The sequence below is a fragment of the Flammeovirga sp. MY04 genome, assembly GCF_001682195.2.
GTDB classification, from domain to species: domain Bacteria; phylum Bacteroidota; class Bacteroidia; order Cytophagales; family Flammeovirgaceae; genus Flammeovirga; species Flammeovirga yaeyamensis.
Window position 1 is genome coordinate 3,338,187 of sequence record NZ_CP003560.2, and the last position, 57,671, is coordinate 3,395,857.

Sequence of the window (57,671 nt, forward strand, 5' to 3'; positions counted from 1 at the left end):
CTTGGTGTATACAACATGCCCACTCTTGCCATATCACGAAGTCTACTGGATACAATACCGTGACCTATTGCTACACCATTTGGCGAAAGGTGTATGTTTAGGGTCGATTCTGCTCCCATTTTTGAATAAATTCTTTGGTCTACAAATTCTGCAAATGGTTTTCCTGAAACTGCCTCAACCAATAAAACTAGCATCTGCGTATGCGAAGAACCATATTCTAATTTCTCTCCAGCAGGGTGCGTTTGTTTTGCTTCTTTTAATACATCTCTTACTTTTTCATTTTTACCGTTGTAAGGCAAATCTAATTCAGCAAGAAACAATCTTGTTGCAATAGAGTTTGGATCAGAACGCGTCTCATCATTTTCCTCTGAGTTAAGACCTGGCGTCATGTCCATCACATCTTTCACTTTTACATTGCCATAACCTGTATGTTTAAAATCATGGACGTAATGCCCTATTGTTTTTTCTTGATCTATTTTTCCATCTGAAATCAATAAGTCTACGGCAAGACCAGGAATAATCTTCGCTGCTGACATCCAAACGTGATGATCGCTTTCTGTCATTCCTTGATAGTTTTCAAAGACGATTTCACCTTTATGAACCACTAAGAAACCTTGTGCATAACTATGTGGATGCACCATAAAATCATTTAATGAAATTTCCCCAAAATGCTTGGTATGAGCTTTGACCTCTCCTACCGCTGGATTAATATTTTTAACCAGTTCCATTTTGTGATTAGGCTCAAGTAATGCCGTATTGAACAATTCTGAAGTTCTTAATCCCCACCAAACGGCATCGTCTCCACCTTTTAATAAGTGAGGTAAATTATAATTGTCTCTAAATTTTTGAACTTGCTCTTGTGTGAAACCATTTGCAAATTCTTTAATCGGAGTTCTGTAATCTCCTTCAGTTTCGTGAACATTTGTTCCTTGTGCATTTACTTGTGACATAATTGATCCTACTAATAATGATGATAATAATATTTTTTTCATGTTTCATTTTTAGATTGATTGATGACACAAATATCACTTGTTCAACCTAAAACTATTTACAAGAAAAGACTTAGTCTTTACATGATTTTGTCAATCTTGATCTTATGACCTTTTAGATATCAACATCCAATTTGGAACATGTAATTTCCAATGAATAGCAGCCGCACGGATAAAGAAAGTAAGAGTAGCACATAAAGTACCCATCAACTTCACTTGATCAGGGAAAATTTGAATTAGAATTAAATATAAAATCACCCCAAAAGTTAGTGGAAGAGCATACAATTCTTTTTTAAGCAATAAAGTGGTGTTCCCTGCCAATACATCTCTGGTTATACCTCCACCTATAGCTGTAATTAGACCTAATAACACTGGCCCTACAGGTTGAGCAAAATCTAAAGCTATCGCTTTTTCAGCTCCTTGGATAACGAACATAGCAATACCAACTGCATCAAGGTATAACATCAAAGAGTAGATATTTTTTCTGGACATGAATTGATTCCCATAAAAGGCGACAATACTAGATACTACTGCGACCCAAATATAATTGAGATCAGTAGCCCAAAAAACGGGAGCATCTAATATCATATCCCTAATTGTTCCACCTCCAACAGCAGTGACTATTCCCATAACGATAGCACCGAATAAATCAATTTGCTTGGGGATAACAGCAAGCACGGCAGTAACTGCAAAAGCCACTGTTCCCAGCATTCCTAATGTATAATAGATCTCTGGAGTATTCATTTTTTAGTGTTTTGTTTTTCAATAATCGATAAGCAAAGGTCCTTTTTTAAAGTTGTAAAGGTTTGCAAGAAATAATCAGTTGGTTATACGATATAGGCAAATGATAAAATAGAAAAGCCCATCAGACAAAAGACTTGTCTTTCCTGATGAGCATTTTCATAACTAGCAAAGTATATCAATCATATAAAGCTTCTTCTAATTCTTTTTTTAATTGAGTCTTATCAATTGTTCCTTTTTTGGCAATAAATACCAACTTAGAAACAGGTGATTCATTTCCCCACTGTTCATCACTTTTTAATGACCAGCGTTTACTCACTCTTTGATAGATCATTTTTTTATTCAAATCGCTGTCGATCTGCAAAATTCCTTTTGCTCTGATGATATGAGCGGGTAAATTCTTTATAAATGCATTGATCTTTTCTTCCTTAAAGGGTTGGTCGAATGAAAAACTAACGCTCTCAAATGTGTGCTTGTGATTTGTTTTTTTGATGGCTTTTGCTTTTTCATCTTCCAAATTATGATCCGCCTCAACACCCAAAATCACATCAGTAGGCACATCACCTTCCACTGTTTCCAAAACAGCTTTATTGGGTTGATGCTTTGCGATCCATTGGTTGATTTTTTGTTTTTCTTCTTCAGAAACTAAATCTGTTTTACCAATGGAAATGATATCTGCTGAAGTCAACTGATTGATGAATAATTGTTGACTTGATTCATCTTCCAAACGTTCAAAAAACGTCTCCGCATCTACCAAAGTAATGATCCCATCCAATCGAATTGCTTTATTTGATAAAACAATTTGTGCTATAGAACCCGGTTCTGCTACACCACTACATTCAAGAATAATGGCATCAGGTTGTTCTTCTTTTTCAGAAATGTCGATTAATGTTTTTGTTAAATCACTTGATACTGCACAACATGCACAACCATTGGTCAGGCTAATCATATCATCCGTTTGCGATTCTACCATTGTAGCATCAATATTGATTTTTCCGAAGTCATTGACCAAAACGGTAATCTTTTTTCCTCCAGGATTTTGAAGGATATGATTTAGCATGGTTGTTTTTCCTGCTCCAAGAAAACCTCCTAAAATGGTAAGAGGAATTGTTTTTACAGGTGCTATATTTTTATTTCTCAATGCCATAGCGGCAAATATTAACCCCGACATTGTTTGTCTTGCATCCAAAGCTTGATCCAATGGATTCGTTATTGTTTTTTTAATCGAATTCATCTTACTAGCATTTATTGATTTTACCACCTAATACCGTTCCCCAGATTGGGATATCCTTGATTTCTTCTGGCTCAACTTCCATCGGATCTTGATCCAATACGGTAAAGTCCGCCATTTTTCCTTGTTCAAGGCTACCTATTTTATCTTCCAATCCTAAGATGTAAGCAGCATCAATCGTCACCGCACGTAATGCTCTTTCTACACCAATTCTTTCGTGTTCTGCTACCACTGTTTTTCCATCTTCAGCAATTCTTGTTACTGCAGCATATACTGCTGTTAGTGGATGCATTGGTACTACTACTTGTGGGTAATCTGAATGTAAAGCGAAGATAACTCCTTCTCTTTCTAATGATCCAAGACGTGCTTCTCTTTGTGCTCTATCAGGACCGTATGCATGTTCTGAATGCAATAATGATCTAAAGTGTGAGAAGTAGTTATTGACACTTGCCAAGCCACCTAATGCTTTCAATCTTCTTGCTTGCATTGGGTTACTAATCGCATAATGTTCTATGGTAAATCTATGATCAAAACGAGGATGAACTTCCTGTAATTTGGCTAGCATGTCTAAAGAATTATCTAAAGCCAAATCGCCGTTTGCATGACAGTGAATCTGGAATCCAGCTTTCCAATAAGGAAGCATTTCTTTGAAAGAAGCATCTCCATCTACACCATTTCCACCATCTAAATAACCTGGGAAGTTGACTTGAGATCCCATTAACGGGAAAGAACCATCGCTCAAGAATTTTACTCCTGTGAAAAATAACTTATCCGTTTCATATTGCTTCAACCCTTTTACAAATTCTGGTGCTTTATCTCCGTGAGCCAATGTCATCGACATCGCATGTGGAGTTAATGACATACGGATAGGAAAATCAGGATCGTTAGTTGCATTAACATGATCCTTCAATTCTTCATCATAATTCAAAACACCAAACATCAAATCGGCAATAGTGGTGATCCCTGCACGGTGACCAATTCCACTCATAAACTTCAAACCTTTTTCTCCACCCAATTCTGAAATGACATCGATAATTGGTGCGATGGCTAATTTTGCACCATCAGATTCTAGGAAAACACCTTTTAGATCGCCATTTTCTTCTCTTAAAATATGTGGAGATTGTAAGCCTTCTGGAATGTTTGCCATCTCAATGGCAAGAGAATTCAAATAGGCAAAGTGAGGAGCAAATCCAATCACAAAAATGGGACGAGTAGAAGATATAGCATCCAAAACTTTACGGTCTAAACTTCCTCCTTGATTGGCGGGATCAAAACCCCAAGCAATGATTGGTTCGTTCGGGTCTTCCTTCTTCGCATCAATTTCTTTTAAATATTCAATCACATCTTCATAATGAGGGTGAGGTGGATTGATACCATTCAAACCTGGCCAAGGAAGTGGACCAATATAATCTAAACCTAGAAAACCTGCTGACATCCAACAATGAGAATGTGGTTCGATTAAACCAGGAAGAATAATTTTATCTTTTAATGTATCGTCATAAGTAACATCATACCTGTCAAGCCAAGGCTTCATAAACTCTAATGTACCTATTGATAATATTTTTCCATCAAGCACTGCTATTGCTTCCGCTTCTGGATTTCCTTGATCCATGGTATGAATTTTTTTAGCAGTGAAAACAGTTACTTTTTGTTGATTTTTCATATTTATAGTATTGATTGATATTAAATAGGCAATTGGGTTATTATCCATTACCTTAAAGCTTATGATACAAATGTCTTGGTTTTAAAACACCTTCTATTTACCTCCTTCATCACCGAAAGAGATATAAATCAGGACCCTTACATTATTGCTCATTGTTATGCATTAATCGCTTTGACAATTGCTCTTGCCATTGCTTCTTCTTGGTTTTCTCCATCACTAGTACAGAACCATGCTACTACGGTATCATTTTCTGGTGATATGTAGACACCTTGTCCTCCTACTCCTTTTTTATACAAATCACCATCAGGCATAATCGCATCCCATTGGTATCTATTGTAGATTTTGCCTGCTTCATCATAGAAAGAAACTGTGTTTTGTTTACCAATCCACCCTTTATCATACATTTCTACAAATCTGTTATCATAAAACTTATCCATGATTTCTTGTGGGACAAGTGCTTCTCCTGCAATTTTTTCACAACTTGGTGTAAATACCATTCCCCATCTTGCTAGATCTCTAAGGCTTGAATTAACTCCTAAAAAGCCTAATGTATTTCCTGAAGGGCTCATCATATAAAAGGCATCATGTTCCATTCCAGCTTTACTCCAGATACGATCTGCAAACATTTCGTTCAATGGTTTGTCTGCTACTCTCTCAGCAATACGGTTGATTACGAAAGTATTGATAGAGTTATATTCAAACTTCTGATGACCTGGAGTTTTTCTTTCCATAGATCTTAAAACATCCACCCAAGTTTCATTTCTTTCTTTTACATCTGGCAAAATACCCACTGCTGAAGTTGCTGCCCAACGGTACCAAATTTGATCAGGATCAGTTCTTGAATTCTGAATTTCCTCATCATGCTCAGTGCCATTTAAGCCAGTAGCCATATCCAATGCTTCTTCTACTTTTACAGTATCCCAAACGGAATCTTTCAATTCTGGTAAGTAGAAAGAAACATAATTATTGACATCTACTTTTTGTTCATATTCAAGAAAAGCCAACATCAATGCTCCTGTTACTTTAGACACTGAATACCAAAGGTGCTTTTCATCTGGTTTCATTGTTTTATAACGCTCATAAACAATTTCACCATTCTTTACGACTACCATTGCATCGATAGGTTTCGTATCAAAATGTTGATTGACACTCACCATATTATCGTCTTTATTCTTATACTGAATCTCTCCAATATTTGCATTTACATTATAAGGCAATTCACTTACTTGACCACTTCTTGGTACTTGTGCTGTCGGATAATATTTTGATTGCTCTATCCATGCATAAGATGACATTTCGTTAGGAAATTGCATCTTTACTTTATTCTCTGGCTGATTAAAGAATTGGCTCACCTCTTGTGTTTTATTCAAAGGGATATTGCTTTTTAAATTCTCAGCATTTGCTTTAATGATATTGTTTTCTTGAGATTGTTGATTTAAGCTTTTCATTTTCTTAGTAATTTGATTGATTATTAATGATATACAAATATCCTTCTTTGACGGTGGAATCATTTACAAGATAAAAGCAGGTGTTTACAAGATTTCGGCTATTTGATAATTCCGTTTTTATATAGAAAAAGCCCATCAAAATCAGTCCGTAGACCTCTCTTGATGAGCTAATTACTATCCTATTTATTAAATCTATATTTTCTTATTGATCAGCTACTTTTTTCGCTACTGCACGCATAAAACCTGGAGCTTTATCTGATCTTTCATTGGGTGTGTTTGAGAAAACAAACGCACAGAAATCTCTATCAGCATCTACATAAATACCTTGGTGCATATTACCGTGTTTGAACATCGCTCCATCAGCCCAAACTTGATCCCACTGTGCAGAATTTCTTTCTCCAATATCACCAGTCCATTCTAAGCTATATCCTTCCTCTTCACTTCCTTGGTAAGCTTTTGGATCGCCTAAAGTTCTGATTCTTTCTAAGATCTCAGGCGTAACTACTCTTTTATCAGATACCACATTCCAACTAGGTGTATACATCATTGCATATTTCAATGCATCTTCAATTGTAGTGTTGACTAATCCACCTCCTACGGCATGGTAATCGGAAGCTAGTCCCACCATAAATTGATTATGAACACCTACTTGAGACCAAATTTTTTCATTGAATACATCTTTGTAAGCTCGACCTGTCGCACTTTCTATCGCTAATACTAAAGCTTGCGTAATAGCTGTTGAATAACGAAAACGATCACCTGGCTCTTCACCTTCAATTGGCTTTACTCTACGCATCACCTCAATCCAGCCGTCACCTGTTCCTTCAATATCGAATAGAGAAGCAAAATACTGTTCAATCCAGCTATTAGGGTCAGAGAACGCCGCTGTTGTTTCTTCCAAGTCCAAACCAGAAGCCATGTTCAAAGCATTTTTTACAGATACTTTATCCCAAGCTGTTCCGGCTAATTCTTTTGCGTAATAAGTAATTGGTTTTTCAAGATCCAATTTCCCTTCACTTTCCAACAAGATCGCCAATGTACCTACCGTTGTTTTTGAAGCGGACATCCATACATGATAATCTGTTGGTTTCATACCTGGGTATGCTTCAAAAATAACTTTACCTTTATGAGCCATGATGATCCCTTGTACTCTATTGTAATCATCATTTAAGTATTCGTTTAAAGTAGGAGTTTCAGATCCGTCTTCTAAAGTGAATTTTGTATTTCCTAAATCAGCATCAATATTACGTTCCAAATGACGTTCTTCATGCGTAGGCATTGCAATATCTACATTGATAAACTCAGGGATATTCATATTGATATACACCGATTGGTCACCTGCCGCCTGCCAATTGGGAGTACTAAAGTTTCTATGCGTTTCTCTGATAAAATCTAACGGGAAACCGTCTTTTACTTTAGAGATTGGAGTCGTAACTTCTGTAATTTTACTAATATATTTTTCCGATTTTGGAACTGTTACTTTATGTTCTTCTTGAGCATTTGAAGTAGTACAATTTGTATTGAACATCATGCTGATTGGCAATAAGATGGATGAAAATTTAATGATTTGTTTTTTAGCTGTTGAGAAACGTTTTGTTTGATTTTTCATTTTCTTTTAGATTGATTTTTTATTTAAAATATATTTTTCGTTTTGTTGATGATACAAATATCAGGGTATTGAAATTGAATGATTTACAAGATTTGAGATTGTAGTTACAAGAAATCGGAAATCGTTTTCAATACTCGTTTTTAGCATCAATTATTTCTTTAAGGAATTCTAAATCTTGTCATAAACTGAAGACGATTCGCCTGACCGTATCTTCCATCTTTTACGACGTGAACACCGTGCATATATTCAACACCAAATGACACATTGGTATAAGGCATCCAAACTAGGTTGGCGTGGAATGTACCTCCTTGTTGAGTGGTTTCGTCTAGTTGGTAATCCACTGTATTCAATGAAGCATAATAAGCAGCAACGGTTGTATTTAAGCTCTTCGTCCAGTAATGATTATAACCGATGTAGGCTTGATGAGCATTTAATAATTCCAATTGATTGTCAGAAATCACACCATCACTTGGGGAAAACTCTAAGAATAAAATTCTATGTCCAGCACCCTTACCTGTAGAGGCCCCAAACATCAATGAATTACGATGTTTTTTGTCCAATACAAATCGTCCTGTTAGGTTAATACCGTAACCATACGCTTTTTGCGTTGGGCCATATTGACCACCTTGCCAATGATGTTGAAATACATCTGCACCGATCTGCATGTGAGAAAACTTATTCATTTCCCATCTCACATTACCCGCAAACGTAGGCATAGTAGTGCGTGCAACTCCTTCTAATTCGTAAGGGTTATCGATACCACTTTTTGGTCCTTCCAAACCTACTGTATAACTTAAGTTCTTTGTGATTTTATCGGTCCAACGGATTTGAATTACACGATCGCCATACGTTCCATCACCTCCTGCAAAGTCAATAATACCTGGAATTGCACTTAAATCGGCATTAATAGACCATGTTTGACCCGCAAGGATATTACCAAATACACCATAGGCATGACGTAAACGTGGTTGACGATATAATGAAGGATCGTCTTCAAAGAAATCCATTTCAATAAAAATTTGTAATGGCATTTCCTTACCAGATCTTAATCCTTTAACTACCGTTCTAAAGTCAACGTTGAAACGTGTTTCTTTAGCATGGAATGTTGATTGACCTTTCAAGTAAGATTCAGGTGAACCTTTAATTGGAATTGTAGCACTTTCAAATTCGTAAGCAGAACCGATATAATTGAAATCTTGGATGTAATCCATCTTCACATAACCACCAAACTTGATTCTCGACTTCGAACCAAAAATGGGAATGGAATTAGGAAAAGCATCATCGATTAATTCTTGTCCTACTAATTGTCTAGCGTTCATCTGTTGAGGGTTAATTGCCCCTTTGACACCCACTAGATCTTCTTTATTTTCTTGGGCGAATAATGGTACTGAAAGGAAAAAACCTAAAATTGATAAAACATAAGGGTGTAAAAGCCTATGCTTACTCTTTAGACGTGTAGTAAACTTTTTCATTTTAAGAATTTGTATTTAGATTGAAATCATCATTGTGATATCATCATATAGTTAGAGACGTTGATAGACAATCCCTTAATGATGACTTTACAAAGATGTAGGAATAGATTTCAAATGCTTTACAAATTCTCGGCAACCACTTACATCAAAAAGTAAACTTTGTATTACTGTAAAGTTCCTCTGATAGAAGAAGGAGCGTACCCGAAATGTTTCTTAAAGGTTCTACTTAAATGCCCTACATGACTATAGCCCAAATCATCAGCAATTTCTGTTAAGCTTTTGTCAGAATACTTCACCTGACGGTATGTTTCCTCTGTTCTATGTTGGTTGAAGTATTGTAGAATTGGTAATTGATAGACTGCTTTAAAGTTTCTATTTAACTTTGATATACTCATTCCAAGCTCGAAACTTAAATCGTTAAGATTAGGTGGTTCAGTAAAATCAGCTAAAATTTTATCCTTTAACAAGACCATGCTACTAAAGTCTTCGGGATGTATTTTGATGTTGGATTTCGTCATCAATCCTTTTTCCATATTCTCTTTTAAGGCACCTAAAATATCCAATGCCCTGGAGAAGTAGGAAAACTTTCTTTTGGTTTTATTCTGACTAGATTTCACCATTTCATTTACATAACCCTCGATTTCAGGAGATAAAGTAAAGTAATGAAACCAATCATCTTTCTCATTAATTAGCTGTTTGAATTTAGAATCGCCATCCTCTTCGAAAAAATCGAATACCCCCAATGGAAAACGAATCGTAATCCACTGACAGCTTATTTGAAAAGGATATTCTATATTAAATAATTGGTTGGCATTATATAAAAATATTCCATCGTGATTAAACCTTCTAAACTTATCTTTTTTTGAATAAGCTCCTGAATAACCAATTCTTAGAACCACAAAATTTCTATCCACATTGGGAACGTTGGAAAATATAATTTGAGTATTACTGTTCATCTTTAAATGACCTACATACATTCCATCCATATATTCGTAGGAAGTGATTTGTAATTTCAAATCGTTGTTGTCAATGAACATATCGACACCATCCCAGGTTCCATTAAAATCTTCCGCAATTCTTTGATAACTCTCATGAGGCATGTCCTCATTGGATTGGATTTGGTATTTCTTCACAATTAAATAGTAGGTTAATGAAATATTTTTTTAGGTGTCCCATTGGTTCGGGAGTACCATCAATTCATAAGAAAGTAAATGAAAGCACGAATCTAATATAAATAATTTTTGATGTAAACTGTTGATTTAATGTTGACGATTTTATGCAAATCATTAATCAAATTGTGTAAATCAATTCAGAATTAAACCTTGAACTTTGTAAAGCAAAAGATAGATAGTATCACGTAATTATCATTTCATATCAAATTAGAATAAAATGTAATAGGTTAGTTTCTACTACTCTCTCAAGCTAATTTTGGGTAATTATAAAGCCTCCTGCTAACGTGGGGGGCTTTTGTTTAATACAAAAAAAAGAGTGAACCACTTCTGATTCACTCTTCCCATCAACTTTTCCAGTAAACGAATTACCCTGCCACAGCAGCTTTCTCATTTACTGTAGTTGATTTTTTCTCTTTCGTTTGTTTCAACTTAATCACTCCTACCTTATCCAATACAATAATGATTAGATATGTTGGATCGATTTCGTGCCAACGAATACCTCCAAAATTGGCTCTTGAACCTCTTGCGTGATGGTTATTGTGATAAGACTCACCCATCATCAAGAAATCAAAAGGTAAGAAATTCGTTGATGTATCACTTACTTCAAAGTTTCTATATCCGTAGATATGTGCAAACCAATTGATGATTGCCCCGTGAACCGGTGCCATCAAAAAGTGAATAGGAAGTAATAAGAAGAACCAAGGACTCATACCTAATTCCATGTAAGCATAAACGTAAACAGCTACGTAAACTAATCCCCAACCAATTCTTGAGAACCAATTACTTGCAAATTTATCGAACGAATGCCACTCAGGAACATTCTTAGTGAATTTAGCATCAACTTCTACTCTACCTTTACAGATATCTGTATAAATGTTTTTTGTAGACCACATCATCGAGAATAACGATGGTGAATATTTAGGTGAATGTGGATCGTCTTCCGTATCGGCAAAAGCATGGTGCATTCTGTGCATAATTCCATAACCGTACGCACTTAAATAATTTGATCCTTGAAAGATGTAGGTTAATACAAAAAATACTCTCTCCCATCCTTTCGACATGGTAAACATTTGATGTGCTGCATATCTATGCAAGAAAAATGTTTGGAAGAATAAAGAAGAGTACCAATGAATTATAAAAAAGGCAATAATTAAATACATATGTTCCGTAGTAAATAAAAATTCAATAGCTTAATTGAAACTGTCATCTTTAAAACCATCTAACACACGTATTTGTGACAAAAATTAAAATTATTTTTACAAATATTTAATAAAACATTGATTTAGAGAAATAAAAAAGTGATGATTCCTAATGTTAAGGAACCATCACTTTTCGTAATTATTTTAGAGACAAATGCTATTGCATCATCTTTTTATAACAATCTTGGAAAGTAGATTGTGCTAACTTGAAGTTCTCAGCATATACTGTTTTTAATGCTTTCAAATCTTCTAAAGATTTTCCTTCGTAGTCTGCCTCTCCATTTTCAACTGACTTAATTCGAGCATCGATATCTCTTGATTTGCCTTGGAAAATTTGGAAAAGCTGCTGTAAAGTAATCAAAGATCTTCTAGCAACAGTATCTGTACCCATACCTGTAGCAACATAGTAATTTACATTTTCAGCATCACGTCTTACCAATAGGTTAAAGATCTCGTTAGCTTTATCTACATCACCTAAACTATAGTATAAGTCCATATATTTAGGAGCATAGAAACTAAATGGAATTGTTTTATCTGGAACCATCTCAAGGATCCAATCCAATGTTTCTTTAGATTTAGCCAATTTCCCTGGATCGTTTTCTAGAAGACCATCATAGTATAATGTTTCTGCAAGACGGTACACGTTATTTCTAGTGTTTGCACCAAACTTACGGTATTCATCATCATAATATACACTTTCATCTTGAAGACCTCTGAAAGCAAACTTCTTGATGTTCTCCAACATCACTTCAGTATTTACTTCTCCTACCTCACCAGGATTTTCTTCTGTAACTACAGGTAGTAAACGGTACGTCATACCTTCTAAATACAAGTATCTTCTCAAGTCCATGTTGATGGTATTTGCAGAAGTGTTATTGAAATAGATAGGACGTTTCCAATCGTTGGTAGCGATCAAATCAAGTAAGGCCAATTCGTTTTTGAAGATATGTCCTTTTGATGACTTCAAGTCCCAAACCATTTTTGAAGAAACAAATTTTTCTTTCCCTTTAGGAATGATTCCTTTATTGACTACATCGGCACTATCAACATCTAAAATAAATCTTCTTGATAATAATTTAGAAGTTGTTAATCCACCTTGTAATCCTACTTGAACAGCTGGCAAGTTCTTATTTACATACTCTAAGTAAGCTTTAAGATTCACACCATTCTTCGCTCTTTCGTCTTCTACCAATGGAATGTAATCGTTTTTACCTTCCACATAGTTCTCTTTAGTAATAGATAATGGTAATGGAGCTGATTCATACTGTTGTTGTTTCATCTGATCCAAGTACCAACCCGTACTGAAGTAACTTAATACTGCCACACGAACATCGGTTCTAAATCCTTCTACGTTTTGAACGTACCATAATGGGAAGGTATCATTATCACCACCCGTAAATAGAATCGCATTCGGTGCACAAGAAGCTAATGTATTTCTTGCTTGATCAACTGAATGCCAACGGTTCGATCTATCGTGACCATCCCATCCATTTACAGCCATTACTGACGGAATCAAGAACGATACAGCAATACCAGCAATTGCTCCTTTGGAGTTTAATTTCTCTGCCAAGAATTGAGCAATAGCAAATGCACCGAAACCAATCCACATGGCAAAGGCATAGAAGGAGGCTGCATAAATATAGTCACGTTCCCTAGGTTCAACAGGAGGAGAGTTCAGGTAGCCTACTAAAGCGATACCCATAGTAATAAATAATATTGCAACTACATAGAAGTTCTTTTCGTCCTTCTTATAATGATACAATGCACCTAAAATACCTAAGATTAAAGGCAAGAAATAGAAATTGGCTCTCGCTTTATTTTCTTGTAATAACTCAGGTAGGTCTTGCATATCATCCCATGGAGCAAGGTAGTTAGCATCTTTTTCATCGCTTTCTCTACCGGCAAAGTTCCACAAGAAATACCTCACGTACATATGCCATATCTGATATCTAAATAGATAGACCATATTATGCTTAAACGTAGGTTTTTCCCCAGATCTTATACCTGCCCATTGTCTATATAAATCAGCATGATGACCTTGTCTAGAATATAATCTAGGAAGCAACATCATGTCTTTTTTAGCAAATTCAGCTTTTGTCTTCTTATCGTAAGCTTCGTAATAATCGTTTCCGTTTCTCTTTGCCTGTCTGTATTTATCACCTACAACCTCAGTTCCTACATGTTCAGCATCGAAAGTTGGTCCGTATAATAATGGACGATCACCATACTGTTCACGTTTTAGGTAAGATACATATCCTAACAAATCGTCTGGAGCGTTTTCATTAATTGGAGTCAATTGGTTTGAACGAATAATAACCAAAGTATAACTCATGTAACCTACTAAAATGAAAGTCGTTCCAAGAATCAAATTGTTTAGGGTAACCATGTTGTTCTTTTGCGTCACATAAATACCGAAAACAAGAGCTCCTACCAATAAGAATGAGAATACTAAACCGCCAGTACCAAATGAGGCACCAAACATGTTTACAAAAATTCTATCCACTAAAAAGGCAAAAGAAGGTAAGCCTGGAATAACAATAATGATAATACCCAAGATAATTGCACCACCAGCAGCCATTGCTGCTATAGTACCTTTAAAGGTGATATTATTAGGATACTTTTTATAGTAGTAGATCATTGCTACTGCTGGTAAACAAAGAAGGTTTTCTAAGTGGACCCCAATAGATAATCCGATGATATACGCAATCATAATCAACCAACGGTTGGAAGCCGCAGGATTTTCGATATGTTCCCATTTTAAGATGGCCCAAAATACCAAAGCCGTAAACATAGACGACATGGCATATACTTCGGCTTCTACAGCTGAGAACCAGAATGAATCTGAGAATGTGTAAGCTAACGCACCAATAGCCGCTGACCCTAAAAGAAGAATCTTATTGGTTAAAGAATAACCGTTTTCTGATGGTTTAACAATTTTCATCCCTAACATCACAATACTCCAGAAAAGGAATAAGATGGTTAGTGCACTCATAAATGCCGATTGGAAGTTGATCCACCAAGCTACTTTAAGTACATCTCCAAATGCTAAGAAGGAGAACATTCTATTTATTAAAAGAAAGAAAGGAGCTCCCGGAGGGTGAGGTACCATTAACTTATAAGATACCGCTATAAATTCACCACAATCCCAAAAGGATGCAGTTTCTTCCATTGTGATGGTGTAGACAGCTAAAGATATTAAAAATACCGTCCAACCTGCTAAATTGTTTAATCGCTTAAATTCGTTCATTCTATTTCTGTTTGCAACTAGCGAAAATAGGTGAAATTATGGTCTTCATTCAAACCCTAATCTTGATCTTGTTCGTTTTCGCTCAAATTGTAGGTCTAGTTATTTATTTTTTAACATACTTTATTAATAGACGTCAATAGATTTTAAGAAACCAATCACGTTCAAGTCTTCTAAATGATGTGCATGCAAGCCTGCTTTCTTTGCTCCCTCCACATGTTGAATGGAATCATCTATAAATAAAGTAGTTGATTTGTCTAATTTATTTTCTTCAATAACTGTTTTGAAAATACTTGGATGAGGTTTTCTATCGGACATTTCGTAAGAATAATAACCTCTTTCAAATAGTTTTTTGAAATCACCAAAATCCTCTCCTAATGTGTCCTTCACAATTTTATTGAAAGCGTGAATGTGAATCTCGTTGGTATTTGATAATAAGAAGATTCTGTATTTCTTACCCACTTCCTTCAACATTTCAATTCTTTCCACAGGTAAATCCAATAACATGGCATTCCAAGCCTCATCAATTTGTTCGTCGGTAATTGGAGCATCTACAAGACCCCTAATTCCTTTTCTAAAATCGGCAGAAGAAATATTTCCTTTCTCATAATCATCGAACAAAGAAGTCTGCTCTTTTTTAGTATAAAAAGGGGCAACAGGTTTTTGTAAGATTTCTGCGAATTTTTCTAATGTATTTTCGTATCTTAAGTTCAGGATTACGCCTCCTAAATCAAAAATGATCGCTTCGTATGACATTTTTAGATATTTAATTGGTTTGTTCCTACTCTATGAGCTGAACTTTTCCATTTTAATTCTTATTGACCGCCAAAGATACTATTGTTTTCAAATTAAAAATGAAATACTACCTATCCTTTCTATCACTTTTAAGTTTTCTTATTGTTTTTCCGATTTACGGACAAGAAACTGAGGAAGAAGTCATCATGGAAAGCTTTCCAAACGACCATGATTTCTACAAGTTTTACATCTACGATAGTACCGAGTATTCTCAAAGTACTCCCTATCATGCTCTGCATACACATATGGACTTCCTTGATGAAGAAAACTACCGTCCTGCCGTTGCTGCAAGAGTATTCCCTACAAAAATGGGTTCATTGGAAGAACGTATTAATATGGCCTATGAACTAAAATTGATTTATGCTGCCAAAGGAATTTATCTTTCTGCTAAAGAGTTACCCTTGGAAAAAGACTATGTCGAAAAAAACACGAACAAAAAGCGTTTTATCATCGATAGTCGTATTCCTGAGATCTACTTGATAAAAGTGGGCGAAAGGTGGAGATACTCCAGTTATTCTTGTTTAAAAATTCGGGATTTATTCGAAAAGTCCTACCCACCTTACTCTAGAAAGTTTATTAAGTATGTGAGTAAATTAAATAAAGGGCAGGAAATCTACTTTGGACTAAAAGTTTGGCAATGGACGGCCTTTCTAGCTTTGGGAGTGATTATGTACCTCACTTACTTTATTTCTCAATGGGTGGTAGCTATCATCATCAAACTCTTGTTTTCGAAGCAAGCAAGCCCTAGTGTGATTCATTTGATCATCAAAAAATTTAGTAAACCAAGTACACTCGCCTTTTTAGCCTTTATAGTTTATCTCTGTCTACCAATGCTTTTATTGGACAGTCAGGTCATGAGAGTCATTTCACTAATCATCAGATTCTTCTTTGGTATTTGTTCAGCTGTTTTTGTCTTTAGATTGGCCGATATTATAGTTATTCAGTTGATGCACTCAAAGCAGCGTCTATCATTAGATCAACATTTAGAACCTGTTTTAAGATCGTCCCTCCGATTAATTGCCTTAATGATCGGTATTCTACTATTAATGAAAGTGATGGGCTATAACATTACAAACCTAATTACAGGAATCTCATTTGGTGGTTTGATTTTGGCTTTTGCAGCACAAGATACCGTTAAAAATTTTATTGGGTCGATTATGCTATTTACTGATCAGCCTTTTAAAGTAGGTGATAATGTTGTGGTGAAAGGACAAGCCGGAATTGTAGAAGAAATTGGATTCAGAACCACTAAAATTAGAACATTTGATAATTCATTGGTCAGTTTACCAAATAACTTAGCAGCTGATAATGATATCAATAATTTGGGTAAAAGGGAGTTTAGAAGATTCAAAACAATGCTCACTTTAGAATATGGAACACCACCTGAAAACATCAAAAGGTTTATTGAAGGTATCAAAGAATGTATAGAAAACCATGAACTCACACGTAAAGAAGGGTATCAAGTAAGGCTCTTTCAGTTTTCTAGCAGTTCAATCGATGTGTATCTTAATGTTTTCTTCATTACAGACGATTACAATATAGAGTTACAATCTAGAGAAGAAATGATGTTTTCGATTATGGAAATCGCTCAGCGTGCTGAAGTGAATTTTGCCTTTCCTACACAAACTATTCACCTCAATAAATCGGGAGAAGAATAAATGTATGTTATTAATCAAAAAGTTTGAAAGCCGAAGTGATTCTTTATTTTTACATTTACATCATAAACTAAAGAACATTTAATTCTTCGGAATACACTTATGAACAGATTCTTCACTTACATATATATATTTTTAGTTGCTTCTGTTAGTGTTTATGCACAATCAGATTCTACTATACAAGAACAAAGCTACCCAGATGATCACAGTTTTTATAATTTTAAAAATTTAGACAGTGTAGAATATTCATTGAATACTCCATATCACGCTTTTCATACGCATCTGAATAACTTGGAAGAATCTAGTTTTCATCCTAAAGTTTCTGCACAAGTATTTCCTTCGAATGTAGGCTCTTTAGAAGAGAGAAAAGAGTTGGCTATAGAACTTAAATTGATCTATTTAGCGAATAATATTTATGTAAATAATATCGACCTACCATTAACTAAGAAATACATAGATTCGAAAACAAAATCAAGACGTTTTCAGATAAGTGATAAGATCCCAAATATTTATCTTGAATATCAAAACGGACAATGGAGATATTCTACATATTCTTGTCAGTCCATCCATCAGCTATTTAAAGATACCTATCCCTCTTTTGCTAGAGAGTTAGTACTTTACACAAGTAATTTACAGCGTACACAGGGCAAGTTTCTTAACTTAAAAGTATGGCAATGGATCTCCATTTTTAGCTTATTGGTATTAACCTATCTCTATTACTTTTTTAGTGTTTGGTTTACTGAGAAAGTACTCTCAAGACTATTATTAAAAGCAAAACAAGAACAACTTGCCAAGATTATCGTCCCTAAATTAAGACGACCAATTGCTTGGCTCAGTATCTTAGCCTTTGGATTAGTTGCCATCCCATTTTTACTTCTTCCAAGCGGTTTTTCTTATGTAGCCACAATCCTAGTTAAACTAGGTTTGGGAATTAACTTTGCTGTTTTATTCTTTGAGTTTGCTGATATTTTGGTTTTGAGAATTGGCATCTTCTCTAAGAAATCGAAAAAGGTAGATGAAAACCTCATCCCTATACTAAAAGTAATCTTCAGAATTGTAGCCATCTCATTAGGTATTTTGATGGTCCTCCAGATTTTAGGATACGACATTACACACTTAGTTACAGGTATTTCCTTTGGTGGTGTGGCCATAGCATTCGCTGCCCAAGACACTATCAAAAACTTTATTGGTTCTGTAATGATCTTTGCGGACCGTCCTTTTGAGGTGGGCGATTGGGTTATTGTTAGAGGTCAAGAAGGTATAGTGGAAGAAATTGGATTCAGAACATCAAGAATAAGAACTTTTGCTAATTCTATTTTAAATATCCCTAACGGTTCTTTAGCTGATAGTGATATCGATAACTTAGGAAAAAGGCAATACAGAAGGTTTAAAACTAATTTGGCTATTCCTTATGGCACACCGCCAGATAAGATTGAAATGTTTATCAAAGCGATAAAAAAAGCAGTAGAAGAGCATCCTCAAACAAGAAAAGACTTCTATGAAGTAAGATTGAACAACTTTTCTAGCTCATCATTGGATATTCTTTTGTATATTTTCTTTATTACCAAAGATTGGAGCGAGGAATTACAAGCTCGAGAGTATCTGATGCTGAAAATTTTACGTATTGCACAACAGATGGGTATTGATTTTGCATTTCCAACTCAAACAATACATCTTGCTCAAAATGACAATATGCTCATTGATGATTAACAACAATGGATAAAGAACACTCCACCCATATAACCGCAGAACAAAATTACTTTGAAATTTTCGAAAAGGCCTATGAGTCAGGTGACCTTCCCAATTTTGGGCTCAATGCAAAAGGTGAAATAATCTTTTGGAATGGTGCTATGCACACCCTATCTGATTATTACCCTGAGGAAACCATAGGAAAACACTATTCTGATTTTTTCGATATTTTTCATTATGAAAAAACATTCTCATTAAATGGTCTCACTCAATCGCTTGATGCCAGAGTGAGAACTAGAAACGGTGAAGAACTTGCTTTGAAGATTGGCGGAGTGAAAGTGGAACATCATGATGATGAACGCGTCTATATTTCTGTCCAAAACGTTTCTAAGGAGATCTATCATGTTCATGATCTAGTCAAAAGCAATACCTTAATGAAAGAGCTTTTTAGTTCTTCTGATGAAATGGTGGTTGTTTTTAACCGACAAGGTCTTATTCAATTTGCCAGCGAAAAGTTTCGACAACTTCTCAACTTAAATGACAAGGATCTAAAAAGCACTGTTTTTATTGATCTTATCCCAAAAGAATATCAAGAAAAACTTCTGATTAGTTTAAAGTTGGCAGAGGAATCAACATCTGATAAAAAGATTGAACTTGCTTTAGAAACAGAAGGCAAAACGAAAATCACACAATGTCAGATCAACTTTAAAAAAGAAGCCAATAACTGCTACCGACTTCACCTTACGGATATTACAGAGAAAAAACGTAAGGATAGAGAGAAAGAAGTGATTATCACTTTTGCCAAATTATTACAACAAAACTTTAGCATTAGTGATCTTCTCGAGAAAGTCTATTTAGCCATGAAATTGGTGGTGGATATTGAAAGCTTTATTGTCGTTAGAAAGAAAGTTTTTAACGCCGGAATGTATATCGCTTTTAATAATCACACCCGCTCAAACAATAAAAAACAAGTCCCTGCCTCCGATTTTGCTTTACATATGGTCGATGTATTAAATAGACCCATGTTTATGTATCGTGAAGTGATCGAAAAATTGGCAGATCAATACAACATCAAACTAGATAAAGTTCCTGAAATTTGGATGGGACTGCCTTTAGTCACTAATAATCAAAAAATGGGGATGATTGTGATACAATCTTTCTCTAATAGAAAAGCATTCAGTAAACCCGACTTAAATTTATTCGATTTAGCCACAGGTTTATTAGCCGCTGCCATAATCAGAGATCAGTCCCAATTAAAAGTAAGGGCACAACGTGCGCAATTGGAAGCGATCTTCGAAAGTGGTAACCAAGCAATATGGACCTTCAACAAAAAGGGTGAAATCACAAGACACAATCAGCGCTTTGCGGAAATAATCAAGAAGTATTCGAATATCGAATTGCTGCAAGGCATGAATCTCAAAGATGTTATCCCTGAAGAAATGGCACCCCCTGAATTTTGGAAGGATCGTTTAAGAAGCGTTTTCGAAGGGAAATCAGAATCATTTGAATTTAAGTTTAACACTTTCGCCAAGGAGGAACAATGGCACTCTATTTCACTCAACCCAGTAAGAATGTACTCTGGAGATGGTGAAATTATTCAGGAAATTGCCGGTGTAACAAAAAATATTACCAACAGAAAGAAAATGGAACTTCACTTGGCCGATAGTGAAGAGCTCTTCCGTAATATTTTTGAAACCCTTCAAGACGTATATTTTAGAACCGATTTAGAAGGTAAATTCAGCTTGATCTCTCCATCAGTGAAAGATATGTTGGGAGAAGATCAAATGCATGTTGTCGATAAACATGTCACCGATTATTACATCAGTGAATCTCAGTTATCGAGATTGATGAAGGAATTAGCTGTAAAAAAATCGGTAAAAAACTACGAAAGTACGGTTAGAAATAAAAAGGGAGAAGTGAGGTATATCCTATCGAACTTCCGTTTGATATACAATAAAGATAAAGAGCCAGCAGGAGTTGAAGGTCTGGCTCGTGACATTACCCCAATCAAACAATCAGAACATGAACTGAGAGAGGCGAAAGATTTAGCCGAACGTTCATTGGAGGTGAAACGTCAGTTCTTATCCAATATGTCCCACGAGATCAGAACACCTATGAATGGTGTTATTGGTATGGTGGATTTATTGGGAACAACAACATTAACTAAAGAACAAGAAAAATACGTCTCCACAATCAAAAGGTCATCAGAAATTTTATTAAATATTCTGAATGATATTCTTGATTTATCAAAAATTGAAGCAGGCAAAATGGAGCTTCGGCCATTGCCTATCGATCCGAGAACGACCATTTCAAAATTGATCGCTCTCTTTCATCAAAATGCAAAAAACAAAAATACCGTATTAAGTTCGAATGTAAGTGATTCCGTACCTAAAGTTATTTTAGCAGATGAGACCCGCTTACTTCAAATCTTATCCAATTTAACTTCTAATGCCATCAAGTTTACAGATGGTGGAACTGTACGTATTGATGTAAATGGTATTCAGAAGTTTAATGGCGTTTACACGTTAATGTTTGATGTTATCGATACGGGATGTGGCATCTCTCCTGAAGGTCAAAAACACTTGTTCAAGCAGTTTAGTCAAGTTGAGGAAGACGCCTACAAAAGAACAAAAGGTGGAACAGGACTTGGGCTTTCCATATCACAAGAATTATGTAATATGATGAGTGGTGATATAGGTGTTGAATCTGAGGTTGGAAAAGGTAGTACTTTCTGGTTTACTATAGAGGTAAAAGAGGTCAATCACCTTACGCCAACGAACAATGCGGAGGATGTTCAAGAAATATTTTCTCCTAAAATTTCTGTCCAACAGCCTAAGGTACTTGTCGTAGATGATAACAGTGTCAATCTAATGGTTGCAGAAAGTATCCTGAAAAAAGCAGGATGTAACACAACTACAGCCAATAGTGGAAATAGAACTTTGGAGTTATTATCAGACGGTCATCAGTTTGATATGATCTTTATGGATATTCAGATGCCAAATATGAACGGCATGGAAACTACCCAGAAAATCCATAAACAATTTCCAGAAGTGAAGACACCAATAATTGCAATGACTGCCTTTACCCTTCAAGAAGAACAAGAGGAGTTCATGAAAGCAGGTATGGATGGTTTCTTGGCAAAGCCTATTAAGGCACACGATTTACTTAAAAAAGTAGAACAGGTTATTGTTCAAAAAATAGATGAACAATTCCCAATGGACAATGAAGTAAATGAAAATATTGAAGATATAGTTCCCGAAATAATAGAAGAGGAAACAGAGGAAGAAAAAGTGCCAAGAACAGATGTTGATATGGATGAAAATAATCATGTGATTATTGACTATTCTATCACTGCTGAGTTAGCAAAATATGGAGGTGTAGAGTTAATTGAATTATCTTTTGCCGATTTTATCAACGAAGGAGATCAATTGATTCATGATTTAGTTGAAGCAAAAAACAGTATGAATATTGTTGAAATTAAATCGATTATGCATACTTTCAAAGGTACAGCTGCCACCATAGGCATCATGAAGCTAGCGGATAAGGCAAAACATTCTGAACAAAAATTAAAAACGGATGACACCACTAATCTTATGGAAGACATAGACGATGTTTTCACTCTTTACGAAGAGTTTAAGATTACTTGGAATAAAAATGTAGGATTTTAAATATTTCTTGAATTAATACAATGTACATACATGTCGGGTTAAAGAAACTTTTTTTTGTAACTTTAATTCGTAATTCACGTTGTGCATTATAACAAAATCAATCGATAACTATGAAAACAATTACTAAACTCGGAAGCTTAATCACATTATTTTTTGCAATATTTCTTTTGTCTTCAGTAGAGTCTAAAGCTCAAGACATCGAAAAAAGAAAGCAATATTTGATTAGCAAAGATTGGACTATTACCGAGGTAAAACGTGAAAAACTAACCAAACAAGAAGTTTACGCTTTGGACGAAGGAAATACATTACATTTTTCAATCGACAAAAAATTTGGTTTTAAAAACAACAAAAACGAATACCTTGCAGGAAAATGGGTAATGGCAGGAAAGAAATCATTACTTTTAACTCATGGTAAAGGAGACGGATCATCAGATACTGCTTCTTCTCGTTTTAAAATCGTGAAAATCTCAGAAACACGAATTATCCTAAAGAAATTAGACAAGCCTAAGGGCAAGTTCGTTTTACAATAATTTGATACCTAAAGAATAAAAACTACAATGAAGTTTACTAGAACAATCGCGTTAGCAATCGCATTTATTTCCTTATTAGTTGTTGGATCATGTTCAAGATCTGTTACTCGTATGGATCCTAACCAAGCTGTAGATATCAGTGGACGTTGGAACGATACAGATTCTAGACAAGTTTCTAAAGATATGATTTCAGATGTGATGAGCCGCCCTTGGTTGCCAAACTTTGAAAACTCAAAAAATAGAAAGCCTGTTGTAATTGTTGGTGGTGTGATCAATAAATCTCACGAACATATTGAAGCAGAGACTTTCATTAAAGATATCGAGCGTGAATTCGTTAACTCTGGTAAAGTAAGAGTTGTAGAAAACGATCAGTTTAGAGCTCAATTGCGTGCCGAACAACAATCTCAGCAAGTGAATGCTTCTGAGGAAACTAAAAAGAAAATCGCTCAAGAATTAGGTGCTGATTTTATTATGTTTGGTACAATCAATTCTACTGTTGACCAGTTGAAAAAAGAAAAATTAGTAAACTACAAAATCAACTTGGAGTTGGCTGATTTAGAATCAACTGAAAAAGTATGGATTGGTGACAAAGAGATCAAAAAATACATCAAAAACTAGTAGACGTATGGACAATGCCTAGAGGGCATACATATATCCGCTATACTTCTCCTTACCTTTTTAAATGAAGGTAAGGAGATTTACTATTTTACTTCAACCTTCACTTAATTCTTTCAAAGAATGAAGTATTATCTACGATTTTTTATATGTGCTGTTGTTGCCGTAATTGTGGTGGCGTGTGCACCTACTTTTTACGAAAAAACCTACGAATTTAACAAAGCACTTGCAGAAGGTAATTTCGAATCTGCATCGATTATGATGCAACAGAGCGAGAAAAAAATGAGCTCTGGAAGATTGGAATTTCTTTATTATGTGAATGCCGGTATGGTGGCATCCTTAATGAATGACTTCGAAAAAAGTAACAAAGACTTTCAAAAAGCTGATATTTTTATTGAGGATCACAAGAAAAATGTATTCGAAGAAGGTGGTGCTTTATTACTAAACCCTAATTTAACTACTTACCCGGGGGAGGACCATGAAAAATTGATGGTTAACTACTTTAAAGCATTGAATTACCTGGAAATGAGACAATATAACGAAGCACTTGTAGAGTGTAAGCGTATGAATATTCGTCTCAACCAACTTAGTGATAAATACAAATCAGATAAGAAATACAAGAGAGATGCCTTCATTAATGTAATGATGGGTATTGTCTATGAAGCTTTTAATGATCCAAACAATGCATTTATTGCCTATAGAAATGCTTTAGACATTTATCAAAACGATTATGCTAGGCTTTTCAAGATGCCTGTTCCAGCTCAGTTAAAATATGATTTAATTCGTACAGCAAGAAAAACTGGACTTCACAACGAAGCCGACAAATATGCTGCTGAATTTGGAATGGATTTTCAAGAAGACGATAGTTATGCTCATTTGACTTTACTTTGGAACAATGGTATGTCTCCTGTAAAAGCGGAATGGGGTGTTAACTTTGCCATAGTACAAGGACGAAATGGTTACGTTACTTTTGTGAACAAAGAATTGGGACTAAGTTTTCCTTTTTACTGTGGTAACGATAAGCCAACTGTCTCATGGATTAAAGCAGTTTTCCCGAAATATGTAGAACGTAAAAACTTTTACAAAAATGCTCGTTTAGTAGGTGCAGATAATATCGCTTATAAATTCTCTCACGCACAAGATATCAACGCCATTTCATTTAAAGTATTAGAAGAAAGAATGTTGGTAGAATTTTCTAAGACACTTTTAAGAGTAGCAATGAAACAAAGTATCGCTGCTAAGGTATCTCAAGAAAATGAAGGATGGGGTGCTGCACTTAGTATACTAGGTTCTGCTACCGAGTCTGCTGATACTCGTTCTTGGCAATCGATGCCTAGAGATATCTCTTATACAAGAATTCCTCTTAAGGAAGGACAAACATCTGTAGATATTATCCTTACAAATGATAAAGGTGTGGAAGAAACGAAAACAATTCCTTTACCTCAGTTTGCTAAAGGTGAAAATGTAGTGCTTCCTTTTTACAGTTTAGCCTCTTACTCTGCACAACAATATTAATCTTTAATCAAAGAAAATATGCAAAGGCCGTTTCATGAGTTATGAAACGGCCTTTTATATGTATTAGAATTTATAGATCTCTTACACAAATGATTTTAGAGATATATTTTGTCAACATCAGATTTATTTACAGTTTTGTGGAAACCTGATTCCATTTGTTATTAGGTAAATATTACAATCAGCATACAGATGAACATTACAGCCTACCAAAGCTTTTTTATATATTTTGGATACATTATTATCCTTTTTATCATTTCCTACTTTACCAATAAAGCACATTCAAACACCACTTTTTTTAATGGTAATAAAAAATCTCCTTGGTACGCTGTGGCTTATGGAATGATAGGCACTACGTTATCTGGTGTAACGTTTATATCTCTTCCTGGCATAGTAAAAGTTGCAGGGTTTTCGTATTTACAAATGTGCTTCGGTTACATTTTAGGCTATATAGCCATTGCCTACATTTTAATGCCTATTTATTACAACTATCAACTGATTTCTATTTACGGATATTTAGAGCATCGTTTCAATAATGTAGCTTATAAAACGGGATCTTCATTCTTTTTGATATCAAGAAGTCTACAAGCTGCAGGAAAACTATTCTTGATGGCCACTGTACTTCAAACATTCATTTTTGATCCTCTTCAACTTCCCTTTACCGTTAATGCTGCCTTTTTATTATTGATTATCAGTTTATATACCATTAAAGGAGGAATTAAAACTGTGGTTTGGACCGATACGCTTCAAACAACATTTATGATTTTAGCAGGTGTTTTCACTTTGGTGCTGATATCAAATTCATTGGACATGTCTTTATTTTCATTATGGGATAAAGTCGTTGATGAAGGAACTTACACCAAAGTATTTAACTGGGAAATCAATAGTCCTGGCTACTTTTGGAAACAATTTATCTCAGGGGCATTTATTGTGATTGTAATGACGGGGTTGGATCAAGACATGATGCAAAAGAACTTAACGATTAATACCCTCAAAAAAGCACAACTTAATATGGTTTCATTTAGTGTGATCTTATTCTTCACTATTTCCTTATTTTTAGTTATTGGTGCTTTTCTTTATACTTATGCAATAGAAATAGGTATGGAAATCCCTACTAAATCAGATCAACTTTATCCTATTATTGCTCAACAAAAGTTAGGTTTAATCGGTGCATGTATCTTCTTATTGGGTGTTATTGCAGCAGCATTCTCTAGTGCAGACTCGGCCATTACTTCTTTAACAACCGCTTTTTGTATTGACTTTTTAGGGTTTGATAGCGAGAGTCTAAAAAGCCAAAAAGCGGAAAATACAAAAAGAGGAGTTCATTTAGGTTTTGCTCTTGTATTATTTTTATTGGTGCTCTATTTCGAATCAGTAAACGATACCAATGCTTTAGATACTATATTAAAGTTAGCTACCTACACTTATGGCCCATTGTTGGGATTGTTTGCCTTTGGCATATTCATGAAAAAAGAGTTCCAACCTAGGTTTATTCCATTAATTTGTATCCTATCTCCCTTAGTTTGTTATTTTTTACAAACAAATTCTGAAAATTGGTTGAATGGGTACAAATTTGGATATGAATTATTGCTACTAAATGGATCCTTTACTTTTATAGGGCTGCTAATTAGTAGTTTACCAATAAAAAAATCATGATTTTTTATTGGGTTTAATTTAGTGTAGTACTTAATAATAAACATTAGACAAGCTATGAAATCATTTTATTTCATGATGATTAGCGTTGTCATTGGGCTAACAACCACTTATAACTTTCTTGATTTGCATCATGATATCAAAAGTTTTTCAAAAATGATAAACTTAGAATCAAATGCTCCCAAAGAATCCATACGGGTCTCTGGTATCAACATGAATCTTTCTCAACCTATTCATGGAAAGTTAGGTGACTTTGACAACTTGTTCATCAAAATCTCGAGTACAAATTCTATATCTCTGCTAGATGTTGAGTATAATGATTTTGTGGTGCATGCCGCCGACGAAACAGAATCTAACAGAAATATGAATTTAGTAGGATTGACTTTCCCATTAAGTCATCAGAAAGCAACGATTCTAAACCTAAGGAAATTTATTAATCATTCAATCAAAGAAAAAGGAGACCACATTATCAAAATCAGATTAAGTAATCAAGAAGATGTTTCGAATACCAAAATCACAGAAAAGTATTTAAAAATATCTTTGAATTAATTCAAATTACCCTTTATCTCTCCCTATTTTTTCTTAATGATTCACCCATTTCCCTTAATATTTTCAAGGAGTTCAATTCTCCAAAATTAGGTAATTGTAGAGTATAGAATTTTACAGTTTGATCCATTATTTCCCTTCTTTTTGATAATGGAATAACCACATCATGCTTGTAAGGTAATTCAATAAGTTGATCTATATATTTTATCAACCCCGAGTCCATATACCCTAAAGATTGTGTTTCACTTAATAAAAGAGAGGCAGAAGTAATGTCAATTCCTAAATGATGACTCAAACGGAACATAAACTGTAAGGTGAAAGAATTCCAATTATGCTTTAATTCGTCTAAGGAAATAAGGCTATCTTCTAAAAATTGATACAACTCGGGATTACCAATTTCATCTGCTCTAAGTGTTTTCTCCAACAGTTCAGAAAGGAAAGTAAGAATCATTGACTTTTGCGGATTAGTCCTTAAAGACATTAGCATTTTACTTATTCTAGCCTCCTTGACCATCATTAAAGTTGAAGTACCTTTTTCGTATACCTGTAAGTCCAATATATTCAACGGAAGATAGAAAGATGCCTTATTGTTTTTCTTACTGAATGCTCCTTTTATGATATAATCTCTTCGACCGAATTTCTCCGTATAGACATGGGCTATCAGAGAAGAATCTCGATAACGCATATTACTTAATACTATTCCTTTGGTCGATTCAATCATATTTAAACTACTTTACTAATAAGTTCACTACAATATCTTAAATTTGTAGTTGAATTCTATCCTATTTTTAAAATATGATCCCTCAGGAAACCGTTGAAGAAATAAAAAGAACCCTCGACATTGTTGAAGTTGTAGAGGATTTTGTCCCTTTAAAGAAAAAAGGCAAGTCTTGGATTGGACTGTGCCCTTTCCATGTGGACAATACTCCCTCGATGTATGTTACACCGAGTATGAACTTGTACAAATGTTTTTCTTGTGGTGCTTCTGGAGATGCGATCAAATTTGTACAGGAGAAAGAAGGAAAATCTTATGTTGAAGCGTTAAAGTACCTAGCGGCTAAATACGGTATCAAGATCGTTGAGAAAAAACGATCGCCTGAAGAGGAAGAAAAACACAAAAGAAGAGAAAGTATTTTCTTAACCATGAATTTCGCTAAAGATTACTTTATGCGTATCATGCAAACTTCTGATGAAGGAAAATCTTTAGGTCTTGGTTATTTTAAAAATAGAGGATTCAACGGGGACACTATCAATAAGTTTGAGTTAGGCTACAGTTTAGACTCTTGGGATTCTTTGGAAAAGGAAGCTACTGGAAAAGGGTATACTGTAGAATCATTAAACTTAGCCGGACTTCAATCAGAAAATGACAAAGGAAGAAAATACGATAGATTTAGAGGTCGTGTGATGTTCCCTATTCATGATTTATCTGGACGTGTTATCGCCTTTGGTGCTAGAACGTTAAAGAAAGATGGTAAACCGAAATACCTTAACTCTCCAGAAACAGAAATTTATCATAAGAGTGATGCTTTATATGGTATTTTTCATTCGAAAGATGCGTTAAGGGTAAAGGACAGATGTTACTTAGTAGAAGGCTATACTGATGTCATCTCTTTACATCAAGCTGGAATAGAAAACGTTGTGGCCTCTTCTGGTACTGCTTTGACAGAGGGGCAAATCAAACAAATAAAAAGATTTACCAATAATGTTACCTCACTATTTGATGGTGATGCAGCTGGATTAAAAGCAGCCATTCGTGGTGTGGATATGCTATTGGAACAAGGGTTAAACGTGAGAGTCGTTCGACTACCCGACGGTGAAGACCCTGATAGCTTATGTGCTTCTTTAGGTGGAGAAAAGTTTTCTGAGTTCTTAAAACAAGAAGAAACTGATTTTATTCTTTTTGCAGCTCGTTTGTATAACGATGAAGCGAAAAATGATCCTATTAAGAAAGGAGAAAAAATCAGGGAGGTATTAATGAGTATTGTCAAAATACCTGATACCATTCAACAAGAAATTTTCCTTAAAGAATGTGCTGAAGTATTTGAAATTTCCGTAGAAGGACTTGCTAAAAACCTTCAGGAAATAAAACAAAAAGAGATTGAGCAAGCAGAAAGGAGAAAAAATCAGCAAAGAAGACCTTATGAGAATCCATATGGAGGATCGAGAGGTACTTCTAATACTCCTTCACCATTACCTCCATCAACTCCTCCACCATCAATGCCACCAATGGGCTTTGATGATTTCCCCGCCAATACACCTCCTCCACCTCCAATGGACGATATTCCACTTCCGCCTCCTATGGAGTTTGATGGATTCAGTAGTGGAGGAGAAATGCCGCCACCACCTCCACCTATGGATGAGATGCCGCCTATGCCTTTAGACATAGAACCTACAGCTCCTCCTATTTTACCTCCTTTGGGTGCTGAAGAAGTTAAAAAACCTGCTTTTGAACGTCCAAAAGGACCAAGTAGATTAAAAAGGTTAGGCATTCATGAAGAAGAATACATTCGTATCCTAATGCTTTATGGTGATCAATACATCAATGAAGAAGTTGGCTATATTTATCAATATCTTTTTGATGAATTGGGAGATATGATGTTAGAGGATCTTTTCTGCCAACAAATTCTTGTGGATTATAAAAATGAAACTGCTATGGGAGAAATTCCATCCATTCATTACTTCAAAGAAAAATATAGTGAGGAAAAAGACAGGAAGCGTATCCTAAATATTATTGGAGAAGATACGCACGAACCTTCTGCTGAATGGACGACTCGTCATAAAATTAATATCCCAAAGAAAGATGAGAACGTAGGTAAATTAGCTTACAATTCGTTGCTTTATTATAAAATTGCTTACCTAACTGACCTTATCAACCAATGTCAGGATGGCTTAGTAGTAGCAGAGCAAAATAATAATGAGGAGAAAATGATGGAAGCTTTGGAGCTGATGACATTATTAGCTCAACAAAGAAAGGAAATAGCAGATCAGTTAGGTATTACAATTAAATTATAATAATGTAAACTTTTAAATTGCATCTCCGTTAAAGTATTTGTTAATAGTCAAAGTTTCTGTAACTAATGATGCAGATGTATTTATTTTAGAATACATATTTGTCATCATATATAGCTTTCAATTTTATAATTATTATCGGTGATCTTTCTTAAAGACCTGATATTATTAAATATCAAGGAGTTCTATTGACATTATTTTAATAACTTTTATTTCCATAGTAATCTTATAGAGTATATCTTTGTGCCTTGTCAAAGAGTAGTATACTCTAATAAAAATGGACATCATTAATTATACATAGATCTAATGAGTAATTATCAACTTTCACATTTGGATGAGTTGGAAGCTGAAGCGATTTACGTTTTGCGTGAAGTTTTTGCTCAGTTCCAAAATCCAGCACTATTATTCTCAGGTGGTAAAGATTCGATTACGGTAGCTCATTTGGCGAAGAAAGCCTTCTACCCTGCCAAAATACCATTCACTTTTTTACATGTTGACACAGGTCACAACTTCCCTGAAACAATTGCTTTCAGAGATAACCTTGTGAAAGACCTAGGAGTAAGACTGGCAGTTGGTTCTGTCCAAGAATCAATTGATGAAGGTCGAGTTTTAGAAGAAACTGGTGCGAATGCTAGTAGAAATAAACTTCAAATTACTACTCTATTAGATACTATTGAAGATGAAAACTTTGATGTAGCTATCGGTGGTGGCCGTCGTGACGAAGAAAAAGCGAGAGCAAAAGAGCGTTTCTTCTCTCACAGAGACGAATTTGGACAATGGGATCCAAAACGTCAGCGTCCTGAATTATGGAACTTATTTAACGGAAAATACAGTCAGGGAGAACACTTCAGAGCGTTCCCAATTTCTAACTGGACTGAATTTGATGTTTGGCAATATATCATGAGAGAGAATATCGAAATTCCTTCTTTATACTTGGCTCATGAGCGTGATGTAATTTGGAGAGATAACACTTGGTTACCTGTTTCTGAGTACACTCAGTTGCGTGAAGGTGAAAAAATCGAGAAAAAGAAAATCCGTTTTAGAACACTTGGTGATATTACAATTACTGGTGGTATCGAATCTGATGCTGACACTATTGAAAAAGTAGTTGAGGAAGTATCAGCAATGCGTCAAACAGAAAGAGGTAACAGATCAGACGATAAGCGTTCTGAAACTTCTATGGAAGATCGTAAGAAAGAGGGTTATTTCTAGAACTAAAAAATTATCATCAACGTGGAAATTTTAAGATTTACAACAGCAGGTTCTGTCGATGACGGTAAAAGTACATTGATCGGACGTTTATTATATGATTCGAAGTCGATTTTCGAAGATCAATTAGATCAAGTATCAGAAACTTCGAAAAGAAAAGGTTTAGAGCATGTCGACCTTTCTTTATTAACTGATGGTTTAAGAGCTGAGCGTGAGCAAGGTATTACTATTGATGTAGCTTACAGATACTTTGCTACTCCAAGACGTAAGTTTATCATTGCGGATACTCCAGGTCACATTCAGTACACAAGAAACATGGTAACGGGTGCTTCTACTGCTAACCTTGCATTGATCTTGATCGATGCTCGTAAAGGTTTGGTAGAACAAACACACCGTCACGCAATCATTGCTTCGTTACTTCAAATCCCTCACATGATTGTTTGTGTGAACAAAATGGATTTGGTTGACTACGATGAGGAAGTATTCGAAAAAATTCAAGCTGAATTTAAAGAGTTTGCTGCTAAATTGAATTTGAAAGACATTCGTTTCGTTCCTATCTCAGCATTAAAAGGTGATAACGTAGTGAACCGTTCTGAGGAAACTCCTTGGTACGACGGTGAAACGCTATTACACACATTAGAGACAATTTATATCTCTAGTGATAACAACTACATCGATCCTCGTTTTGCTGTACAAACTATTATTCGTCCTCACTCTGATGCATTCCATGATTTCCGTGGTTATGCTGGTAGAGTATCTTCTGGTGTATTCAGAAAAGGTGATGATATCGTCGCTTTACCTTCAGGATTCACATCAAAAGTAAAAGAGATATACCTAGGTGATAAAGAAGTTGAAGAGGCTTACCCTCCTCAGTCGGTAACGATCACTTTGGAAGATGATATCGATATTTCAAGAGGTGATATGTTGGTAAGACCAAACAACAAGCCTCAACAAACACAAGACTTAGATGTAATGCTTTGCTGGATGGACGATCAGCCACCAAGACCTAGAGCTAAATACATCATCATGCACACGACTAATGAAGCAAGATGTATGATTAAAGATATTCAGTACAAGATGAATATCAATACATTAAGCAGAATTGAGGGTGATAAATCATTGGAGATGAATGATATCGCTAGAGTTAAAATTAGAACGACTAAGCCTATCATGAGTGATCCTTACAAATCGAACAGAGTTACAGGATCTATTATTCTTGTGGATGAAGCAACACATCAAACTGTTGCAGCAGGTATGATCAGAAGAGAGAAGTAATTCTCATCTAGATAAATAGTAAAGAACACCTAAGGTTACTTAGGTGTTTTTTTGTACCCTTATAATTATACTATTCTATGATTTCGTACTATAAAAAAATACAATTATTGAGTAAATTTGTAATAAGTTAAATCTAAGAAAATTGCTATCTATCTGAGTTTTTAAAATTGAAACTCAACCTTTTACATTTATTAACGTATTTAATAAGTAACTGCTCTTCTCATTAAATAATACCTTTTATGAATTGTTTAAAAACAACTATCATTGTTCCAATAATTGATTCTTTACCTGAATACCTATCCTTATTTCTCGATCAGCTTTCCCATCAAAAACATATAGATGCATTACTATTATGCAACTTCAATTTAAATATTGAAACACCTAAAAACACAAAGCTCATCTTTGCAGATGTAAATAACCTACAAGATTTAGTACAATATTTAGGGTCTCAAAAAGCAGATTATTTATTACAATATGATTTTTGGACTATAGGAAGTATTCAACATTTATATGGACAAGTTCATTTATTCTTAAATCAATTAGAAAAAGAGGATACTGAAATGATTATTCTAAATGAGAATAATGAGAACCTTATATTTTTTAAATCAAATGAAAAGGTGATAAATGAGGTTTTACTTAATCAGAATACAAAATCATTGAATAAAGTAGAAGCTGATATTATTAATAATAACTTCCGTAAAACATTTTACTTCAATCAAGGACAAATTATCGATTACTACAATCGTATGAGTTATCCGTTTATCAACATAGAACAATTATTAAAACATCGAATTGTTAAAAACTATGACAGCGATTGGCGTAAAATTCCTTCTATTTTCTATTTAGATACTACAGGCTTTTACAGTGAATCAGAATTTAGACAATACTCTCAAGTAAGGTTTCAGAAAGAGGTAAGAGCTTTTGGAGTAAAATGTAAAGAGTATTTTTTAGGCTTATTTCAATCCAACAACAAAGAAATTGCTTAATCATTTCCTCTAATCTTCCCTTGGCAAGTTATTTGATCTAAAAGAGTTAATTTTTATAAAAATTAGCCTTTCATTAAAGGATCAAAAACTTACAAGATGAATCATTTTTTTAATTCAGTAATTCGTCTGTTGTGCATTTTATTTTTTGTCGCTCCTATTCACAATATATTCGCACAATCAGCCACTGTACCTTATGACCCTGAATATTATCATTTAATCGATCGTTACGAGATCAAACAAAAGAATTTTGGGAATATCTTCACAAACATAAAACCTTATGGCAGACAAGATATTGCAAAGTTCATAGAATATTTCGATTCAACCTATACAGGTAATTTATCTGAAGCTGATAAATACGAGCTTTCCTATTTAGCACTTGACAATTGGCAATATATGAGTGATTCTACAATCGCTCAGGTGAAAAAGCCTTTCTTGAAATATATTTACAGAAGTAAAATTGACTTTGCCAATGTAAACGAAAAAGACTTTGAGGTACATGTGAATCCTTTAGTCTTATTCAGTGCAGGTGATGATAACTTGAATACCTCAAGACCTTTTGTAAACCAAAGAGGTGCTGTAGTCTATGGATCAATTGCTGGAAAAGTAGGCTTTTATATGCAAGCAAGTGATAACCAAGAGCGATTGCCTTTCTACGCACAACAGTATTCCCAAACCCATAATAATACGATGCCTGGTCAGCAATGGTATAAAAACAATGGGGACGGTACATATGATTTTTTTAATGCACAAGGATACATCAATTTCCAATTATTAGATAAATACATTCAAGCAGAATTTGGTAGAGGTAGAAACTTCATCGGTAACGGCTACCGTTCGATGTTCTTATCGACTCATGCCAATGATTATACTTATTTGAAGCTAAATACTAGAGTTTGGCATTTAGAATACACCAATATTTTTGCCCAAATGAATGCAAGCAATGTGGCAGATATGCCGTTTACTGCTTTGCCAAAGAAATACATGGCGATGCATCATTTAGGTTGGAACATCACTAAAAACTTAAATATAGGTTTATTCGAGCAGGTGATGTTTAGTAGACATGATTCTTTAGGGAATAATCAGTTTGATATCTCTTACATGAATCCAATCATTTTCTACAGAGCTTTAGAACATGGTTTAGGTGATGCCGACAACGTACAAATCGGTTTTGATGCTAAATATAACATTTGGAATAAAGTACAGCTTTACGGACAAATTATGGTAGATGACTTAAGTGTAGTTAATCTTGGAAAAGGTTATTATGGTAACAAATTCGCCTATCAGTTAGGGGCTAAATATATTGATGCATTCGGTTTGAGTAACCTCGACTTGCAAGGAGAAATGAATGTTGTCGATCCTTACACCTATTCCCATAAGGAAACCACAGGAGCAAAAAGTAATCTATACGGCAATCAAGCACACTATTATCAAGAGTTAGCACACCCGAATGGTGCCAACTTTTATGAGTTAATTGGTATAATTCGCTACCGTCCCCATTTCTTACCTAGATTATCAACAGTAATTAAAGGTATTTATAGAGAACAAGGATTTAATACTTACGATGAAAATGGAAATATCCTAGTCAACTACGGTCATGATATTTTTGTGAACTACAATACAGCTCCAGGATCTCCAGATTCTTTCGATAATAAGTTATTACAAGGAGACAAAGTAACCACAATGTATATTGATGCTGTTTTAACTTACTCTCCTTTCCATAATATCTTTGTGGATTTACGTGCCACTTATAGAAAATTAAGCAGTGATGATAATGCCACATATAATCAATCGGAAAATTATATTGGTGCTGCATTAAGATGGAACATTGGTCAAAGACTTTATGACTTCTAAAAATTAGACCTCTTAAGTTATTCAAAGTAGAGAAATCCGTTTCTCTACTTTTTTTATGCTCAAAAATTAATTTACGTAACATTAAATTCACATTAGAGATGGTAATATATCTATAATTAAGATAATTTTGATAATATATCTTACGCATGTACCTTATATATTAACTCAATGTTAACTCAGTATGAATAATATTCGTATATTAGAAATGTAAAGAATACGATTTTATTCATTCATGAAATTTGCTATCACCATATTATCCCTTATCATTTTACTTTCCTTTGTGGGAAAACAGGATACATATGGGCAAAATAATACTATCGTATTGGCTAAAAATCAATCTTCTTCTATGCTAGAATATTATGCATTGAATCAGATTGAAACTGCATGGCAACAAGATCACTTTAATATATACTTCTCTCCTACCGATAACATCAAAGCCTCTGAATTTGTCACTATGAAAAAAGAGGTAGAAGATTGGGTCAACTACTGGCAAAATCAAAAAGAGAAAAACAATAAGTCTATTGTTAAGAAGATCTTTAACAAAACAAGAAACAAATTCCTAAAGAACTACGCAGAATGCAGTAGTTTTTCTAACATGCTAAAGACGGGAACTTATGATTGTTTGACTGCTACTCTATTGTATGCTCACATTTTTAATGAAATGGGCTATGATTTTACAATAAAGCAGTTAAACAGTCATGTTTACATCCTATTAAACGATGAACATTTAGGTTTAACATTAATCGAATCGACGGATGTTTATGGGTATGTAAACAATGGAGACGATATTAAAGCAAGGGAAGAAAAATATCAAACACGCTTGGAAACTTCGTTACTTTATCAAGAATACGGAATGAATTTAAGCGAAAATTTAAGCATTAAAGATTTAGCTGGGTTACAATATTACAACCAAGCTGTAAATGCTTATAGAACACAAGATTTAGATCAAGCTCAATTATCCTTATACAAAGCATCATTAGTCACCGATTCACCAAGAATCATATACTTAAGATCTTATTTAGAAGAAGAAGGATTAGTTGAAGATTGGACGAAATAACCGTTATCAAGTAACATATAATAGAAAAGGCGTTGAACTTTATAAGTCAACGCCTTTATTGTTTTTATATCAAATAGAAATTAAACTACCTTGATTAAGCAGTAGTTTTTCTTTCCTTTCTGAGCCAAGATGTATTTGTCTTGCAACAATTCTAAATCTTTAGGCAACTCACTACCTTGCAATTTCGCTTTGTTGATAGAAATACCGCCACCTTTAATCATTCTTTTAGCTTCACCTTTAGAAGCGAACAATTGATTTTGAGTACCTGCTGATAATAAATCAGCGATCTCAGCCATTCCTTCTAAATCAGCTTTAGTGATTTCCGATTGCATTACGCCTTCGAATACTTGAAGAAGCGTTCTTTCGTTCAACGACTTCAATTGCTCGGTTACATTCTTACCAAAAAGAATATTTGATGCCGCAATAGCAGTATCCAATTCTTCCTGACCATGTACTGCACGAGTTACTTCTTCTGCCAAACGCTTCTGAAGAATACGCGTATGAGGTGCCTCATCGTGCTCCGCAATTAACTGATCGATTTCTTCTTTCTCGATAAACGTAAAGATTTTGATGTATTTTTTCGCATCTTCATCTCCAACATTTAACCAGAATTGGTAGAATTGGTAAGGTGAAGTTTTCTCTGCGTCTAACCAAACAGCACCGCTTTCAGTTTTACCGAATTTTGTTCCGTCTGCTTTTGTAATCAATGGACAAGTAGCGGCAAATGCTGTTCCTTGTGCCTTACGACGAATCAATTCAGTACCTGTTACGATGTTACCCCATTGGTCTGAACCTCCAAATTGTAAACGACAGTTTTTCTCTTTGTACAGATGATAAAAATCCCATCCTTGTAACAATTGATAAGTAAACTCTGTGAATGAGATACCCGAACCTGCAGCTAAACGCTTTTTTACAGATTCTTTACCCATCATATAATTTACTGTCAAGTGCTTACCTGCTTCTCTAGCGAAATCGATAAAACTGAAATCTTTGAACCAATCGTAGTTGTTCAAAATCTCCGCTGAATTATCTCCGCAATCGAAGTCCAAGAATTTCTCCAATTGTGCCTTCATTCCTGCGATGTTCTTTTGGATAGTATCGTCATCCAAAAGTTGTCTTTCCGCATCTTTGAAAGAAGGGTCACCAATCATACCTGTTGCACCACCTACAATTGCTAACGGCTTATGACCCGCTTTTTGTAAATGTCTAAGCAACATTACAGATACCATATGACCAATGTGAAGAGAGTCTGCTGTCGGATCAAAACCAACATAAGCAGTCGTCATCTCTTTGTTTAATTGATCTTCGGTACCTGGCATGATATCGTGCAGCATGCCACGCCACTGCAATTCTTCAATAAGATTTGTTTTTATATCTGCCATTTTCCTGTTGTTTCAAAATTTGAACTCGCAATTTACGAACCTGCGCTAGATATTATATATTTTCTTTGAATAGATTATTTAAAGATGCTTAAGATTTTGTCTTTAATCGTTGTCCGACCTTCAAATTGTTACTTTTTAGGCCATTTAGTTGCTTTAACTCTCCAACAGAAAGACCTAACTTCTGAGAAATACTCCATAAAGTATCTCCACTCTTCACAGTATAATAAGAAGTTGTATTACTTTTTGATGATTTCTTCTGCTCATTAAGCACACTACTCGGCGATGGAGGAATCGTTAATGTCTGTCCTGCCTGAATAGTAGAAGTTTTCATATTATTCACCTTCTTGATATCGTTTACATACACTCTATACATCTTGGCAATCTCCACCAAGTTATCACCCGACTTCACTTTATGATACCTCGTTTTTGATGAAGGACCATAAGCGGTAGTTGTGGTATTCGATGTATTTGATGTTGTCTTAGTACTTTTCGAAGCACTTGAAGAAGTTACTTTATTAGAAGTATAAACCTTTATTTTTTGTCCTTTATAAATCGTCGAACCACTTATTCCATTCCATCTTCTCAAATTAGAAGCTGATGTATTGTATTGTTCAGCAATTCCACCAAGCGTTTCACCACTTCTAACGGTATGATACACTAAATTATCTTTAGAATTATTCGATGCAGCTGGAGTAGATTTTGATGCTGTACTTGTTGTCTGAGCTTCCGGAGCCTTATATTTTCCTTCCTTGATCAAAAGACGCTGACCTTTATAAATCGTTGTTCCTTTTATCTTGTTCAATCTCTTGATATCCGCAACATACACTCTATATTTTTTGGCAATCATTCCCAAAGTCTCTCCACTTCTTACCGTATGGTAAATACTTGCACCACTTGTTTTAGAAGATGAACTTGAAGTTGACTTCGTACTTTTCGATTTTGATGAGCTTGATGAAGAAACGGTCGACGGTCCTGGACTATACGCATTACCGTAAATCTTTAATTTCTGACCAGGATAAATGGTATTACTTCTAAGGTTATTCCATGCTTTCAAACTACTAATTGATACACGATTCTTTCTAGCAATTAACCCTAACGACTCTCCACTTCTTACATAATGATAATAATAGCCATCTCCAACATTAGCTCCATTACCAGTATATTTAATTTTTGAAAGAATTTCATCCTGATTCTCCAAGTAATAATTAAAACGTGCCTCAGGAATCTTAATTCTAAAGTTCTTCACATAGTTGGGAGCAAAACCGAATCTTAAAGAAGGGTTCAAAAGTGTTAGGTCTTCTCGACAAACCGATAATTCATCAGCTAGTAAGCCTAGATCAACTGACTGACTCACGAAAATATCTTCTGACGGAATTTCATATTTTGGTAAATCCTGTACCAAGTTATATTCATCAGCATACGTCAATACATAAGCCATTGCTACATATTGAGGTAAATACGATCTTGTCTCTCTTGGAAGCTTCTTATAAATATCCCAGAATTTTTTCTTTCCAGACCTTCTTTGTGCTTTTCTAATATTACCCGGACCACAATTGTATGCAGCGATTGCCAACTCCCAATCTCCATGATAATTATATAAGAACTTAAGGTAACGTGCCGCTGCTCTTGTCGCTTTTTCAGGATCCATTCTGTCATCAATCTGATAACTTTGTTTTAGACCATAGGCTCTACCCGTTCTTGGCATAAATTGCCAAAGACCTTTTGCTCCCACTCTAGAAAGTGCTACGGGCTTTAAAGCCGACTCAATAACTGCTAAATATTTTAATTCTGTAGGTACTCCTTCTTCCGCTAAAATTCGTTCGAACATTGGGAAATAAATGTTCTGACGCTCCATAATTCCCAAAGTGTAGTCTCTATTACGTACCGCAAAATAGTCGATAAACAAACGTACTCTTTCGTGATACTCTAATGGAATCACATTTTCCAATTCCTTCAGACGTTCCTTTACTAAACTATCCGTTACGTTTGGTACATAATCATATGTCTGATCGACCACATCCAAAAGAATTGCTGATGTGGTATCAAAATCTTCAAAATTCTCAAACCAAGGAGCATAAGGGGCCGCTTCTACAATCTCTAAAGTATCAGATGGTAAAAGATAACCTTCAGGTAAAGCAACGGTATAAATACTATCCTTCCATGTCATCATATCACCCTCATCTTGGGCAAATAAAGAAGACGTAGATACTATCACACATACGAAAATAAAAGGGGCGAATAACTTATTGAACTGCATTCTCGGTTAAATAATTAGGGAATTTAGACAGCTTTATGAGACAAGAACATCTACAGAAAATATGTTCTAAAAATGAATCGTTGCTTTCAAATCACAACGTTTCAACAAATATACTACGATTTAAGAATTTTGAGGGATGAATTGAAGATTTATGTCGTAGAATGAGGATGTTTTTTGTTAAAATAAAAAAGGTGTAAAACATCGATTAAGATAGCCTTTACACCTTTATTCATATTTTCGTCATAAAACTAAACTATAGTTTAGTTTAATTCAGACAAGTAATTAGAAAATGCCAACATCTTCTCTTCTTCAAATCTATTGGCCATAATCTGTAAACCGATTGTCAACCCATCTTTATCTTCTCCGTTAGGAATTGATATTGCCGGTAAACCTGCCAATGAAGCATGTACCGTATATAAATCACCTAAGTACAATTCCAATAGATTATTTTCGCCATACTCACCAATTTTAAATGATGGAGTGGATGTGGTGGGCATCAAAATGAAATCGTATTCCGATAATATCTTTTCTGTTGTTTCTTTAATCAACCTTCTTACTTTTTGTGCTTTTGAGAAATAAGCATCATAATAAGAAGCCGATAAAACGAAGGTTCCCAACATAATTCTACGCTTCACTTCATCACCAAAACCTTCTGATCTTGATTTCTTGTAAAGTGCTTCCAAATCTTTCGGCTGATCTGTTCTGTAACCATATCTTACCCCATCGAATCGTTCAAGGTTTGTGCTTGCTTCTGCAGTTGTAAGAATATAGTAGGTAGGTAATAGATAGTCTAAAAGAGGGAATTCGATACCTTCTACTGTATGACCTTCCGCTTTTAAAGCCTTGATCTTATTGAAAGTTTTCTCGCTGATATCTTTATTCAGGTGCTCACTTTCCACCGTCTCTTTGATATAAGCAATGCGTAATTTCTCCTTTGGTTTATCATTAACTGATGTCGAATAAGCAGGAACTGGTTGTTGGGAAACTGTAGCATCTTGCTCATCTTGACCTGCAATAATTTCCAATACTAGAGCAGCATCAGGTACATTATGGGAGATAATACCAATAGTATCAAAAGAAGAAGCGTATGCAATTAAACCCCATCTTGAGATTCTAGAATAGGTAGGTTTTAAACCAACTGTTCCTGTAAAAGCAGCAGGTTGTCTTACCGATCCACCTGTATCAGAACCTAAAGAAACTAAACAGTGGTTATCTGAAACCGCTACTGCTGATGCTCCCGAAGAGCCTCCCGGTACACGTGTTTCATCTATATTATTTTTTACTACGCCAAAAGCTGAATTTTCGTTAGAAGAACCCATAGCGAATTCATCACAGCTTTGTCGACCAATAATAATCGCGTCTTCATCAAGTAGTCTTTCTGTTGCGGTTGCAGAGAAAGGAGATACATATTTATCTAAAATCTTTGATGACGCTTGCAAGCCATGATCTTTATAGGCAATCACATCTTTCAAACCTACTACCATACCTGCTAAACGACCGGCAGTACCTGAAGCGATTTTTTCATCTACTTTCTTAGCCTGAGTGATAGCTTCATCAGCATATACCTCATTCCAAACATTTAGATGCTTCTTCTCCTCTATTCTTGCCAAATAATTTTCGACCAAAGCCACACAAGAAGTTTCTTTGTTCGCAATTGCCGCCTTTATTTCATCAAATGATTTGTACATATGCTCCGTATAATTAGAAATTAGGTGTGTGCGACTCGCACTGAAGTTTGTTTTCGCAATAACACACAATAATTTTTTTGATCTTCATTTTGAAGTGACCAAAATAAAAAAAGTTTATCTATGTATAATGACAAAGATAAACTTCTTTTCGTTTTATTGTGAAAAATTTAATGAAAAAGTGATTTCATTAAAAATATATCAAGAATGATAAGACTGAATTACTTTTCTTCTTTCTTCTTCTCCTCTTCCTTAATGCCCTTCTCTAACTCTTCTGAGATTTGGTTTTTAGCATCTTTGAATTCTCTGATACCTGAACCTAAACCGCGAGCTAATTCAGGAATACGCTTCGCACCGAATAGTAATAAAACTACTAGACCGATGATTACCCATTCTAAACCGCCAGGCATTACGAATAATAAAATTGCATTCAATTCCATGGTGTAATGATTTATTGTTTGTTACGCATTGCAAAGGTACTTATTAATATGCTAATATCAATTAATCCCCTCAACTTCTTTGTATTGCATTTGATAAAGTTTAGCATAAAATCCGTTTTTTTCTAATAATTTATCATGTGATCCGGACTCTTTTATCTCTCCTTTATCCAATACTATAATGTTATCTGCATTTCTAATTGTTGCTAATCGGTGAGCAATCGCAATACTAGTACGACCTTTCATCATCGAATTGATTGCATTCTGAATAAGTGCCTCTGTTTCAGAATCTACCGAAGAAGTGGCCTCATCTAGAATAATAATCGCAGGATCATAAACCATTGTTCTTACAAAGGAAAGCAACTGTCGTTGTCCAACACTTAGGGTCGCACCTCTTTCCATTACTTTATAATCCAACTGCCCAGGAAGTTTCTCGATAAACGACTTAGCACCCACCAATTCGGCGGCTTTCATAATCTGTTTATCCGTTATCGTTTTATCTCCTAAAGTGATGTTATCTCGAATAGAAGAAGAGAACAAGAATACATCTTGAAGCACCACACCCACGTGTTTTCTCAAATTATGTAAATCGTATTCCTTAACTTCTTTCTGATTCACATAAATACTTCCTTTATTTATTTCGTAGAATCTAGAAATCAAATTGATGATTGATGACTTACCTGCTCCTGTCGCCCCCACTAAAGCCACCGTTTCTCCGTGGTTTACTTTAAAGTTGATGTTTTTCAACACATAGTCCTCATTATTATAGGCAAACCAAACATCTTTGAACTCTACATCTCCATTGATATGATCCGTTGTATAATTTCCGTCATTGCTGATAAAATCTTTATCATCCAATAATTTCAAGATACGGTCTGAAGATACAATACCCATTTGTAATGTATTGAATCGATCGGCAATCATACGAATCGGTCTAAAGAATAAGTTGATGTACATGATGAAGGCGATCAACGTACCCAATGTAGCATAACCATCTAAAACACTATGTGCACCCCACCAAACTAAAAGACCTGTACCCGAAGCAGCAATAACTTCCGCCACTGGATAGTAAATCGAATAATATAAAACGGTGCTAATATTAGCGTTTCTATGTTCCTTGTTGATTTTCTGAAATTCCTCTTGCTCTCTTTGTTCAGCAGAGAACAATTGCACCACATTCATACCTGTAATGTGCTCTTGAACGAAGGTGTTTAGGTTAGAAACTGCATTTCTTACTTCATTGAACGCTACTTTAATTTTCTCTTTGAAAACGTAAGTAGAGAATAAAAGTAGAGGCAAAACAGATAAACTAATCAAGGTCAGTCTCCAGTCAGTATACAACATTACCAAGAAGATAAAAATCAATTGAAGGATATCTCCAAGCATTGCTGCGACACCATTGGTAAATACCTCCGATAAGGTTTCTATATCAGATACTGCCCTGGTAACTAAACGCCCGATAGGTGTGTTGTCGTAAAACTTCAACTTTAATTTTAAGATATGCTCGTACAATTGCACACGCATATCTTTCACAATATGCTGTCCTAACCAACCTGAAAGATATGTATGACAAAACTGCACCAAAGCTTGTAATAATTGCACCGCTATTAAGATGACAATCATTTGATTTAAGCCGGGCATATCGTTCTCGATAATGAAGTTATCGATTGTATATTGAATTAAATAAGGTCTTGAAGGAGCCAAAACACCTAATGCTATTGTCAAGAACACTAGAAAGACAAACGCTTTCATGTGTGGCTTCACAAATACCAACATTCTTGATAAGACTTGCCTATCGAATATCTGACCTGAATTTTTTTCTTTATCCACTGATTAATGAGTTAAGGATGAAATCCTGCTAATTATTAATACCTCTTACGTTGGGTGAAAAGATGATATTAAATCGAACCTTAAAGGTATAAAATTATTACAGCAAAATTCGATGATGTCTAAATAAGAATCACAAAAATGCCTCTATTGTTTGAATTTTCTAAAATCATCTCAACGAATTACTATGATATTGGAAGCGTTTAAAAATATTAAAGTTTACTCTTATCCTTAGAAATCGTAATTAAAAGCATTTTTTGATAAAAAAATGAATTTTATAATTTTCAGAATATAATTCTGCATATTTCATATAAAACAGACAAAAAACATAGAACAAAATTCACCAAAACCTATAATTGATATAATATTTGGTAATTACTTAAAATTTTCATCATGAAAGTAGCACTTGTATTACTATTCAGAAAATGTAACTTGCGAAGACTTAAATGTTAGATACATATTAATCAAGAACAAGACACTATAACATATATAACTTAAATGGAAGATATCTCAATATTTGAAGAAGTCTCTTCTATGGGACACGAGCAAGTTGTTTACTGTCACGAAAAATCGACAGGATTAAAAGCAATTATCGCAGTACACAATACAGTATTAGGACCAGCACTTGGTGGTACTAGAATGTGGATGTATGAAAATGAAGCTCAAGCAACGTATGATGCACTTCGTTTATCGAGAGGGATGACGTTTAAAAACTCTATCGCTGGATTAAATCTTGGTGGTGGAAAAGCGGTCATCATTGGGGATGCGAGAAAACACAAGTCGGAAGCGATGCTTAGAGCATATGGTCGTTTCTTGAAGAACTTGAACGGAAAATATATTACAGCAGAAGACGTTGGAATGAACGCTTCTGATATGGAACATATTGCAGCAGAAACTTCCTATGTAAGTGGTATGCCAGAAACAAGAGGTGGTTTAGGAGATCCTTCGCCTTTTACAGCATACACTACTTATATGGGTATGAAAGCAGCTGCTAAAAAGCAATTTGGATCAGATAGCCTTGAAGGCAAAAAAGTATCTATCCAAGGTGCAGGACATGTGGGTGAGTATATCATCCAACATTTGAAAAAAGAAGGATGCGAGATCTACGTTTCTGATTTCTATGAAGATAGAGTGAAGGATGTAGTGAACAAATACGGCATCAAAGGTGTAGGTTTGGACGAGATTTATGATTTAGATGTGGATATCTATTCGCCATGTGCTTTAGGTGCTACAGTAAATGATGAAACGCTAAGCAAATTAAAATGTTCGATTATCGCAGGTTGTGCAAACAACCAATTGGCGGATGAAAAAATCCATGGCGATTTAGCGAAATCAAAAGGCATTTTATACGCTCCAGACTTTTTGATTAACTCAGGTGGGGTAATCAATGTATATGCTGAAGTGATTAAAACAAACAAAGAATGGTCATGGAACAAATGTGAGTTTGTTTACGATCAGACTTTAAAAGTTTTTGATCAGTCTGAAGCTACAGGCAAAAACGCTCAGGAAGTTGCTATCGATATCGCACAGCAACGAATCAATGAGGTGGCCGCTATAAAAAGCACATACTAACATACCAATTCAGGTGAATTATATAAACCAAAAGGCATTCCTACGGGAATGCCTTTTTTGTATTCATCGCTTTTAAAAGCAGACTACATAATATGTTTTTGCCAATGAGTATCAGCTGATTTTTCTAATCGCTCAGCTCCCTCCTCGTTCCAATCTTCTAAAGTATTGGTAAAAAACTTATTGTAAAAAAGAAAGAGCCTTCCATTCTGAATCTTATACGTTTCATAATTCACACTTACTTTTTCACCTTTTGCTCCCATCGCGTAAGCACACCAACCTCCATAAGCAGGTAAGTATTTTTCGGGATTTTCTTTAAACGTTTCTTTATTTTTATGGGAGGCAAAATAATAATGTGCTCCTTTGTGAATAACTGATATATGTTTATCGCCTTCTACAGGAGATCCTGAAAAATAACTCACAGGATCGTAGCCTCCAACGGCAACATCACCCTTTTCTAGATTCAAATCACTTGGTATTTGTGAATAACCTAGTGTTGATAAACATAATAATGTGAATAAACTGAGTACAAATTTAGTTAGTTTTCTCATTTTGAAATTCTGATCATTTATTGTGAATAAGTTTCCGGTTTTATAGTTATACTGTTTTTTTGATTAAAAAGTTATTCACAATTCATCAATATCAAAAAGCCTTATTCCAAAACGATGTCTGAAATAAGGCGAATATTTGAACTAAATGTTGATAAGTGATTTATTTTTTTCCGTAAACTAACGTTTGAATTCCTCTTGCTGGAATTGATAGCTTAGTGGATTGACCTTTTACATAAATTGTATAATCATAAGCTTCATCAGAAGTATTCAAAACAACGGTCACTAATCTTCCATCCTTATTAATAAATGATGTTGCCTCCAAGAAATCGTAACTTACCGCTGTACTTACTCTGACTGCTCCCGGACGAATAAATTTAGAGAAGTGTCCTAAATAAAAATAAGATGGTGTATAGATCAATTCATTCTTATTTAAGTCTGCATGAATAGGAGCAAAACAGAAATTCCCCACATGGTTTGGTCCTCCGTTTTGATCTAACAAAATATTCCAATCTGTCCATCCTGCAGTTCCTCTATTAAAGTCATTGACCATAGAACGACCATATCTTTCTGCATTTGGCCAATAATAATATTTTTGATCATCAAAACCTTCATTGCATCCCTCTGTAAACAAAAGGTTTTTAGATGGGAAGTTTTCTTTCACTTTCGATAAATTATCAAACATTGGCTCACTACCTGTCCAGTTTTCATACCAATGGAAACCAATACCCCAAGCATATTTTGCAGCTTCTGGATCACCAAAAATAGTATTTGCTCTATTGACAATTAAATCCCTGTTGTGGTCCCACACTACAATGTTTTTATCACTTAATCCTTCTTTTTCGAAAGTGGGTCCTAAATAGTTTTTTAGAAAATCTCTTTCTTCTTCAGCAGTGTACACACAAGATTCCCATGTCTGAACAGCCATTGGTTCATTCTGAATCGTCACACCCCAAACTGGAATACCTTCTTTCTCATAGGCCTCAATGAATTTCACATAGTAATTGGCCCATGACTGATAAAATTCAGGTTGTAACTTACCTCCTTTCAACATGTCTTTCTTTCCTTTCATAAATGCAGGAGGAGACCAAGGTGAAGCGTAAAACTGAATAGATTTATCTGCTCTTTTCATCGCTTCTTTGATCATTGGTAGCTTCGTTTTTCTATCATGATCTATGTTGAAAGTTTTTAATTCTTTGTCTCCTTCCTCAATATAAGTATAACTTTCAGAACCAAAATCACTACTGTGAATTGATGTTCTCAATAATGTATAATCTATTCCATCTTCCCCATAGTAAGCATTCATCAACTCTTCTTGCTTATCTTTGGACAGTTGATAAAATACCTCTGAAGAAGCATCTGTTATTGCACCTCCAATACCTAAGAGTGTTTGATATTGCTTATCAGGATTAATAAAAATAGACACATTTCCCTCAGTAGCCTGTTTACTTTTTTCAAAAGAATAGCTACCTGTATTTGATAAACGTAAGTCTGTATTTTTAGCGGTTGTAAAAACAGATACAGAATTTGGTGTAATCATCTTTTGATGGGAATACTCAACTAATATTTGTTGTTTAGATGATGTACAACCAAAAATAAAGTTTGTTGCTAGAATAGCACTAATTAAAGTTTTTTTCATTTAACTAACTGGTTTTCTATGAATAATAGTAGCTACAGAATTACTTGGAAGGGATACTGTATATTTTTCATCTGTTCCGCTAAAATTTAGGTTTAGTTTAGTGTTACTTTCTGAGTTATTCATAATTAAAGTAACAGTCTTTCCTTCAGGAGTTAGGAACGCTACATTAGGTAAATTTCCCATCTGATTCGTTTTGATTCTTACCGATCCCACTGGAATATATTTCGAAGCATGACCAATGATATAATAAGCCACATTTCTATTCACTTCGTTATCATCTACAGTTAACCCTCCTAAACATCTTGTACAACCTCCGGGTGTTCTTGGTGTTAACGCACTATTTGATGTTAGATTCCACTCCATCACGCCTTTTGCCCAATTTCTCGTAGCACCAATTATGATATTCTCAAAGTGCCACATTAATGTTCCTCCAAAATCAGCATCCTCAGAATCCACCCATTGTTCAGTAAAGTAAATGTCTTTAGTCACATCAGCTGCTTTTACTTGAGAAAGTGCAGAGATATCCCCTCCATATAAATGAAAAGCAGAACCTGAAATAAATTCGTTGGCTGCCGATTTAATAATATCTATAGGATAATCTGGCCTATCTGCATTGTGATCATAAGTAATGATTTTGGTATCAATATTTCCTGCTCTAAATTTAGGACCTAGCTGCTGGGCAATAAAATTCGACATTTCATCAGCATGCATCAACATGCTTGGTTCGTTACCTGGATGTAAAGGTTCATTTTGAACGGTGATAGCATAAATATTAATTCCCTCTCTTTTGTAAGCTTCGATATATTTGATAAAATAATCAGCATATGCTTCATAATATGTTTCTAATAACTGACCACCAATAGCACTGTTATTAGTTTTCATCCAAGTTGGAGGAGACCATGGTGTACTTAAAAATTTGATATTTGGCTGAATAGCAACAATTTCTTTTAATACAGGAATTAAATTCTTTTGATCTTCAGAAATAGAAAAGTTTTTAAGTAAATCATCATCCTCTCCTTTTACCAAAGCATAGGAAAATGCTTTCGCATCTAAATCAGAAGCTGCAATGCTCAAGCGAAGAAATGATATTCCTAACTGACCTTTTTCAGCATCTGTACCAAATAACTCTTCCAATAAAGCTTTTCTATTTGATGCAGACATTCCCATTAAATGCTGTGCACTTCCTCCTGTTAAGGTATAGCCAAACCCATCCATTTCTTGATATGTTTGATCTATATCTATTCTCAATGTAGAAATGTTTTCCTCATTACCTGCTAAAACAGCATCTTCTATCACTCTTAATCCCACATTTGTTTGATTTGAGACATCAGACCTTGAAGTCACTACCACCATCACATTATCAGGGTTATCAGGAGCTACAACCGGAGGTGGAGGTGCTACTGTTTTGTCCTCCTCAGAACATCCTGCTCCAACGAGGAAAGCAGAAAGTATAATACTTAGAATCGTATTCATTTTTAACCTTTTCATATTTCTTTAATCAATAGCCCTGCCCCATTTAGGGCAGGACTTATTTATTTATTGCGTAACAGAATAAGTACCATGTACTAAATCTGCATTCACCACTAACTCTACATTATAAGTACCATCTACTGTAATGAATTTAAAGTTTTCTACTTCAACACCATCACCTGTATCTACTTTTGGTTTGTTAGTTGTTGTACCAGACATTGCAGTTGCATCATCAGTTGAACCATCAGCATTATAAGCTCCAAATTCTATATCCCATGGAGAAATAAATTTAGAATCAAACCCTGCTTTTAGACTTGCTCCTTGAAGAACATAAGTGAAAGGATGTTGATAAGTCATTACAATTTCTTCTCTTGCATCCCAATCTGACCAATGAAACAGTTTTACATTATAGAATTGCCATTGAATATTTGAATCATCAAAATCTACAGTCAACATATATGCTTGGTCTAAGGCTACGGTAAAATCAGCTTCACCTTCTTGTAACTCTACTTCCCCTGTAACATTATCCCATGATGCATCATCAGTTTGTCCGATTGCTCCGTTGATAGAATAATAAGTACCTGACCCATCTGCAGAAGAATTCAATTTAAATGTGCTTGATGTTTGTAATGCAACATGTACCGGTAGCTTGAATCTATTGCCTTCCTTAATCATCTCAACAACATCACCTTCTGATGGTATATAGAATAATGATTCTGGACCTGTAGGTGGAACATAGGTTTTATCCAAAGTATAAGTATAGGCGGTAGATGATAAATCGATAGTGATCGTGTACTCTCCGATTTCTCCATCAAAATTCATATCAGATACTTCGACTCCTTGTGCATCTTTATCTTCTTCTAAGATCAAAGTATTTGATGATCCATTAACATGTTTGAAAATATTCTCCCATGTATCGGTTTTTCTAAATAAGTATCCACCTGTTTGTTTGAAATCTCCAACAACAGTATAAATACCCTTTCCTTTATATGTGAATGCTAGACCTGTCCAATCGCCAGAATCTGAAGGGGGAGCTCCGAACAATTCAATTTCTGTGAAATCCCTTAATTCATAAGTACCATTTTCTAAATCAACTTTTAGACGATATACCTTCTCTTCATCCACAGTAATTTCATTACCACATTTTTCAATCAGGTTGGCTTCATTTATACCAAAAATAGATGCTTCATCACTTGCGTTGTCAACCATATAGAACGACCCATCTGCTGATAACTTAGAATAAACCTCATACACATTAGATGCCGATCCATCTGCATTCAGGAGACGCTTGAAAGGAATTGCATCTGCCCTTTCCACACCTGCTTCAGTAGCTGATCCTGTTAAGAATAGTTGAGTAGGAAGTGTTTCTGTTTGGAATCTTACTACATTGATATTAATCAAATCTTCTGTTTTACGTTCCATTGAGGAAGCGACAACACCTACTTTTATACTTACCTCACTGCTCGCAGGAATACATTGTGCAGATAAGATCTGATCTATGGACTGATATGAAATACTTCCTGTTAAAGCCTTTCCATTATCATCAGACAATACTTTTAGTAATGGATTTTCTGACGAAGTTGCTGTATCAGGCAAAACAACTATTTGATAAGTGACATCATAACCTGCAGAATTAACGGCTGCTGTCCACTCAAAATCTATCGTTTCATCAGGGAATTCCTGTATAAGATCAATTGTTTCACCTTCTGAAGGAACCATCAAAGATGGATTGGATAAGTCCCAATCACCTTCAGGTTGCATATTTTCTTTTTCAGTACACCCAATGATAAGGAATATACTTACTATAAATGTTAGTAATTTTTTCATTGCTGTTGATGTTAAGATTAGTATCCTGGATTTTGCTCTAAATTTGGATTTCTGTTCATTTCCACCTGAGGAATTGGAAGTAAGATTTTGTTTTCGTTCATGTTATAATTCACAAAGCCATTACTCTCTTTATCAAATTCTTTAAGGTTTGACATTGTCTTTACCAACAATCCATGACGCTGTAAATCTTCCCAACGCATACCTTCTTGAGCAAACTCTAGACGTCTCTCATTTAAAATCGTGTTTCTCATCACTTCTTGAGACGACATTTGATCTGAAGTAAGATTATTTAAACCCACTCTGTTTCTAACTTTATTTACCTCAACAGCTGCTCCGTTGATATCATTTAGTTCATTAAGAGCTTCTGCTTTTACCAACAACATATCAGCATACCTCAAAAGGTATTGTCTATCTGTACTCGACCAAGCCATTGGATTCCTCCATTTGTATGCAAAAGGTAGGTTTGTTGAATTCTCCCCAACATTTGACCAATACTGATCTCTCCATGCAGTAATGTCTTCAAACAGTATTGCGGCTGATTTTCTTACCACATCGCCTTCAGCATCAAAAGCATTGACCAAATCCACTGAAGGTGTTCCAAATTTTCTCCAATCATCGTTGGTAATAGATGGGGGCAACATCATTGCAGAAGCAAAGTTGCCAATATTACCACCAATGTAGTTTGGCATAAAGATGCACTCTTCATTTTCATAGTTCGCTCCGGTAAATAGGGAATTATAGTCACTCACCAAAGCATAACCTGCACTACTATTGTCTACTTCTCTTACTGCATCAACCACTTTTTGCCACTGTTTACTTTGAGCATATACTTTCGCTAATAGTGCATAACATGCCCCTTTTGTTGCTCTAGTTTTTGCTTCAGATCCTACAAAAGTTTCTGGTAGAGCATTGGCTGCTTCAATTAAATCTTGCTCTATCTGAGCGTAAATTTCTGCTTCTGTACTTCTTGGAATGTTTACATCCTCAGGAGCTGTAGATAAAGTTGGTTGAGTAATTAATGGTACCCCTCCCCAAAGTTTTACTAAAGAGAAGTAAAATAGCCCCCTTAAAAACTTGGATTCACCAATAATTTCTGCTTTTCTTTCTTCTTCTAAATCGACCACTCCGTCTATGCGATATAAAACATTATTCGCTTTAAAAATACCGTTATAAAGCGATGACCAATCCTGATCTACTTTACTATTTACTGCAGTAACAGTTAACAAATCAAACGAATGGATTTCTGGGTTATCTCCTCCAGAATAAAAATTATCAGATCGCACATCATTGTATATCATCTCATCCCACTCATAAAAGTCTGAATGTAGAGTAGTATACGTTCCTGCTAAAGCTGATTCGATTTGTGTAGCTCTTGTGTAAGCATTATCAGCAGTTTCATCTGATATAGGTTTTAAATCTAAGAAGCTATCACAAGCACTGAATGAAAGTAATGTAGCTCCTAAAGTGATATATTTTAATAATTTCATTTCTCTACAAATTAGAATGATACGTTAAGACCAAAAATGTATGTTCTTGTTTGTGGATAAGTACCGAAATCAATACCCATTACCCTATTATCACCACCTCTATAATTTACTTCTGGATCAAAGCCTGAATAATTCGTGATAGTAAACAAGTTCTCTCCTGTCGCATACAATCTGCATGAACCTAAATTGATTTTCTCTAGGAAAGTAGAAGGAACATTATAACTGAAAGTCAATGCTTTTAATCTCAAATAAGACGCATCCTCAATAAATCGGTCGGATATCAAGTTGTTTGTAACCGTTTGATCACTTCCCAAAGGATACGCACGTGGTATATCTGTGATATCACCTGGCTTTTGCCATCTTCTTAAGACATCAGTTGTTTGATTCATTGGTGATGACATGGATGTAGTGACGATTCGAGAAGCATTCAACATTTGATTGCCTTGAGATCCTTGGAAGAAAATACTCAAAGAGAAATTCTTGTAGGAAACATTGTTTGTGAAACCATAAATAAATGTTGGATTGGCATCACCAATCACTTTTCTATCTTCAGGTGATGGATCGAAAGTGGTCTCTCCGTTTTGAGTGATGTAATAAGCATTTCCTGTTTCAGGATCGACACCACCGAAAGAATATCCATATAAAGAACCTAGAGGAAGACCTTCTTCTATAATGATTGCATTATCTTTTGAAATAACATCTACGTAACCATCAAGTACTGTTTGTCCAACTAAATTGGTCACTTTATTTCTGTTCAATGAAAGGTTCATGTTCATCGTCCATTTCACAGCTTTATCCACATTTACTGTGTTTAGATTGAATTCTAAACCTTTGTTTTCTAGTGATCCAATATTTTGAATTGCTGAATTATAACCTGTTGATTTTGGTAATGGAGCATCAAATAACAAGTCATTCGTTACTTTTTGATAAGCATCGACTGTTAACTCTACTCTATCGTTAAACAATCCCAAATCGAAACCAATATTGATTTGTTCTGATTCTTCCCATTTCAATTTTTGATTCTCCACTGATGAAGGATATGATCCCGGAGTAGCTGAACTTGTAAAAGGATAAGGAGCATTTTTTGATACTCTTGCCATATATGAGTAAGGTGCAATGTTATCATTACCTACAATACCCCAACCTGCCCTTAATTTTAGATCAGAAATCTGTTCTACACTTTTTAAGAAAGCTTCTTCAGAAATTCTCCAACCTGCAGATAAGGAAGGAAAAATACCCCATCTGTTTTGAGGTCCGAATACAGAAGACCCATCTACACGAATATTGGCAGTCAGTAAATATTTATTGTCGAAATCATAGTTTGCACGACCAATAAAAGATGCATTGGCCTTTTCTGAAGCCCATGCTGAAGATGCTATAATATTTGCTCCCGCATTTGGTGTAGAAATTTGGTCAGAATCAAATCCTTGGCGTTCGATATTAGAACTTTGCCAATGGTATTTCTGAATAACTGAACCCGCTAATAAATTAAATTTATTTTTACCAATTGTCTTATCATACGATAGTGTATTATCAAAAATAAAGTATCTGTTATTATCTTGATTAAAAACTGAAACTCCTTGTTTTGCTCTTCCATCTACTGTTTCAAAAGGATCTTTGAACGATCTAAATTGGGATGAATTATGGTCTACACCTAAATTTGTTTTAAATTTTAAACCTTCAACTAACGTTGCTTCAGCATAGAAATTAGCCAAGAATCTTTTATTGGCAAAACCTCTATCAATACCATCTGTACTTGCCAATGGGTTCTCCCAAGCTTGTGCCAAAGGGTTGGTAGTAAAGCTACCGTCTGGGTTTCTAATACCAATAATTGATGGTGTAGTGAGTGTACCTAATAGAACACCGCCTCTATCTACACCAATATTATCATTTACGTCTACATCTTTATAATCTGTGTAGTTTACTCTAGTACCTACTTTTAACCAATTTGTTACTTCCTGATCTAAGTTAACCTTAAAGTTGGCTCTTTGCATTTCAGCCGATCGAACAGCCCCTTCTACATCTGTATAACCACCAGAAACATAATAATTTGTTTTATTAGATTTTCCAGAAATAGACATTTGATAGTTTTGAGTAAACCCTCTTTGGAATACTTCATTCTGCCAATCCGTTCTTTCTCTATAGCTACCCCAATCGTTAAAAGTAGTTCCCATATCTGTCATTAACTGTCTGAATTGCTCTCCATTTAATACTTCTTGGGTATTCCATACTTCAGAAAAACCTCCATAGACATCTAATGAAATTGTTGGTTTATCAGTTGATCCTTTTTTAGTAGTAATTAGCACAACCCCATTGGCACCCTGTGCACCATAAATAGCTGCTGCTGACGCATCTTTTAATACTGAAACACTTTCAATATCAGACGGGCTAAGTGATCTTGTATCTGTTGTAGGCACTCCGTCAATTACATATAACGGTTCGGAAGATGCGTTAATTGAATTGGTTCCACGAATTCTCATGGAGATACCTTGAGAAGGCTTACCCGAAGAAGCTTGCACTTGAACACCTGCAACTTTACCTTGGATTAACGCTCCCATTTGAGAGTTAGGTCTAGATTCCATTTCCTCAGCTCCCACTACTGAAACAGAACCTGTAACTGCTTTTTTATCTTGAGTACCATAACCCACCACAATCAATTCACTTAACGTCTGCATATCTTCATCCATTGTCACGTTAATCTTAGTTTGTGAACCAACTTTGATTTCCTGAGTGACCATACCTAGATATCTAAATACCAGAACATCTTCGGAAGAATTGACAGTAATAGAATACTTACCATCAAAATCTGTGGTAGTACCAATAGTCGAATTATTGATTAGGATATTTACCCCTGGCATAGTTACACCTTGCGTATCGGTGACTATACCTGATATAGTTTGTGCATTACTAAATGCGGTTATCAAAAAGAGAGGTAGGAGTAAGATTAGCCATTTAGGAAAAATGTCTAAAAAAGTATTTCTTTTTATCATCTTTTATACTGTTTGTTTTAAGGCAATAAACATTTCATTTCATGTACATCGAAAAGGAGTATAACCTTGCGCTTTAGATTATGATACAAAGCAACAGCATAAAAAGTGTTCTTACTACGCTTAGTAGATAATTAGTAGAAATATATAAACACTAATAGATTAATTATCAGACATTTAATAAAAATAACAATAAGTAAATTAGTAGTGATTTTATAAGGTTTACTCACTACTAAAATGAAAAAATCAGTCTATTTTCATGACAAAATCTTCTAATTCCTCTCTTGAAACTATAGATTTGTTTTTCACTTTCACTCTATAGTTATAAATGGTAATTACTGAGTTCCCTAATAGTTGGGCAATCTTATTGGAGTCGGTAATTCCTAATCTTATAAGAGCAAAAATTCTTAATTCTGTATTCAAAAGCTGATTATTTTTAATTCGAATTGGATCATTTGGATCAAGTAATTGATTTAGTTTATCAACAAAATTTGGATAGATAGTTAAGAAGGTTTCATCAAAGTTTTTATAGAAAGCTTTCATTTCATTTTTCCTAAGATCGTTGTTCTTCAACTCATCAAGAAGTTTAGAATACTTTCTTTCTACCAGCATTTTTTTGGTATGATTACTTTGCTTCTCCAACTTATCGATATAATCTGAACAGATTTTTAGGAACTCACCTATATAAACTTCCTTTACATGGGAAGTATTCTTCAAATCCACACTGACCTCTTTCAGTTTTTGATTAATAATCAGTAGTTCTTCATTAGCTTTTGAAAGCTGTTGATTAATTGCCAATTGATTTTTTTCTGATGCTTTTAAAGCCCTCAACTGCCTAAAATAAATGATCAAAGTGACTAAAGCGATAATAGATAGTACACTGATTAATATAGTGTATATCACAAATCGATTGGCTTTTTGCGATAATTGATCTTCGTAAGATTTCGAGATTATAGGCTGAATATTGGCGATCTGAATTGATCTTAGTTTTGATCCATAAAATGAAGCATCCTCAAAAGATATATTTATATAACGATAAGCACGGTCAATATCACCTTGTTTATGTAAAAGCAAAGCTAATGTTGCTAAAGAGGCATTGTCATTTGTACAACTCATAATATCTGATATTGCAGAGAGAATCAAATATTTTTTTTCTTTATGAATATCATGTTCTACTTCATAGGTTAATGATCGAATAAAAGCAGCTTTTGAAAAATCTCTCTGTCCAAGTTCTGTTTTATTCATTATCAAAGTATTGAACTTTCTAGCTTCTAAAAGATTTCTATTATCTAATGCCCTAGTTTCTTTGATATCCAAAGCGATAATAGAGTTTTGTGGAACAGTATACAACAACGTATCACAATAACTTTGATACATCAAACGATATCCTTCTTTTAATTTTCTTGTGGTTGAATAGAAATACAGTTGATTATACCTTTCCTTATTAATATAATAGAATTGAATCAGCTGTTCCTGAGACAACTTTGACCTATCAATTTTTTGTAAAATCTGCCCTGATTCCTCATAAATTCCTGATGTGACCAGAATACTGGCCAAATTCAACTGACCTTGATTAATCCATAATTCATTTTTAGATTCTTCCGCAAAGTGTAACTGTTCGTAGGCAAAATATAAGGCCCCTCCAAACTCATATACTTCGTATTGATGAAAAAGATCCTCTGCAAGAAAATATTTATCTTCCAATGAAACAGTATCATTTTGCTCCAATTGAGTTTTT

At 34.8% G+C, this 57,671-nt stretch carries 39 protein-coding genes (2 of these 39 cut by a window edge); 15 read left to right on the top strand and 24 right to left on the bottom strand.

Translation table 11 applies throughout. From position 1 onward, the window contains the following. The 11 genes from MY04_RS13350 to MY04_RS13400 form a co-directional block, all read right to left on the bottom strand. Positions 1-992: the 5' portion of a serine hydrolase domain-containing protein gene (locus tag MY04_RS13350; protein ID WP_066210283.1), read on the bottom strand. It extends 337 nt beyond the left edge of the window; only the first 992 of its 1,329 coding nucleotides appear in the window; it begins with the start codon at positions 990-992; its stop codon lies beyond the left edge, outside the window. A gap of 102 nt (positions 993-1,094) precedes the next feature. Further along, entirely contained in the window at positions 1,095-1,733 is a 639-nt protein-coding gene (locus tag MY04_RS13355) for a trimeric intracellular cation channel family protein (RefSeq protein WP_066210285.1), read from the bottom strand. Between the two features lie 175 nt (positions 1,734-1,908). Continuing rightward, a complete protein-coding gene (locus MY04_RS13360) occupies positions 1,909-2,964 on the bottom strand; it encodes a CobW family GTP-binding protein (protein WP_066210287.1) in 1,056 nt (351 codons plus the stop codon). Positions 2,965-2,968: 4 nt separating this feature from the next. Continuing rightward, a complete protein-coding gene (locus tag MY04_RS13365; protein WP_066213286.1) occupies positions 2,969-4,624 on the bottom strand; it encodes an amidohydrolase in 1,656 nt (551 codons plus the stop codon). Positions 4,625-4,779: 155 nt separating this feature from the next. Next, positions 4,780-6,072 carry a serine hydrolase domain-containing protein gene (locus tag MY04_RS13370; protein ID WP_066210289.1) on the bottom strand — a complete coding sequence of 431 codons (1,293 nt, stop codon included), beginning with the start codon at positions 6,070-6,072 and terminating at the stop codon, positions 4,780-4,782. Between the two features lie 202 nt (positions 6,073-6,274). Further along, entirely contained in the window at positions 6,275-7,681 is a 1,407-nt protein-coding gene (locus tag MY04_RS13375) for a serine hydrolase domain-containing protein (protein WP_066210291.1), read from the bottom strand. A 158-nt stretch (positions 7,682-7,839) separates the two neighbouring features. After that, on the bottom strand, positions 7,840-9,153 hold the full coding sequence (locus MY04_RS13380; protein ID WP_066210292.1) for a DcaP family trimeric outer membrane transporter: 1,314 nt from the start codon (positions 9,151-9,153) through the stop codon (positions 7,840-7,842). A gap of 164 nt (positions 9,154-9,317) precedes the next feature. Next, positions 9,318-10,286, bottom strand: coding sequence for a helix-turn-helix domain-containing protein (locus tag MY04_RS13385; protein WP_158297698.1), 969 nt, complete (start codon positions 10,284-10,286; stop codon positions 9,318-9,320). A 404-nt stretch (positions 10,287-10,690) separates the two neighbouring features. After that, entirely contained in the window at positions 10,691-11,485 is a 795-nt protein-coding gene (locus MY04_RS13390) for an acyl-CoA desaturase (RefSeq protein ID WP_066210296.1), read from the bottom strand. Positions 11,486-11,681: 196 nt separating this feature from the next. Further along, complete coding sequence (locus MY04_RS13395) at positions 11,682-14,771, bottom strand: glycosyltransferase family 117 protein (RefSeq protein ID WP_066210297.1); 3,090 nt, start codon at positions 14,769-14,771, stop codon at positions 11,682-11,684. A 123-nt stretch (positions 14,772-14,894) separates the two neighbouring features. Beyond that, complete coding sequence (locus MY04_RS13400) at positions 14,895-15,524, bottom strand: HAD family hydrolase (RefSeq protein WP_066210299.1); 630 nt, start codon at positions 15,522-15,524, stop codon at positions 14,895-14,897. A 98-nt stretch (positions 15,525-15,622) separates the two neighbouring features. On the opposite strand from MY04_RS13400, the gene MY04_RS13405 reads away from it, so the two are divergent. The 8 genes from MY04_RS13405 (at position 15,623) to MY04_RS13440 (ending at position 27,434) form a co-directional block, all read left to right on the top strand. Then, positions 15,623-17,221: a mechanosensitive ion channel family protein gene (locus tag MY04_RS13405; protein WP_066210301.1), complete on the top strand. Its 1,599-nt coding sequence runs from the start codon at positions 15,623-15,625 to the stop codon at positions 17,219-17,221. Between the two features lie 99 nt (positions 17,222-17,320). Then, positions 17,321-18,928, top strand: coding sequence for a mechanosensitive ion channel family protein (locus MY04_RS13410; protein ID WP_066210303.1), 1,608 nt, complete (start codon positions 17,321-17,323; stop codon positions 18,926-18,928). A gap of 5 nt (positions 18,929-18,933) precedes the next feature. Then, positions 18,934-22,575 (top strand): PAS domain S-box protein, encoded by a 3,642-nt coding sequence (locus MY04_RS13415; protein ID WP_066210305.1) that lies wholly within the window; start codon positions 18,934-18,936, stop codon positions 22,573-22,575. Positions 22,576-22,685: 110 nt separating this feature from the next. Next, positions 22,686-23,105, top strand: coding sequence for a hypothetical protein (locus tag MY04_RS13420; protein WP_066210307.1), 420 nt, complete (start codon positions 22,686-22,688; stop codon positions 23,103-23,105). 27 nt (positions 23,106-23,132) lie between these two features. Further along, on the top strand, positions 23,133-23,723 hold the full coding sequence (locus MY04_RS13425; protein ID WP_066210309.1) for a penicillin-binding protein activator LpoB: 591 nt from the start codon (positions 23,133-23,135) through the stop codon (positions 23,721-23,723). A gap of 120 nt (positions 23,724-23,843) precedes the next feature. Then, positions 23,844-25,235: a COG3014 family protein gene (locus tag MY04_RS13430; RefSeq protein WP_066210311.1), complete on the top strand. Its 1,392-nt coding sequence runs from the start codon at positions 23,844-23,846 to the stop codon at positions 25,233-25,235. Positions 25,236-25,424: 189 nt separating this feature from the next. Further along, entirely contained in the window at positions 25,425-26,888 is a 1,464-nt protein-coding gene (locus MY04_RS13435) for a sodium:solute symporter (RefSeq protein ID WP_066210313.1), read from the top strand. Positions 26,889-26,942: 54 nt separating this feature from the next. Beyond that, positions 26,943-27,434, top strand: coding sequence for a hypothetical protein (locus MY04_RS13440; RefSeq protein WP_169055534.1), 492 nt, complete (start codon positions 26,943-26,945; stop codon positions 27,432-27,434). A 13-nt stretch (positions 27,435-27,447) separates the two neighbouring features. On the opposite strand, the gene recO is transcribed toward MY04_RS13440, so the two are convergent. Next, positions 27,448-28,152: a DNA repair protein RecO gene (gene recO, locus MY04_RS13445; protein WP_066210317.1), complete on the bottom strand. Its 705-nt coding sequence runs from the start codon at positions 28,150-28,152 to the stop codon at positions 27,448-27,450. Positions 28,153-28,226: 74 nt separating this feature from the next. On the opposite strand from recO, the gene dnaG reads away from it, so the two are divergent. From dnaG to MY04_RS13475, 6 genes are all read left to right on the top strand, one after another. Then, positions 28,227-30,443 carry a DNA primase gene (gene dnaG / locus MY04_RS13450; RefSeq protein ID WP_066210318.1) on the top strand — a complete coding sequence of 739 codons (2,217 nt, stop codon included), beginning with the start codon at positions 28,227-28,229 and terminating at the stop codon, positions 30,441-30,443. A 303-nt stretch (positions 30,444-30,746) separates the two neighbouring features. Then, a complete protein-coding gene (gene cysD, locus MY04_RS13455) occupies positions 30,747-31,652 on the top strand; it encodes a sulfate adenylyltransferase subunit CysD (protein ID WP_066210320.1) in 906 nt (301 codons plus the stop codon). A gap of 15 nt (positions 31,653-31,667) precedes the next feature. Beyond that, positions 31,668-32,924: a sulfate adenylyltransferase subunit CysN gene (gene cysN, locus MY04_RS13460; RefSeq protein WP_394369904.1), complete on the top strand. Its 1,257-nt coding sequence runs from the start codon at positions 31,668-31,670 to the stop codon at positions 32,922-32,924. Positions 32,925-33,163: 239 nt separating this feature from the next. Further along, a complete protein-coding gene (locus tag MY04_RS13465; RefSeq protein WP_066210322.1) occupies positions 33,164-33,910 on the top strand; it encodes a hypothetical protein in 747 nt (248 codons plus the stop codon). Positions 33,911-34,006: 96 nt separating this feature from the next. Then, on the top strand, positions 34,007-35,761 hold the full coding sequence (locus MY04_RS13470) for a hypothetical protein (protein WP_066210323.1): 1,755 nt from the start codon (positions 34,007-34,009) through the stop codon (positions 35,759-35,761). 232 nt (positions 35,762-35,993) lie between these two features. Beyond that, positions 35,994-36,818, top strand: coding sequence for a hypothetical protein (locus tag MY04_RS13475; RefSeq protein WP_066210324.1), 825 nt, complete (start codon positions 35,994-35,996; stop codon positions 36,816-36,818). 80 nt (positions 36,819-36,898) lie between these two features. On the opposite strand, the gene tyrS is transcribed toward MY04_RS13475, so the two are convergent. The 5 genes from tyrS to MY04_RS13500 all read right to left on the bottom strand — a co-directional run bounded on the left by tyrS (position 36,899) and on the right by MY04_RS13500 (position 44,355). Continuing rightward, the gene (gene tyrS, locus MY04_RS13480) at positions 36,899-38,200 is read right to left on the bottom strand and encodes a tyrosine--tRNA ligase (protein WP_066210327.1); all 1,302 of its coding nucleotides are present in this window, start codon (positions 38,198-38,200) and stop codon (positions 36,899-36,901) included. An 88-nt stretch (positions 38,201-38,288) separates the two neighbouring features. Then, positions 38,289-40,457 carry a LysM peptidoglycan-binding domain-containing protein gene (locus MY04_RS13485; RefSeq protein WP_066210329.1) on the bottom strand — a complete coding sequence of 723 codons (2,169 nt, stop codon included), beginning with the start codon at positions 40,455-40,457 and terminating at the stop codon, positions 38,289-38,291. Positions 40,458-40,717: 260 nt separating this feature from the next. Beyond that, a complete protein-coding gene (gene gatA, locus MY04_RS13490; RefSeq protein ID WP_066210330.1) occupies positions 40,718-42,145 on the bottom strand; it encodes an Asp-tRNA(Asn)/Glu-tRNA(Gln) amidotransferase subunit GatA in 1,428 nt (475 codons plus the stop codon). A 218-nt stretch (positions 42,146-42,363) separates the two neighbouring features. Beyond that, positions 42,364-42,576 (bottom strand): twin-arginine translocase TatA/TatE family subunit, encoded by a 213-nt coding sequence (locus MY04_RS13495; protein WP_394369903.1) that lies wholly within the window; start codon positions 42,574-42,576, stop codon positions 42,364-42,366. A gap of 63 nt (positions 42,577-42,639) precedes the next feature. After that, positions 42,640-44,355 (bottom strand): ABC transporter ATP-binding protein, encoded by a 1,716-nt coding sequence (locus MY04_RS13500; RefSeq protein WP_066213289.1) that lies wholly within the window; start codon positions 44,353-44,355, stop codon positions 42,640-42,642. 549 nt (positions 44,356-44,904) lie between these two features. Here MY04_RS13500 and MY04_RS13505 point away from each other — a divergent pair. Next, positions 44,905-45,978 (top strand): Glu/Leu/Phe/Val family dehydrogenase, encoded by a 1,074-nt coding sequence (locus MY04_RS13505; RefSeq protein ID WP_066210332.1) that lies wholly within the window; start codon positions 44,905-44,907, stop codon positions 45,976-45,978. An 83-nt stretch (positions 45,979-46,061) separates the two neighbouring features. Here MY04_RS13505 and MY04_RS13510 read toward each other — a convergent pair whose 3' ends face one another. From MY04_RS13510 to MY04_RS13540, 7 genes are all read right to left on the bottom strand, one after another. Further along, positions 46,062-46,526 carry a YHS domain-containing (seleno)protein gene (locus MY04_RS13510; protein ID WP_066210333.1) on the bottom strand — a complete coding sequence of 155 codons (465 nt, stop codon included), beginning with the start codon at positions 46,524-46,526 and terminating at the stop codon, positions 46,062-46,064. Positions 46,527-46,686: 160 nt separating this feature from the next. After that, positions 46,687-48,162, bottom strand: a complete 1,476-nt coding sequence (locus tag MY04_RS13515) for a glycoside hydrolase family 30 protein (protein ID WP_066210334.1) — start codon at positions 48,160-48,162, stop codon at positions 46,687-46,689. Next, on the bottom strand, positions 48,163-49,635 hold the full coding sequence (locus tag MY04_RS13520; protein WP_205960476.1) for a glycoside hydrolase family 30 protein: 1,473 nt from the start codon (positions 49,633-49,635) through the stop codon (positions 48,163-48,165). Positions 49,636-49,698: 63 nt separating this feature from the next. After that, on the bottom strand, positions 49,699-51,459 hold the full coding sequence (locus MY04_RS13525) for a hypothetical protein (protein WP_066210338.1): 1,761 nt from the start codon (positions 51,457-51,459) through the stop codon (positions 49,699-49,701). A gap of 17 nt (positions 51,460-51,476) precedes the next feature. Beyond that, positions 51,477-52,946: a RagB/SusD family nutrient uptake outer membrane protein gene (locus tag MY04_RS13530; protein WP_066210340.1), complete on the bottom strand. Its 1,470-nt coding sequence runs from the start codon at positions 52,944-52,946 to the stop codon at positions 51,477-51,479. A gap of 11 nt (positions 52,947-52,957) precedes the next feature. Further along, the gene (locus tag MY04_RS13535; protein WP_066210341.1) at positions 52,958-55,936 is read right to left on the bottom strand and encodes a SusC/RagA family TonB-linked outer membrane protein; all 2,979 of its coding nucleotides are present in this window, start codon (positions 55,934-55,936) and stop codon (positions 52,958-52,960) included. A gap of 243 nt (positions 55,937-56,179) precedes the next feature. Then, on the bottom strand, positions 56,180-57,671 hold the 3' portion of the coding sequence (locus MY04_RS13540) for a DUF6377 domain-containing protein (protein WP_066210343.1). Its footprint extends 167 nt past the window's final position; the window shows 1,492 of its 1,659 coding nt (coding positions 168-1,659); its start codon lies beyond the right edge, outside the window — the gene reads right to left on this strand; its stop codon occupies positions 56,180-56,182.

Excerpts from the sequence above, each read along its gene's own strand:
- MY04_RS13405 (WP_066210301.1), top strand. The coding sequence starts at position 15,623 with ATGAAATACTACCTATCCTTTCTATCACTTTTAAGTTTTCTTATTGTT.
- tyrS (WP_066210327.1), bottom strand. The coding sequence starts at position 38,200 with ATGGCAGATATAAAAACAAATCTTATTGAAGAATTGCAGTGGCGTGGC.
- MY04_RS13520 (WP_205960476.1), bottom strand. The coding sequence starts at position 49,635 with ATGAATACGATTCTAAGTATTATACTTTCTGCTTTCCTCGTTGGAGCA.
- MY04_RS13420 (WP_066210307.1), top strand. The coding sequence starts at position 22,686 with ATGAAAACAATTACTAAACTCGGAAGCTTAATCACATTATTTTTTGCA.
- MY04_RS13530 (WP_066210340.1), bottom strand. The coding sequence starts at position 52,946 with ATGAAATTATTAAAATATATCACTTTAGGAGCTACATTACTTTCATTC.
- MY04_RS13390 (WP_066210296.1), bottom strand. The coding sequence starts at position 11,485 with ATGTATTTAATTATTGCCTTTTTTATAATTCATTGGTACTCTTCTTTA.
- MY04_RS13475 (WP_066210324.1), top strand. The coding sequence starts at position 35,994 with ATGAAATTTGCTATCACCATATTATCCCTTATCATTTTACTTTCCTTT.
- MY04_RS13515 (WP_066210334.1), bottom strand. The coding sequence starts at position 48,162 with ATGAAAAAAACTTTAATTAGTGCTATTCTAGCAACAAACTTTATTTTT.
- MY04_RS13400 (WP_066210299.1), bottom strand. The coding sequence starts at position 15,524 with ATGTCATACGAAGCGATCATTTTTGATTTAGGAGGCGTAATCCTGAAC.
- MY04_RS13365 (WP_066213286.1), bottom strand. The coding sequence starts at position 4,624 with ATGAAAAATCAACAAAAAGTAACTGTTTTCACTGCTAAAAAAATTCAT.
- dnaG (WP_066210318.1), top strand. The coding sequence starts at position 28,227 with ATGATCCCTCAGGAAACCGTTGAAGAAATAAAAAGAACCCTCGACATT.
- MY04_RS13465 (WP_066210322.1), top strand. The coding sequence starts at position 33,164 with ATGAATTGTTTAAAAACAACTATCATTGTTCCAATAATTGATTCTTTA.
- MY04_RS13375 (WP_066210291.1), bottom strand. The coding sequence starts at position 7,681 with ATGAAAAATCAAACAAAACGTTTCTCAACAGCTAAAAAACAAATCATT.
- MY04_RS13440 (WP_169055534.1), top strand. The coding sequence starts at position 26,943 with ATGAAATCATTTTATTTCATGATGATTAGCGTTGTCATTGGGCTAACA.
- MY04_RS13395 (WP_066210297.1), bottom strand. The coding sequence starts at position 14,771 with ATGAACGAATTTAAGCGATTAAACAATTTAGCAGGTTGGACGGTATTT.
- MY04_RS13510 (WP_066210333.1), bottom strand. The coding sequence starts at position 46,526 with ATGAGAAAACTAACTAAATTTGTACTCAGTTTATTCACATTATTATGT.
- gatA (WP_066210330.1), bottom strand. The coding sequence starts at position 42,145 with ATGTACAAATCATTTGATGAAATAAAGGCGGCAATTGCGAACAAAGAA.
- MY04_RS13410 (WP_066210303.1), top strand. The coding sequence starts at position 17,321 with ATGAACAGATTCTTCACTTACATATATATATTTTTAGTTGCTTCTGTT.
- cysD (WP_066210320.1), top strand. The coding sequence starts at position 30,747 with ATGAGTAATTATCAACTTTCACATTTGGATGAGTTGGAAGCTGAAGCG.
- recO (WP_066210317.1), bottom strand. The coding sequence starts at position 28,152 with ATGATTGAATCGACCAAAGGAATAGTATTAAGTAATATGCGTTATCGA.
- MY04_RS13425 (WP_066210309.1), top strand. The coding sequence starts at position 23,133 with ATGAAGTTTACTAGAACAATCGCGTTAGCAATCGCATTTATTTCCTTA.
- MY04_RS13355 (WP_066210285.1), bottom strand. The coding sequence starts at position 1,733 with ATGAATACTCCAGAGATCTATTATACATTAGGAATGCTGGGAACAGTG.
- MY04_RS13485 (WP_066210329.1), bottom strand. The coding sequence starts at position 40,457 with ATGCAGTTCAATAAGTTATTCGCCCCTTTTATTTTCGTATGTGTGATA.
- MY04_RS13435 (WP_066210313.1), top strand. The coding sequence starts at position 25,425 with ATGAACATTACAGCCTACCAAAGCTTTTTTATATATTTTGGATACATT.
- MY04_RS13415 (WP_066210305.1), top strand. The coding sequence starts at position 18,934 with ATGGATAAAGAACACTCCACCCATATAACCGCAGAACAAAATTACTTT.
- MY04_RS13380 (WP_066210292.1), bottom strand. The coding sequence starts at position 9,153 with ATGAAAAAGTTTACTACACGTCTAAAGAGTAAGCATAGGCTTTTACAC.
- MY04_RS13535 (WP_066210341.1), bottom strand. The coding sequence starts at position 55,936 with ATGATAAAAAGAAATACTTTTTTAGACATTTTTCCTAAATGGCTAATC.
- MY04_RS13370 (WP_066210289.1), bottom strand. The coding sequence starts at position 6,072 with ATGAAAAGCTTAAATCAACAATCTCAAGAAAACAATATCATTAAAGCA.
- MY04_RS13360 (WP_066210287.1), bottom strand. The coding sequence starts at position 2,964 with ATGAATTCGATTAAAAAAACAATAACGAATCCATTGGATCAAGCTTTG.
- MY04_RS13430 (WP_066210311.1), top strand. The coding sequence starts at position 23,844 with ATGAAGTATTATCTACGATTTTTTATATGTGCTGTTGTTGCCGTAATT.
- MY04_RS13500 (WP_066213289.1), bottom strand. The coding sequence starts at position 44,355 with ATGTTGGTATTTGTGAAGCCACACATGAAAGCGTTTGTCTTTCTAGTG.
- MY04_RS13525 (WP_066210338.1), bottom strand. The coding sequence starts at position 51,459 with ATGAAAAAATTACTAACATTTATAGTAAGTATATTCCTTATCATTGGG.
- MY04_RS13470 (WP_066210323.1), top strand. The coding sequence starts at position 34,007 with ATGAATCATTTTTTTAATTCAGTAATTCGTCTGTTGTGCATTTTATTT.
- MY04_RS13505 (WP_066210332.1), top strand. The coding sequence starts at position 44,905 with ATGGAAGATATCTCAATATTTGAAGAAGTCTCTTCTATGGGACACGAG.